This window comes from Blastococcus goldschmidtiae (genome assembly GCF_031845325.1).
Taxonomy (GTDB): domain Bacteria; phylum Actinomycetota; class Actinomycetes; order Mycobacteriales; family Geodermatophilaceae; genus Blastococcus; species Blastococcus goldschmidtiae.
This window is the reverse complement of the sequence record NZ_JAVREI010000001.1, coordinates 906,984-963,604: the sequence shown is the minus strand read 5'-3', so window position 1 is coordinate 963,604 and position 56,621 is coordinate 906,984. Positions and strand designations below refer to the sequence as shown.

Here is a 56,621-nt window from a genome sequence, read left to right as displayed (position 1 = left end):
ACGGACACGCTCAGCTCGACCGGGGAACGGCTCCTGGCCGCGGGGTCGCGCCGAGTGGGCCCCGGAGGGGTCCGCGCAGGCGGGACGGACACGCTCAGCTCGACCGGGGAACGGCTCCTGGCCGCGGTGTCGGCCGGAGGCCGACGATGTGCACAGTCACAGCACGTCGACGGACTGGATCAGCCGGCCGATGACGCCGTAGAGCTCGGCGTGGGTGTTCGGGATGGAGATGTAGAGCAGCGCGGGTGCGGGACGGCCGACGTCGATCAGCAGCAGCGCGGCCCGCTCACCGGAGGCGTCGTAGCCCTCGACGTCCCAGGCGAGCTGGAACTCGACGAGGTGCGCCTGATGACCGTCCACCGTCAGCGGCTCGTCCCGCAGGATCCGCCGTTCGTTGGGCTCCGGGTAGTAGTTGCCGCGCACACTGTCGGCCAGCGCCGCCACGGTCGTCGGCAGGCTGCCGGGGCCCGACCAGCCGAAGCCCTCGGCGACCGGCCCGGACGTCACCTGGGCGATGAACTGCCCGAGCGGGGTGTCCTCCTGGGTGGTGAAGTACTGACCCGCGACGGTCGTCGTCTCGTACATGAAGGTCCGGTCGTACTCCGACCAGCCCGTCCCGAGGTAGGGGTAGGCGATCCCCGCCGCCTCGTCGACGATCCGCACCGTCCCCGGCGCGAAGCTCGGCCCCGACGGCAGCTGGCTGGTCGGCGGGGGCAGCACGCTCCGCCCGGCGACGGCGTCGTCCTCGCCTCCCCCATCGCTGACGAGGAGCGCCAGCACCACGGCGAGGACGACGCCGAGGACGCCGACGGCAAGCCACGCCCCGCGGCGCGGGGGCTTCGACCCCGGCCGGGGACCGGGCGACCACTGGATCGGCTCCGGGGCGGCCGGCCGCTGCGCTGCGCCCACCGGCGAGCCCTGGACGGCGACGCCCGGGCCGGCCGGGGTGGTGACGTCCGACCACGCGGACCCGCTCCACCAGCGGACCATCCCCGGCATGCCGTCGGGATCGGCGTACCAACCCGGCGGCGGGGCAGGCTGCCCGGACGAGGTCACGCCCGCAACCCTAAGCCGCGCGCGTAGCGTGCCGGGGACCGTTCGAGGGAGGCCAGGGGTGGACGTCGTACCGGCGCCGTCCGCGGTGGTCGACCGGCTGCGCGCGGCCGGCTGCGTGTTCGCCGAGGACGAGGCGGCGCTGCTGGTGGCCGCCGCGGGAACACCGGGGCTGCTCGACGACCTGGTGGGACGGCGGATGTCCGGCGAGCCGCTGGAGCAGCTGCTGGGGTGGGCCGCCTTCGACGGGCTGCGGATCGCCGTCGCCCCGGGCGTCTTCGTGCCGCGCCGCCGCACCGAGCTGCTGGTGGGCGAGGCCGCCGCCCTGGTCCGGCCGGGCGCCGTCGTCGTCGACCTGTGCTGCGGCTCGGGCGCCGTCGGCGCGGCGCTGCTGGCCCGGTTCCCGGGCCTCGTGCTGCACGCTGCCGACCTGGACCCGGCCGCGGTGCGCTGCGCCCGGGCGAACCTGTCCGGCGTCCCCGTGCACGAGGGCGACCTGTTCGCCGCCCTGCCCGCGGAGCTGCGGGGGCGGGTGGACGTGCTGGTCGCGAACGTTCCCTACGTGCCCACGCCCGCACTGGCCCTCCTGCCGCCCGAGGCCCGCGAGCACGAGCCGCGGGCGGCTCTCGACGGCGGGGACGACGGGCTGGACGTCGCCCGGCGGGTGGCGGCGGGGACCGGCGAGTGGCTGGCTCCCGGCGGCTCGCTGCTGTTCGAGACCGGCGAGGTGCAGGTGCCCGCCGCCGTCGCGATCCTCACGGCGGCCGGGCTGGACCCGCGGGTGGTCGCCGACGAGGAGCGGGGTGCCACCGTCGTCGTCGGCACCTGTTAGCGCGCCAGCGCGGCCAGCTCCCGCCAGAGGTGGGCGGCGGCCTCGGCGCCCCGGTGCAGCATCGGCAGCAGCACCCGCTCGTTCGGCGAGTGGATGCGGTCGGTGGGCAGCCCCGCGCCCAGGAAGAGCAGCGGCGCGCCGAGCACCTCCACCAGGTCGGCCTCCGGACCGCTGCCGCCCTCGCGGGTGAACAGCACGTCGGCCGGATCGGTGTCGAAGGCCTGCCCGATGGCGCGCAGCAGGGCGTCCATGGCCGGGGAGTCCAGGTCACTCGCGCACGGCGACACGCCACCGGGCGGCGTGTGCACCTCGGCCACGATGCCGTCGGGCACGTTCGCCTCCACCCAGGCGCGCAACTGCGGGCCGACGTCCTCCGGGCGCTGGTCGGAGACCAGCCGGAAGGTGACCTTGGCGTGCGCCTCCGCGGGGATGATCGTCTTGTGCCCGGGGCCGGTGTAGCCGCCCCACATGCCGTTGACCTCGGCGGTCGGCCGGGCACCGGTGCGCTCCAGCGTGCTGTAGCCGGCCTCGCCGTAGGTCGCCCGCGAGGCGGCCGGGCCGGCCAGCCAGGCCTGCTCGTCGAACGGCACCCGGCTCATCAGCGCGCGCTCGCGGTCGGTCAGCGCGCGCACCTTGTCGTAGAACCCGGGCAGGGTGACCCGCCCCGAGTCGTCGTGCAGCTTCGCCAGCAGCTCGGCCAGCGCGTGCAACGGATTGGGGACCGCACCCCCGAAGGAGCCGGAGTGCAGGTCGACCGCCGGGCCGCGCAGGGTGATCTCCGCGTCGGCGAGCCCGCGCATGGCGGTGACGGCACTGGGGACGTCCGGAGCGGCCATGCCGGTGTCGGAGACGACGACGACGTCGCAGGCCAGTCGGTCGCGGCGCTCCTGGAGCAGGGCGGGGAAGTGCGGCGAGCCGGACTCCTCCTCCCCCTCGATCAGCAGCTTCACGGTGACCGCCGGGGTGTTCCGGCCCGTGGCCGCGAGGTGCGCGCGGATGCCCAGGAGGTGGAAGGCGACGTTGCCCTTGTCGTCGATCGCGCCGCGGGCATGCAACTCGGGCCCGTCGGGGCCCTCGACCACGGTGGGCTCGAACGGCGGGTGCTCCCACAACTCGGGCGGGTCGACCGGCTGCACGTCGTGGTGGCCGTAGACCAGTGCCACGGGGGCGCCGGTGTCCGCGCAGGGCCACTCCGCGAAGACCGCGGGCGCACCCGGGGTCGGCCAGATCTCCACGGTCGGGAAGCCGGTGCGCCGCAGCGCCTCGGCCAGCCACTCGGCGCTGGCGGCGACGTCGGGCGCGTGCGCCGGGTCGGCCGAGATCGACGGGATGCGCAGCCACGCGTCGAGGTCGCCGTGCAGGTCGTCGAGGTGGGCGGAGACGAAGGCGCGTTCCGGACTGGTCACGACCCCCGACGGTAGTGGTGGGCCGGGACCCGCCGCTGACCGTGCCCGGCCGCCGCTCGCCGCTCGGGGGCGGTGAGCCAGCGGAAGACGCCGCGCTCGACCGCCTCGGCGACCGCGATCGCGGCGAGCTGGACGCCGCCCCACAGCGCGAGCAGCGTCCATTCCTGTCCGGCGAGGGGCGCCTGCATCGACCCGAGTTCGTGCAGGACCACGGCGAGCAGGACCGAGGACAGCAGCGCCAGGGCCACCAGCGCGTTCGCGGCCCCGATCCACACGTTCGGCCGGGACCGGGTCATCGTCGCCTGCCGGCGCAGCCTGCGGTAGCAGACCACCCCGTAGCCCAGACCCAGCACCGCGCTCACGGCGAGCAGGTCCAAGGCCTGCCAGGTCGGGGCCACGCCGCCGCCCCGGGCGGTCGAGTCGATGATCAGGGCGGGCGCCACGACGACGCCGAAGGCGAGCACCGCGTACACCGCGGCGGCGCCCTCCCGGACGACGCCGTCCACCCGCAGCCGGGTGCTCACCGGCCCTCGCGCGCACGCAGCGTGAACCGGTCGACGGTGCGGCCGTCCGGGCGGATGCAGCGGCCCGTCAGCCGGTCGCCGTCGACCTCGACGTGCAGGTACTGCAGTACCGAGGCCGCCGCCGCCGTGATGCGGGTCGGGCGGACCGGCGTCAGCTTGGCGCCGCCGCCGCTCACCACGTAGGTGATGCCGTCGAGCGGGATGGTGCGCTCGTAGTTGTGGTCGTGACCGGCGAGCACCAGGTCGACGGCGTGCCGTTCCAGGACCGGGACGAGCAGGTCCTCCGCCCCGGGCGTGGAACCGTGGCGGCCCGACGAGTACGGCGGGTGGTGCAGGCAGACCACCTTCCACTGGCTCGTCGACGTGGCGAGCGCGTCGTCCAGCCAGTCGAGCTGCTCGGAGGCGGTGGAGCCGAACAGACCCGGCCGGCTCGAGTCGAGGTAGAAGAAGTCGACGGGACCGTGCGTGCTCCGGAAGTAGCGCGCCGGCGTCCCGAGCAGGCGGAGCTCGATCTCGATCTCCTCGAGCCGGCTGTCGCTGAAGTGCACGTCGCCGTCGTGGTTGCCGATGGCCAGCTCGACGTCGACGCCGGCCTCGACCAGGGGCCCGTAGGGGCGGAGGAACACGTCCTCGAACCGGTCCTCGATCCGGCCGTAGTAGCAGATGTCGCCGAGGTGCGTGATCAGCCCGTAGGGGTTCTGCTCGTACCCCTGGGCCATCCGGGTCGCGACCGCCACGGCCTGCCGGCCGCCGGTACCGGTGTCGCCGACCGCGGCGAAGGTGAGCCGGTCGGGCGTCGTCGTCCACGCCTGGGGACGCAGCGCCAGCTCCGGGGTCCGCCCGGGGACCAGGTCCTCGCGGCCGAGGAGCGGCCACACCTCCTGCGCGAGCACGCCACCGGCGACGGCCGCTCCGCCGGCGCCCGCGGCCGCGGCGAGCAACTGCCGTCGGGTCAGGGACATGTGGGGTGCAACGAGGAAGCGGACCCCGGACGTTCCCGCGGGACCGGGCGGGCGCGGCTGCGACCGCCGACCGTTAGCGTCCAGGCATGGCCGGAGAACTGCTGCGCACCGATGTCGGCGACCTCACCTTCGACGTCCGCGTCGACGGACCCGAGGACGGGCGGCCGGTGCTGCTGCTGCACGGCTTCCCGCAGACCTCGGCGTGCTGGGCGGCGGTGACACCGCTGCTCACCCAGGCGGGTCTGCGCACCTACGCCCCCGACCAGCTGGGCTACTCCCCCGGCGCGCGCCCGGCCGACGTGGACGCCTACGCCATGCAGAACCTGGCGCAGGTCACGGCGGACCTGATGACCGCGCTGGAGATCCCCGTCGCCGACGTCGTCGGGCACGACTGGGGCGCCAACGTCGCGTGGACGCTGGCCGCGTGGCACGCCGACCGCGTGCGGTCCCTCACCGCGGTGTCGGTGCCGCACCCGGCGGCGTACACCGCGGCGTTCCGGGTCGACCCGGAGCAGAAGGAGCGTTCGGCCTACATCCGGCTGTTCTGGCAGCAGGGCAAGGCCGAGGAGGTGCTGCTGGCCGACGACGCCCGTCGGCTGCGCCGGATGTACGACGTCGAGAACAGCGGCATCTCGCCCGAGGCGGTGGACGAGTACGTGGCGGTGCTGTCCGCGCCGGGTGCGCTGACCGCCGCGCTGAACTGGTACCGGGCGATGAGCTCGGACAACCGCGTGGACAAGGTCGAGGTGCCGACGGCCTACGTCTGGAGCGATGCCGACGTCGCGATCGGCCGGACCGCGGCCGAGGCCTGCGAGCAGTTCGTCACCGGCGACTACCGGTTCGTCGCACTGCCGGGCGTCACGCACTGGATCCCGGAGCAGGCACCGGAGCAGCTGGCCGCCGCGATCCTGGACCGCGTCGCCTCGACGTGAGGGTCAGCCGGCTCTCCTTCGCCGCCGAGCCCCATGCCGTCGCCGGAAACCGGTGGGTGACGCCGGTCGTCGACGGGACCCCGTTGACGGATCTGGTGGCGGACTTCGAGATCGCTCAGGGGTTCGGGGAGCTCGCCGGAACCTATGCCGGCATCGTCGTCGGAGCGGACGGTCGCCCACTGGTCGGCGAGCTGCTGGGAGACGGCCGACGGTCGCTGCTCGGCTGCGAGTGCGGCGACACCGGCTGCTGGCCCCTCGAGGCGGAGATCCGGTTCGACGACTGGTCGGTGACGTGGGACGGCTTCGCCCAACCGCACCGGCCCAGGTGGGCCTACGGCGGTTTCGGCCCGTTCGTGTTCGTGACCGAGGACTACCGGGCGGCCGTGGAGCGGTTCAGCGCCGGCTGACCGACCCGATCGGCGGTCAGAGCTTCTTGTAGTAGCGGACCAGGGGCAGGGGCGTGAAACCCGCCTGCTCGTAGGCGGCCCGCGCCGGGGCGTGGCCGGGGTCCCCGCCGGTGCCGATGACGGCCAGCCGGGAGCCGTGCTCGCGCATCCGGTCCTCCGCGAAGGCGATCAGGTCGGCGGCGATGCCGCGGCGCTGGTGGTCGGGGTCGACCGCGATCATCTCGATCTCGCTGCTGTCGGGTTCGTCCTCCTGCCTGTCGTGCACGACCGCGACGAACCCCACCGCTCTGCCCTCGTGGTCGGCGACCCAGGTCGGCATGGCCTCGTCCCGGCAGACCCGCTCCACGGCGGCCGCCTGCATGGCGCTCCAGTCCGGATAGAGGTTCCGGTAGATGCCCTCGCCCAGTACGCGGCGGAAGGAGTCGAACACCGGCGCCCACGCCCGGAGCGAGAGGTCGACGACGGCGGGGATGTCGCGCTCGGCGAGGGGTCGGATCGTCACGGGCACGGGCTCACTGTCCCGGGCCGGTCAACCGAGTTCCGCCGGACTCACGTTCCGGCGCCGGTCACCAGATCCAGGAGCGCCTGCTCGCCCAGCAGGTCGACCGGGCGGACGGTGAGCCGGTCGGCGACGTGGTGGAAGCCGGCGCTGACCTGCTCCACCGGGACGCCGGTGAGCCGGGACCAGCCCAGCCGGTAGGCGGCCAGCTGGACGCCCGCGGCGGCGAGCTCGGCATCCTTCGGCGGCGGGCCGGTCTTCCAGTCGATGACCTCGTACCCGCCGTCCTCGCACAGGAAGACCGCATCGATGCGGCCGCGCAAGGTCAGCGGGCCCAGCGGGGTCTCGAAGGGCACCTCCACCTCGAGCGGCTGGCGGTCGGCCCACTCGCTGTCCAGGAACGCCGCCTGCAGGAGCCCCAGCTGGGCGTCCGGGGCGGCGAACTCGTCACCGGAGCCGGGCAGCTCGTCGAGGTCGACCAGGCGCGCGGCGCCGAACCGCTCCTCGAGCCAGGTGTGGAAGGCGGTGCCCCGGCGAGCCTGCGGGGCGGGCGCGGCCGGCATGGGCCGGCGGAGCCGGCGGGCCAGCTCTCCGGGGTCGCGGCGCAGGGTGACCAGGGCGGAGACCGACAGGTGCGAGGGCAGCGGCACGTCGACCGTCGGGCTGGCGTGCCGGGCACGCTCGCGCAGCAGCAGGTCGGCGTCGCGGACCCAGGAGGTGATGAGCGGGTCGTCGTCGCCCAACGATCGCTCGGGGTCCAGCGGGTGCGGAGCCGCGGACTCCACCAGCTGGGCGGCCGCGCTGAGCGCGCGGCGCCGGCGGGCGGTGAGCGGGTCGGCCGGCCAGACGCCGATCGGCCACTCCTCCAGCGCCGGGTTGGTGGCGCCGTCGTCGGGGGCGGGAGCCCACTGCACGACCTCCCCGGCGCCGTCCTCGCAGGCCTGCCTGGCGGTGTGCAGCAGCACCGACGGGCCGCACGGGTTGACGCCGTCGCGCCACCAGCTGCCCGAGCACAGCAGCAGGTGCCGGGCGCGGGTGACCGCGACGTAGCCGAGCCGGATCTCCTCGTCGCGCCCGAAGTCCTTCCAGTCCTGCACGTACTGCTCGAGTGCATCCCGCACCGCTACCTGGTCCCCGGAGCCCGGCACCGGGAGCCTCAGGGCAGGCAGCTCGGCGCGGTCGGTGAGCCGCAGCTCGGCGGGGACGGCGCCCGGGTCCTTGATCCAGGAGTCGCTGGCGTTGCTGCGCGCGGGGAACTGGTCGACGGTCATCCCGGGCACCGCGACGACGTCCCACTCCAGGCCCTTCGCGGAGTGCCCGGTGAGCAGCTGCACGGCCTCCGGGTTGACCGCCACCTCGCCGGGCTCCAGGCCGCGTTCCCGTTCCTCCGCGTCGCGCAGGTAGCCGAGGAACGCCGGCAGCGACGGCAGCTCGGCCAGCTCGGTGAACTCCGCGGCGACGCCGTGCAGGGCGTCGAGGTGGGCGCGCGCACCGGCGGGGCTGGCCTCCGGGGCGCTGGCCAGCTCGGTCTCCAAGCCGAGGGCGCGGGCGACCTCGTCGACGAGATCGGGCAGAGACTCCCCCAGCCGGTTGCGCAGGTGCACGAGCTCCGCACCCAGCCGGCGCAGCCGGCGGTGGCCCTCGGGCGAGTACTGACCCGGGTCGCCGAGGTCGTCCAGTGCCTCGACGATGCTGCCCCGCTCGACCGGTGCCTCGACGCGCGGCTGCTCGCTCTCGCCGGCCGGACGCGGTGGCCGGCGCGCGTGCACGAGCGCCCGGGCGCGGGCCTCCAGCGCGGCGAGGTCGCGCGGGCCGATCCGCCACCGGGCGCCGGTGAGCAGCCGGCCGAGCGCATCGCCCGCGGTCGGGTCGACCAGGACGGTGAGGGTGGCCACGACGTCGGACACCTCGGGCACCTCGAGCAGCCCGCCCAGGCCCACGACCTCGACCGGCAGACCGCGCTCGCGCAGCGCGGCGGCGATGCCGGGCAGCTGCTTGCGGGTGCGGGCCAGCACCGCGACCGTCGGCGGTCGGCCGTCCGGACGGTGGCCGACCACCGGGTCCTCGCCGCGCCAGCAGGCGGCGAGCCGGTCGGCCAGCGCCGCGGTCTCCTCGGCGATCGTGGCGTAGAGGCCGACGGTCACCGCTCCCCGGCCGGCCGTCGGCGCCGGCGCCAGGTCGGGCAGCGGGTGCTCGGGCGGCGGCAGCATCGCGGAGACGGCGTTCGCGACGGCCAGCACGTTCTGGTCGTTCCGCCAGCTCGTGGCCAGGGTGAGCCGCTGCGCACGCTTCGATCCGCGGCCGGGGAAGGTGCGGTCGAAGCGCTCGATGGTGCCGGCCGAGGCGCCCCGCCAGCCGTAGATCGACTGCCGCGGGTCACCGACGGCGAGCACGGCGTGGCCGGTGCTCCCGCCGAAGAGCGCCTCCAGCATGCGCAGCTGCCCGACGCTGGTGTCCTGGTACTCGTCGAGCAGCACCACCCGCCAGCGGACGCGCTCGCGACGGCCGACCTCCGGTGCGGTCACGGCGATCCGGGCGGCGTGCGCCACCTGGTCGGCGTAGTCGATGGAACCCATGGCCCGTTTGCGCGCCTCGAACGCCTCCACCAGCGGCAGCAGCGCCACCCGCGCCCGCTGCCGGGCCAGCATCTCGGTCACCGCCGCGTACGGCCCCCGCTTCTTGGGCGCGTCGGCGTAGCCGGCGATCTGCGACTCGACCCGCGCCGTCCAGCTGCGCAGGGCCGCCGGGGTGACGTCGTGCTCCCCCAGCTCGGCGGCCAGGGCCAGCACGTCCTCCACCGTGGTGAGCGGGGTGAGCGGGACGTCGCTCATGTCACCGGTCCATGCCGAGACCACGGTGGCCGCCTGGCCCCAGCACATCGCGGGGCCCAGCACGCCGGCGCCGGGCTCCACCCCGATCCGCAGGCCGTGCTCGGCGACCAGGGTGGCGGCGTAGCCGTGATAGGTGGAGACGGTCGGCTGCGCGACGGCGAGCCGCTCGCGCAGGTCGGGCTCGGTGTCGGGATGGCGGGCCAGCGCGCCGAGCCGCAGGTGGACGCGCTCGTTCAGCTCGCTGGCCGCCTTGCGCGTGAAGGTCAGCCCGAGGATCTCCTCGGGCGCTACGACCCGGTTGGCCACCAGCCACGAGACGCGGGCGGCCATCGTCTCGGTCTTGCCCGACCCGGCGCCGGCGACTACCACGAGCGGCCGGTCGGCGGGCGCCTCGACGACGCGGGCCTGCTCCGCCGACGGCGCGTAGGAGAGGCCGCACCGGGCGGCGACCTCGGCCGGGCTGAGCAGCCGGCGCGGCGCGGCGGGCGCCTGGGCCGCCTCGGTCAGCAGGTCGTCGAAGGAGAGCTGGGTCATCCGGTCACCTGCCGGCCGCGCTCGTGCATCGGGCAGCTGCGCCGGGCCGGGCAGCGCGAGCAGTGGCTGCCGGTGCGCACCTCGAAGGTCGCCGCGCCCATGCCCTCGCCGACGTCGGTGATCAGCTCACCGGCCCAGGTGGTCGTCACCGGCACGTCGGCCGGCAGCGGCTGCTGGTGCTGTTCCTTGGCCTTGGCCCCGGTGCCCACCTGCAGCAGCGCCGCTCCACCGGGGACGGCACCGTGGTCGCCGAAGCCACCGGCGGCCACCGCCACCTGGTAGGCGGCCAGCTGGCCGTGCTCCTCGGTGTTCCTGGCCGTCGTCTTCCCGGTCTTCAGGTCGACGACGACCAGCCGCCCGTCGCCGTCCCGCTCGAGCCGGTCGACCTGGCCGCGCAGCCGGGCCCGGCCGACGACCACGTCGAAGTTCTCCTCCACGCCGACCAGTTCGCGATCGTTGGCCGCGTGCCAGCGCAGGAAGCGGCCCAGCATGTCCTGCGCCGCCTGCCGCTGCCGCTGGTCGGCCCAGCCCGGCCCCAGGTCGAGCTGGTCGAGCTCGCCGTCCAGGGCGGCGGGCGCCTCCCCCGGCGGCAGGCCCTCGGCGACCTGCTGTGCGATCGCGTGCACCGCCGTGCCCACCGTGCGGGTGGAGTCGGGTGAGGCCTCGGCCCCCACCGCGCCGAGCACCCAGCGCAGCGGGCAGCGCTGGAAGGTCTCGATGTGCGAGGGGCGGACGCGCACCTCGTCGTCCTCGGGCACCAGCGGGGCGTCGTCGGAGAGCGCGGCCAGACCCCACCAGTGGCGTGGCGACGCTCCGGGCACGCTCTCGTCGGCGAGCCGGCGCAGCACCGATGCTGCGGCCGACCGGCGCGGTGCCGGCGTCTCCGGATCGGTGACGGCGCGGCGCAGCTCGGCGACCAGCGCGGGCAGCGTCAGCGACCGGGGCAGCTCGGTCAGCACGCGCCCGTCCTCGGGTGGCGGCTGCACGAGGTCGAGGAAACGGGACGCGGTGGCTCCGGCGTCGGCCCCGTCGAGAGCGCCCTGCACCGCCGTGACCAGCAGCCTCCGGCGAGCGCGGGTGACGGCCACGTAGAACAGCCGGCGCTCCTCGGCCAGCGCCAGGGTGCGGCGGTCGACGACCGCGCCGTCGATGCCGGCAGCCCGCTCCACCAGCACCTCCGCACCCAGCAGCGAGGAGCGCTCGCTCAGGTTGGGCCACACGCCCTCCTGCACCCCGGCGACGCAGACGAGGTCCCACTCCAGGCCCTTGGCGGCGTGCGCGGTGAGCAGCCGGACGGTCTCGCCCGCCGCGGCGCGGGCGGCGCCGGTGTCGCTGGGCAGCTCCTGGGCGGACAGGTGGGCCACGAAGGCGCGGACGTCGGCCGACGGCAGCCGGTCGACGAAGCCCGCGGCAGCGTCGAAGAGCGAGACGACGGCGTCCAGGTCGCGGTCGGCGACCGCACCGGGCGGTCCGCCTGCGGCGCTCGCCCTGGCCCACTTCCCGGCCAGTCCGCTGCCCTGCCACATGGCCCACAGCACGTCCTCGGCCGTACCGTTCCGGGCCAGCGCCAGCCGGCCGGCCGCCAGGACGTCGGCCACCCGCCGTGCCGGCCGGGCGACGTGCTCGGGCAGCGCCTCCAGCAGGGCGTCGTCCTCCAGCGCCATCGCCAGCGGGGCACCCCGCTCGGCCGCGTCCACCCCCTGCCGGGCCAGCGCGACGCGCACGGCTCGGCGCAGCCGGCGCAGGTCGAGCACGGTGGCGCCACCCAGCGGGGAGGCCAGCAGCGCCTCGGCGGCCGGCTCGTCCAGGCCCGTGGCGATGCCGTCGACGGGATCGGTGGCCGGCCGCGGCAGCAGCGCGGTGAGCGCCCCGAGGAACGGGGCGACGGCCGGCTGCCCGGCCAGCGCCACGTCGTCGGACGACACGGCGACCGGCACGCCGGCCGACGCCAGGGCGCGGCGCAGGGGGCCCAGTGCGACGGCGGTGCGGACGACCACGGCCATCTGCGACCACGGGATGCCGTCGAGCAGGTGGGCGCGGCGCAGCCGGTCGGCGAGGTAGGCGGCCTCGATGGCGGCGGACCCGAAGACGTGCACCTCGGCCGAGCCGGGATCGGCCGTCCCTCCCGCCGTCAGCCGGCGGTGCTCCCACGGGCCGGGCAGCCCGTCGGCCACCTGCCGGCTGATGCGCAGCAGCTCGGCACCCGACCGGCGGGACACCCCCAGCGAGACCCGGGCCGCGGGCCGGCCGTCGGTGTGCCTGAAGCGGTCGGGGAACTCGGTGATGCCGCGCGGCTCGGCACCGCGGAAGGCGTAGATGGACTGGTCGGGGTCGCCGACGGCGACGACGTTGCCGCCGCGCCCGGCGAGCAGGGCCAGCAGCTCCACCTGGGCGGGGTCGGTGTCCTGGTACTCGTCGACGAACAGCCAGCGGGCGCGGTCGCGCTCCTGACGCAGCAGCTCGGCGTCGCCGTCGAGCTCGGCGATGGCCTGCCGCACCAGCTCCGCCGGGTCGTAGCCGGACGCGTCCCCCCGGCCCAGGGTGGAGAAGGCGGTGACCGCCTCGTACTGCTCCTGGAACGCCGCCGCGTGCACCCAGTGCTCGCGACCGGTCTCCCGGCCCCACGCGGCCAGCCGCTCCGGGACGACCCCGCGCTCGGTGGCCCGCAGCAGCAGCTCGCGCAGCTCGGTGCGGAAGCCCGCGGTGCCCAGTGCCGGGGCCAGGTCCGCCGGCCAGCGGACCGCGCCCTCCTCCTCCACGTCACCGCGCAGCAGCTCCGCGACGACGGCGTCCTGCTCGGCCGACGTCAGCAGCCGTGGCGGGGCCTCTCCGCGCAGCAGCGCGGCCCGGCGGAGGACGCCGTAGGCGTAGGAGTGGAGGGTGCGCGCCAGGGGCTCGCGGATCGTCTGCGCGACGCGGGTGGTGATGCGGGTGCGCAGCTCCGCGGCGGCCTTGCGGCTGAAGGTCAGGACGAGGATCTGCTCGGGATCGACCCCCGCCTCGATGCGGGTGGCGACCGCCTCGACGATCGTCGTCGTCTTGCCCGTGCCCGGACCGGCGAGGACCAGCAGCGGCCCGGCCGGGTGGTCGACGACGACCTGCTGCGTCGGGTCGAGCCGCGGCGCAGCCGGTGCCGGCCGCTCACCCGGCACCAGCCGGTAGACCGGTGCCCCTCCCCCTTGTGCCACCTCTCGATGGAAGCACGCCGCACCGACAGTTCTCGGGACGGCCGGGCGGAGCGGAGCAGTGCCTCAGATCAGCGCGAGGGCCGCCTCGAGCTGACCGGCTTCGAGCATCAGGTCCGTCGCGGTCGCGAGCCAACCGGCGACCTGCAGCAACGGCCACTCGCCCTCGCTGTCGAGGGACGCCGTCGCCGCGACGAGCCCGGCCTGGGCCACAGCACGACACGCGATGTTGTTCATGGATCGGTAGTCGGCAAGTGCACCGCAGAGCTATAGGCAATGGCAGGAAATGGTCCGTACGGGTCATCCGGATACGCGACCGACATGCGACCGATCAGCGCGGGACATCCCGGAACTCGAGGAGCAGCGTGCCCGGGTCCGCCGGATGCGGCGCCGGGACGAAGCCGGCGCGCTGGTAGAGCCGCCGCGCCGGGTTGCCCTCCTCGACGCTGAGGCTCAGCGCCGGCAGGGACCGGCGCCGCGCCTCCGCCACCGCGGCACCCACCAGGGCCGCCCCGAGTCCGGCGCCGCGGTACCCGGGCAGGACGCACACGCTGAGCTCCGGGACGCCCGCCCGCACGAAGCCGTATCCCGGGGCCTCCGGCGGGAAGCGGGTCACCCAGACGACGCCCGTCGGCTCGTCCCCGTCGGTGGACACCACCCCGAACTCCGGTGCCGCCCGGTAGTACCGGGCCAGGTGCGGATCGGCGTCGACCTGCGCGACGGTGAACCGCGGACCGCTCCAGTTGAGGTTCAGCCAGGTCGCGACGCGGAGCAGGAGCCGGTCACCGTCGTCGAGGGGTCTGGTCGGCACCGGCCGACCCTGCCACGGTCCGCCGCTGCATGGCAGCTCAGCCGGCCAGCCGCCAGGAGGCCGCGGCGATCCGGTCGGCGTCCGCGCGCTCCAGCGTGCCGACGTCGACCAGCCGGTCCAGCACGTGCGCCTGCCGGGCCTTCGCCAGCTCGGGGTGCACCAGCGGGTCGTAGGCGCTCGGCGCCTGGACGAGGCCGACGAGCACCGTCGCCTGCGCCCAGTCCAGCTCCGCCGGCGACAGCCCGAAGTAGCCCTCCGCCGCGGCGCCGACGCCGTAGAAGCCGTGCCCGAAGTAGGCGGCGTCGAGGTACATCCGGAGGATGTCCTGATTGCTCCAGGCGCGGTCGATCTTCAGCGCCAGGACCACCGCGCGGGCCTTGGCCAGTGGGTCGGTGGCGCCGTCCTCGTAGACGACCCGTGCCAGTTGCTGGTGCAGCGTGGATCCCCCGCGGTCGGTACCGCTGACCAGACCGAGCGGGGCCCGGAGCGCACCGCGCCAGTCGATGCCCACGTGGTCGGCGAAGTGGCTGTCCTCGGTGGCCAGCAGGGCCGCGGCGATCCGCGGGGGGATCTCCTCGCCGAGCGGCGTCCCGGCGTACGCGGCCAGCCGCGCGTCCACCCGGTCGCGGGTGTCGGCCACGCCCGGGGTGGCGACCCACGTGGCGCCCAGCGCGAGGAGGGCGACCACCAGCGGCGCGACCGCGGCACGGCGGGCATGCCGGAGCAGGCGGAGTCGTCGGCTGGGCGGGGAGGGGCGCTGCTGGGTCAGGTTCGGCACCCTCTCATCCGATCGTCCGGGGTCGCCCTCGCGCGTCCTCCCGGGAGGCGATCTTGCTCGGTGCCCCGTCATCCCTGGGGACGACGTCCGTGTCGCGGTCCGGCCAGCCGACGGCGGACAGATCGATCCGGCCGTTGCGCACCGGCACCCCCTCGAGGGCCAGCCGCTCCAGCTGCCGTGCGCGCACCGGCTCGGCGGCGGTGCCGTCGGCGCGCACCACCCGGAACCAGGGCACCGCTCCCCCGCCGGAGCTCAGCGCGCGAGCGACCCGGCGCGGACCCACCCCGACCAGCCGGCCGATGGCGCCGTAGGTGCTCACCCGCCCCGGCGGGATCTGCTCCACGGCGTCGAACACGGCCTCGTCGACGTCCAGCGCAGGATCGGGGGCGGGGTCGGCCACCTGCAGATCATGGCAAGCGCCCCGCCCCCGGAGGCGGTCAGTCCTCCGGGGACCCGCTCCGGTCCCAGTCCAGGGAGACCGAGTCCGGATCTACGAGCCGCTCCCCGTCCGCACCCGTGACCACCAGTTCCGCCAGGCGTGCGGTGCTCACGGTGGCCGGCCACCAGGCGGCCCACAGGCCGGACTGCACCGTCGCGGTGATGCGGGTGCCGTCGGTCAGGCGGAGCTCGACCCCGGTCACGTCCGACCCGGCCGCGCCGTAGGCGGACAGGACGTCGCCCACGGGTTCCCCCTCGCCCGGAGCCCTCAGCAGCAGGACGTCCTCGCCCGCAGGCAGCAGCACCGGGCGGTCGTAGACCGTCGCCCCTCCCTGCTGCACGGAGTCCCCGTCGCTGCGGATGCCGGTGACGGCGACGAGCGGATCGGTCTCCGTGCCGCTCCCGGGCGAGAGATCCAGGCAGAAGATGTAGTCGCCCCGGCGGTCGACCAGCACTTCGCGCTCGGCGGCTGCGTCCGGGTCGGGGGTCACGCCCTCGATGCCCACCCCGCCACCGGTCAGGTCCGTGCACTGCGAGGCCCACATCTCGATGTCACCGCTCGGCGGAGGTGCGAGGCCCGGGCCGGTCTCGGGCAGCGCCGTCCAGCTGCCGTAGTCCGGCGGCGCGGACGGGTCGCCGGTCGCCAGCACCGTCGCGGAGACCGCGGCGGCCGTGGCCACGAGCGCGAAACCGGTCCGCCGCACCACCGGCCGCCGCACGAACGCCACCGGCTGCGACGTCCGGCCCGCCTCGGCGACGAGGAGCGCCCGGACGGCCCGGTGCCGCTCGGGGGACATGGGGGTGACGGTCGAGCTCATGGGGTCTCCATCCGGAGCAGGGATCCCGGCCGGTCACCGGGAGCGGGAGGGAACGGGTCGACGGCCTCGCGCAACCGCGCGCGGGCCCGGGACAGCCGGGAGCGGACGGTGCCGACGGGAAGGTCCAGAGCCAACGCTGCGGACTCGTAGTCCAGGCCCTGCCAGACGCACAGGGTGAGGACGTCCTGGTCGGTGCGCCGCAGCCCGCGCATCGCCTCGTGCAGGCGGGCCAGCTGCCGCTCGTCGTCGAGCCGGCCGGCGACGTCGTCGGCGTGGTCGGGGACGCTCTGATCGCCGGCAGCCAGTCGCTCCAGCGCCCGCCGGTGCCGCGCGGTCGTCCGCCAGCGGCGCTGCACGGTGCGGTTGGCGATGCCGTAGAGCCAGGGCAGCGCGCTGTCCGCCAGCAGTTCGACGTCGGACCGTCGCCGCCATGCCTCCAGGAAGACGACCGACACCAGGTCGTCGGCCGCTTCCAGCGAACCGGTCCGGCGGGCGCAGTAGCTGCGGATCCGCTCCCCGTGCCGGTCGAACAGGATGCCGAAGGCCTCCGGTTCACCGTGCACGGCCCGCTGCCACAGCTCGCGGTCGTCAGGCTGGTCGATGTCGTTCACACCCCTCTGTGCCCGCAGGGGTGGGTCGGGTTCCCGCGACCGGTGCAGCCGCGCAACGGCTGCCCGGCTCAGTCGTCCTTGCGGCCGAACCGGGCCAGGAGCCTGGTCTGCGGGCTCGCTCCCGCCGGCACCTCGAGCGGCGGGCCGAAGAACCCGGGGACGCCGTCGTCGGGCAGCTGCTCGGCCAGCACCAGCGCCGCGGTCACCAGGTCGCCGTCCAGCTCGGTGTCCTCACCGGTCGCCCGGGCGAGGTCCCAGGCGTGGACGGTCAGGTCGGCGGTCATCTCGAGGATGTACTGGCCGGCCGGGGTCGGTCCGCGCTGCAGGTGCACGGTGCGCGTCAGGGCGTCGTCCTCGGCGAAGGCCGCCAGAGAGCCGTCCGCGGCGGTCTCCCAGCCGGTGAACGGGTCGTCGCCGAGCAGGTCGCCCGTGTCGTCGGGGACGCGACCTTCGGTGTAGGGCTCACCGGCCAGCAGCGGCGGGGCCCACAGCTGTTCGCTGACCAGGTGCGCGACCAGGTCGGCGACCGTCCAGCCGGGCAGCGCCTCGTCCTCCCACTGGTCGGGGTCGACGGCGTCCACCCGGTCGGTGAACAGCGCCTGCGCGCGCTGGAAGAGTGCGAGCAGCTCGACGGGCGAGAAGTCGGCCATGGGCAGAGTCAACATGCCGAGGGCCCGGTCCGCCTCCCCGGGGGAAGGTGGACCGGGCCCTCGGCACGGCTCAGTACGTGGGCAGCGTCTTGTCGATGCGGGTGGCCCAGGAGGTCACGCCACCCTGCACGTGGACGGCGTCCTTGAAGCCGGCCGCCTTGATCGCAGCGAGCGCCTCGGCGGAACGGACACCGGTCTTGCAGTGCAGCACGATCGGCTTGTCCTGCGGTAGCTGCGCCAGCGCCCGGCCGGAGAGGATCTCGTCCTTGGGGATCAGCGTCGCACCCGGGATCGAGACGATCTCGTACTCGTTGGGCTCCCGGACGTCGATCAGCTCGAAGTCCTTGCCGGCGTCCATCATGTCCTTGAGCTCGTCGACGGTGATCGTCGAACCGGCCGCCGCCTCCTGCGCCTCGACCGAGACGACGCCGCAGAAGTTGTCGTAGTCGATCAGCCCGGTGATCGGCTCCCCCTCGGGGTCCTTGCGCACCTTGATCTCGCGGAAGGTCATCTCCAGGGCGTCGTAGACCATCAGCCGGCCCAGCAGGGTGTCGCCGATGCCGGTGATGAGCTTGACCGCCTCGGTGGCCTGGATCGCGCCGACGGTGGCGCAGAGGACGCCGAGCACGCCGCCCTCGGCGCAGCTCGGCACCATGCCGGGCGGGGGCGGGACCGGGTAGAGGTCGCGGTAGTTCGGGCCGTGGTCGTTCCAGAAGACCGAGACCTGGCCGTCGAACCGGTAGATCGAGCCCCACACGTAGGGCTTGCCCAGCAGCACGCAGGCGTCGTTGACCAGGTAGCGCGTGGCGAAGTTGTCCGTGCCGTCGACGATGAGGTCGTACTGGCTGAAGATCTCCATCACGTTGTCGTTGTCCAGCCGCGTCTCGTGCAGGCGGACGTCGATGAGCGGGTTGATCTCCTTGATGGAGTCACGCGCGCTCTGCGCCTTGGACCGGCCGACGTCGGACTGCCCGTGGATGATCTGGCGCTGCAGGTTGGACTCGTCGACGGTGTCGAACTCGACGATGCCGAGGGTGCCCACCCCGGCCGCGGCCAGGTACATGAGCACCGGCGAGCCGAGGCCACCGGCGCCGACGGCGAGCACCTTGGCGTTCTTGAGCCGCTTCTGCCCGTCCATGCCCACGTCGGGGATGATCAGGTGGCGGCTGTAGCGGCGGACCTCGTCGATGGACAGGTCGGCGGCGGGCTCCACCAGGGGTGGCAGGGACACGATCGCTCCTCGTTCGGTCGACAGCGGCCCGGGACGCAGGCCGTCGTTCACGCGGCACAACAGCGTGACAGGCCCGGCTCTTCCCGCCGCCCGCGGGAGGGGAGGCCGTGGACCCGTTCAGGCATCCGGGGTGACGCGGAGCGGCGGCAGGCCGACGACCTCGAACGTGGCCGATGCCAGGCCGATGCCCGCCTCGTCGAGCTCGACCAGGAGCTCCCGGGCCATCTGGTCCTTGACGTCGCGCACCCCGTACACGCCGGTGAGGAAACGGACGGTGAGCTCGAGCCAGTTGTCGGTCAGCCGCCAGTACACCTTCGGTTCGAGATCGGCCCCGCGGACGAAGTACTTCTGGCGCATCTGGGCCAGCGCCTCGGCCGGCATGTCCTCGGCGGCCACGGTGTGCCGCCGCGCCGCGGCCAAGAGGATCGCCTCGGCGCGCGTGCGGTCGTCCTGGTAGCGGATCGGCAGCGTGATTTCCTCCCACAGGTAGGGGAAGTCGCGGGTGTAGTTGTAGACGGCCTCGTCGAACACCTTGTCGTTCGTGACCGTCACCACCCGACCGGTGTACTGCCGGCTCCTGACCCACTGCGCGGGATCGGCGTTCTGGACGGCGGGCGGCTGGCCCATCTCCATGATGGTGGTGCGGACGAAGCCCAGCGCGATGACGTCGCCCCGGACGCCGCCCAGCGTGATCCGGTCCCCGACGTTGAACGTGTCCCCGCGGAGGATGACCACGTAGCCCGCGAGCGCGGTGATGACCTTCTGCAGCGCGAACGCGAGGCCCGCGGTGACCAGCCCGATCCCGGTGGCGAGCCGGGTCGGGTCGTCGAACCAGATCGACAGGAAGCCGAGGAACAGCAGGACGGCCACGAACAGGTTGATCCCCTGCCGGGTCCAGAACCTGGTCCGCTCGTTGCGCCAGCCGCGCAGCAGGACGCGGGCGAGGAACCGGAACGCCCACCGGAGCAGGATCAAGGCCAGCACCAGCCCGAAGGTGAGCAGCAGCTTGATGCCGTTCTCCTCGCTGAGGAACAGCAGCCGGATCTCCTGCCCGAACACCTCGACGGTCATGCCGTCAGTGTGCTGGGCGGTCAGCGAGCGAGGGCCGGAGGCTGCCCGAACGGGCCACCGGAGACGCAACCTACGGGTACGGCCACGCGTTCTTGACGCAGCCGTCGAGGCCCAGCGTCTGCTGCTGCATGACGGGTGCGAGCTGACCGGCGCCAGGACACGGCGGGTGCTCCCGGTTGCCGAGCGCGTGCCCCACCTCGTGGTTGACGACGTACCGCCGGTAGGTGGCGACGTCGCCGTCGTAGTGCGGGACGGCGGTCGCCCAGCGGGCCAGGTTGATGACCGCGCGCTCGCCGTAGCGGCAGGACGTGTAGCCACCGGTCCCCACGCCCGGGCAGTAGGTCTCCATGCTCCCCGGGCTGACCAGCGACACGCGGAACTCGTACTCACCCGCCGCGGCCGCCGCGGCGCCGACCCGCTGGAAGGACATCCGCCCGCCGCTGCCCCACGAGCGCGGGTCGCCCAGCGTCTCCTCGACGGCATCGGCGAACCCGGCGCCGTCGACGTCGATGCCGTCCTCGATCTCGACCACGAAGCGCCGCAGCGGCCCGGTCCCGTATACCGGCGAGCTCCCGTCGACGACGGAGACGGTCCCGGCGCCCCGCTCCACGTAGGCCGCGGCGTCCGCCGGTGCCGACAGCTCGCTCGGCTCGGCGTCCCCCTGGGCGGGCGCATCGGCCGGGCGGCCGTCGTCGGGCATCGGGAGGACCGACGGGGTCGGCGCCCCGGTCACGCCGGCGGTCCCGGCGGGGTCGGTGCCGATGTCCGTGGGCCGGTCGACGGCGATGTCGACGAGCGCGGCGAGCGTGGCCAGGGTCAGCAGAGGGACGGCATAGGCACGCCAGCCGTACCGGCGCACGAAGCCGCGCACGGGGCCGTCGGCCGAGGCCCGTGCGCGTGGCCTGCCGGGGTCCGGTGCGGCGGCCAGTGGTCCGGAGCGGCTCCGGGCAGGCGGGCGGCCCAGACGACCCCGGAGATCGGTCCGGCCGTCGGTGCGGCGATCCGGCACTCCCGACCTCCCTGGCCTTCCGATCGACGATCCGGCCCAGGGTCTCACGCTGCGTGGTGTGTCGGCCGCAGCCGGAGACATGGGGCGTCCTCGGCCGCCGGGCAGCGCTCGAGCGTATTCACCCGCCGGGCAGCGCCTCGAGCATGCCGAGCACGGCACGCGCCGTCGGCTCCGGCGCCTCGAGCATCGCCACGTGGCCGATGTCCTCGAACACCCGCAGCCGCGCGTCGGGGATGGCCGCCGCCAGCTTCGGGGCCAGCGCCGGATCGACCAGCCGGTCCCGGCCGCCCCAGATGACCAGCGTCGGCTGCTGCAGCCCCCCGGCCATCCGCCAGGCGTTGGCGCGGCCCACGCGCAGGTAGGAGGTGATCAGCGCCCGCATGCTGCCGGCGAGCGCGCGGTCGGCCCACGGCTGCTCCGCGCGGATGCGCATCTCCTCGACCGCCTGCTCGACCCGCTCCCTCGGCACCCGGTCGGGCCGGCCGAAGCACATCCGGATCATCGACCGCACGTTCTGCTCCGGGGTGACCCCGGCGAGGCGGCGCTCGGCGAGCGACGTGGCCCCCGGCAGCAGCAGGAGCAGCAGCGCCCGGCTGAAGGCGGGGGGCACCCGGTACACCGGCATGGCCGGGGAGATCAGCGTCAGGGACCCCACCAGATCGGGCCGGCGAGCGGCGACGACCAGGCTGACCAGGCCGCCGAGCGAGTTGCCCAGCAGGTGCACCGGGCAGCCCTCGGCCTCCCCCGGCTGCCGGCGGATGTGCTCGAGGACGTCGACGACGGCGCGGACGTGACCGCGGATCGAGTACCGCCCCCGCGGCGGCGGCCGGGAGTGCCCGAATCCGGGCAGGTCGATGGCCCAGCCCTCGAGGCGGACGGCCAGCAGCCCCGCGAGGTCGGTCCAGTTGGTCGAGGCGCCACCCAGACCGTGCACGTACAGCGCCCGCTCGCGCGGGGCGCCGGCCCGCTCGCCGTCGACGGGTCCGGTCCACGGCGTGCACCGGACGAAGACCTCGCCGCCGCCGACGGGGAGCTCCTGCCCCGGCCACGGCGGACGGAGGTGCCCCACCTGCGGGAGGGGGGTCGCCGAATCAGGTGCATCCACGACGGACGGCGCCCCGCCGACGTCGGACCCGGGCATGTCGGACATCACCTCGACGGTAATCCAGCGGTGGAGCGCGGGATGCGGGGCACGAACCCGTCGGTAGCATCCCCGTGCCATGCATCCGCCATCCCCCGCGCCCGCGGCGAACCGCCGTACGGCCCGCCTCCCCCGGGGCGCCCGCCGCGTCCAGCTGCTGCGGGCGGCCCAGGACGTGTTCGTCGCCCAGGGCTTCCACGCGGCCGCGATGGACGACATCGCCGACCGCGCCGGGGTGAGCAAGCCGGTCCTCTACCAGCACTTCCCCGGCAAGCGGGAGCTGTACCTGGCACTGCTGGAGGAGCAGGTCTCCGGGCTCGCCGACCGCGTCGCCGACGCCATGGCCGCCACCGACAACAACCGGGCGCGGGTGGACGCGGCCGTCGGCGCGTACTTCGACTTCATCGACGCCGACGGCGAGGCCTTCCGCCTGGTCTTCGAGTCCGACCTGCGCAACGACGCCGAGGTGCGGGCGATCGTCGACCGCGGCATCGGCCGGTGCGTGGAGGCCATCGCCGAGGTGATCGCCGCGGACACCGGCGCAGACCCCGAGCGGGCGCTGCTGCTGGCCTCCGGACTGACCGGTCTGGCCGAGACCAGCGCCCGCTGGTGGCTGCCCCGCAAGGGGACCGTCTCCCGTGACGAGGCCGTGTCGCTCATGTCGGCGCTGGCCTGGCGGGGCATCTCCGGCGTCCCGCGCATCGACGGCGGCCACGCCCCCGACTGAGCGTTCGCTGTCGGCGCATCTGTCCCGGCGGTCCCCCGTCGCGCGGCTGGACTAGCGTTGGGGGCAGTCGCGCGAACCGAGGAGGCATCGCCCACGTGGAAGTCAAGATCGGCGTCCAGCACTCCCCCCGGGAGCTGGTCATCGACAGCCCCAAGACCCCTGACGAGATCGCTGCAGAGGTGTCGGCAGCGATGTCCGGCACCACCAAGGACGGCCTGCTGACGCTCGTCGACGAACGGGGCCGGCGCATCGTCGTCCCGGTCGACCGCATCGCCTACGTCGAGATCGCGCAGGCCGACCAGCGCCGGGTCGGCTTCATCGCCGGCGGCACCGCCTAGCAATAACACTGTCGGCCTCCGGCCGACACCGCGGCCAGTGGCCGTCCCCGACCGCCGTTGAGCCGTTGCGTCGGGGCTGCGCGGGACCCTTCGGGCCCCACTCGCCACGACAGAGCAACACAACAGAACGCCAGCGGGGCGATCCGGCGGATCGCCCCGCTGGCGTTCTCATGGATTGAGGCCGAGTGCGGTCATGCGTTCGGTGTGGGCGCTGGTGATCCGCTCGATCAACCGGCCGACGCCGGCCAGGTCACCGGTCCCGGTGATGATCAGCTCGGCGAGCCCGTCGTGTTCGGCGATGACCGCCTGCGAGCGGGTGATGGCCTCGCCGACGAGGCGCCGTCCCCAGAGCGCCAGGCGCCCGGCCAGCCGGCGGTCCGCCTCGATGGCCGCACGCACCTCGCGGACGGCGAAGTCGGCGTGCCCGGTGTCGTCGAGCACCTCCAGCACGAGCGCCCGGTCGGGTTCGGGCAGGAAGGCCGCGATCTCCCGGTAGAAGTCCGCGGCGAGCCCGTCGCCGACGTAGGCCTTGACCAGCCCCTCGAGCCAGGTGCTCGGCCGGGTGCTCTCGTGGAAGGTGTCCAGCGCGGAGGTGAAGGGCGCCATCGCCGCTGCCGGGTCGGCGCCCAGCTCGATCAGCCGCTCGGTGAGGCAGATGTGGTGGCCGATCTCGGCCGCCGCCATCCGGGCCAGCGCGGCCCGGCCGTCGAGCGTGGGGGCCAGCCGGGCGTCCTCGGCGAGCCGGTCGAAGGCGGTCAGCTCCGCGTAGGCCAGCACACCCAGCAGGTCGACGACGGCTCCGGGCTCGGGCTGGCTCACGCAGGTCTCCTCGGCTCGGGCGGGTGCAGCGACACTCCCCCCACGAGTGGGGCAGACCACATCATGCGTGCGGCGGGCAGAGGCTAACCGGTGCCCCGCGCTACCATGGGCGCCGGTGGGCCACACGGTTCACCGTGAATTCGTGCGCTGACGACCGTCGGACGACGCCCCCTCCGGGGCCGTCTCCCGGGCAGGTCCCGCAGGGACGCCCGGTCATGCTGGCCGCGTCGGCGCTGGAACAGATCCCGCGACAACCGACCCGGGACAGGTCCGACGCCGCGAGCGCGCCGGGACCTCTCCCCCCGCAGACCAGAGGCGAGACCGCTGACCTCCACCGAGAACGACACCCCCATCTCCGACATCCCGGCCGTCGAGCTGGAGCACGCCGAGACCGGCGCCCCCGACCCCGAGCAGCTCGAGCAGACCGTCGAGTCCCTGGGCGGCGCTCCCGTCGCCCCGGACAGCCCGCTGTTCAGCGACTTCGACGTGCACCCCGACATCGTGGCCGCGCTGGCCGAGGCCGGAATCACCCGGACCTTCGCCATCCAGGAGCTCACCCTCCCGCTCGCACTGGCCGGCAACGACCTCATCGGCCAGGCGCGCACCGGCACCGGCAAGACCCTGGGCTTCGGCGTGCCGATGCTGCAGCGGGTCACGCCGCCGGCCGAGGGTGGCGACGGCGTCCCGCAGGCGCTGGTCGTCGTCCCCACCCGTGAGTTGTGCGTGCAGGTGGCCCGCGACCTCGGCGCCGCCGGCACCAAGCGCGGCATCCGCGTGCAGGCCATCTACGGCGGCCGCGCGTTCGAGCCGCAGATCGAGGCGCTGCGCAACGGGGTCGAGGTCGTCGTCGGCACGCCGGGCCGGCTGCTGGACCTGGCGCAGCGGGGCGATCTGATCCTCGGCAAGGTCAAGGCGCTGGTCCTCGACGAGGCCGACGAGATGCTCGACCTGGGCTTCCTGCCCGACATCGAGCGGGTGCTGGCGATGGTCCCGGAGAAGCGGCAGACGATGCTGTTCTCGGCCACGATGCCCGGGCCGATCGTGACCCTGTCGCGGACGTTCATGACCCAGCCGACGCACATCCGGGCGCACGGCAACGACGAGGGCTCGACGGTCCCGCAGACCACCCAGTTCATCTACCGGGCGCACAACCTGGACAAGCCCGAGCTGCTCTCCCGGGTGCTGCAGTCGCGCGACCGCGGCCTGGTGATGGTCTTCTGCCGCACCAAGCGCACCGCGCAGAAGGTCGCCGACGAGCTGGTCGACCGCGGGTTCGCCGCGGCCGCCGTGCACGGCGACCTGGGGCAGGGCGCCCGCGAGCAGGCGCTCCGGGCGTTCCGCAGCGGGAAGGTCGACGTCCTGGTCGCCACCGATGTCGCCGCCCGTGGCATCGACGTCACCGGCGTCAGCCACGTCGTGAACTACCAGTGCCCCGAGGACGAGAAGACCTACGTGCACCGCATCGGCCGCACCGGCCGGGCCGGCAGCACCGGTGTCGCGGTCACGCTGGTCGACTGGGACGACATCCCCCGCTGGCAGCTGATCAACAAGGCGCTGGACCTGGGCTTCGACGACCCGCCGGAGACCTACTCCACCTCGCCGTGGGTCTACACCGACCTGGACGTCCCCGAGGGCGCGAAGGGCCGGCTGCCCCGCTCGCAGCGGACGCGGGAGGGCCTGGAGGCCGAGACCCTCGAGGACCTGGGCGAGACCGGCAAGCGCAACCGCCCCGCCGGCGGCTCGGACAGCGGCTCCCGCGGTCGCGGCGACGGCGAGCGCCCCGCCGGGGGCGAGCGCACTGCCGAGGGCCCGTCCGGCGCCGGCAAGAGCCGGCCCCGCCGGCGCACCCGCACCGGGAGCGGCTCGGGCGCCGGCGGCGAGTCCGCGGCTCCTGCGGAGTCCGGCTCGGACGGCGCACCGCAGGCGCAGGGCGGCGAGAGCGGTGACGCCCGGCCGCGCCGTCGTCGTCGCCGTCGTGGCGGCGCCTCCCGCGGTGGCGCGGAGCCGGCCGCCGACGCCTGATGCCGAGGTCGCCGTCCCGTCCGCCCCTGCGGGCGTGGCTGTGGATCGCGGCCACCCTGGCGCTCGTCGTCGTCGCGGCCATGCTGTGGCGGAACTCCGACGCGGCGGCCACCGAGAGCACCACCTCCGCACCGGCCGACGTCCTCCGGGGGACGCCGGCCGGTGGCGTGGAGGAGGCATGGTCGGCCGAGGGCGACCCGGTGCCCGCCGACGTCGTCGAGGACGGCCGGGTGATCCTCGGCTCGGAGCACGGCGTGCGCGGCCTGGACGCCGCGACCGGCGAGGAGGCCTGGTCCTACACGCGGAGCAACGCGCAGCTGTGCGACCTGACGGTCACCGACGGCGTGGCGGTCGCGGTGTTCCGCACCGCCGGGCGCTGCGACGAGGCGGTCGCCCTGGAGGCGGGCACAGGTGTGCGTGCCTGGACCCGCAGCCTGGACCTGCGGGGCGACGCCACCCTGGGCTCCACCGCGTCGATCGTCCTGGCCAGCAGCCCGACCGGCGTCCTGACCTTCGAACCCCGCGGCAACAACGTCCGGTGGCGGGCCGGCGCCCCGGAGGGGTGCCGCTGGCTGGATGCCGTGGCCGGCAGCGCAGGCGTCGCCGTGCTGCAGCGCTGCGCGGACGCCGACGCCGTGCAGCTGCGGCTGTACGACGGCTTCGAGGGGTCCGAGCACTGGACGGTCGACGTCCCGGTGCCGCAGGGTGCGGAGGTGTCGCTGCTGGGCGCCGACGATCTGGTCGGCGTGCGCGTCCCCGGTGAGGTGCGGTTGTTCGCGCCGGGCGGTGGCGGACTCCGGACGAGCCTGCCGGTCGCTCCCGAGGAGGCGGTCGGGCAGATCCCGGCCGCGGGGCTGGTGCTGGTGCGGACCGGGAACACGCTGTCGGCGGTCGATCCGGCGTCGGGCGCCACCCGCTGGACCACCCCGGCGGTGGGGCTGCCTGCGGCCGCCCCGGCGGAGACGGCGGAGCTGGTCGTGCCCACGGCCGAGGGATTCGTACGGCTGGACCCGCTGACCGGCGCCGAGCTCGGGCGTCTGCCGGCCCCGGACGTGCCGGCCGACGGCGTCGCGTCGGCTCTCGGGCCGGTCGTGGTCCTCCGCCTGGCCGACGAGGTGCGCGGGTACCGCTGACCCCGGCGCGACGCCCGCGGCGAGATCGCGGTTCACTGGGAGGCATGGTCCTGCCCGGCGGTTCCGATACCCCGATCTCGCTCGCCATCGCTCCCGACGACCTGCGCCAGCTGGCTGCCCACGACGCCGCCGCCCGCACGTTCGACGGCGGCGCCGGGCCGCTCGCGGCCCTGGACACCGGCCCCGGCGCCGAGGGCACCGTCCTCATGGTCGCGGGGTACACCGGCAGCAAGGAGGACTTCGCACCGCTGCTGGCGCCGCTGGCCGCCTCCGGCTACCGGGTAGTGGCCCTCGACCAGCGCGGTCAGTACGAGTCGCCCGGCCCGGACGACCCCGCCCGTTACACGGTGGCCGAGCTCGCCGAGGACGTCGTCGCCGTCGCCCGCGTGCTGGGCGGCGAGGCCGGTGGCCCGGTGCACCTGCTGGGCCACAGCTTCGGCGGCCTGGTCACCCGGGCGGCGGTGCTGACCGCGCCGGAGCTGTTCCGGTCCTTCACGCTGCTGGGCTCGGGCCCGGCGCAGCTCACCGGGGGACGCGCCGAGCTGCTGGACCACCTCGGTCCACTGCTGGAGGCCGGAGGCGTGGCGCTGGTGCACTCGACCATGGAGCAGATGTCCATGACCGACCCGAAGGCGCAGGCCGTGCCGGCACCGACCCGCGAGTTCTACACCCGCCGCTTCCTGCGCAACTCCGGCGCCGGGCTCCGCGGCATGGCCGACGCGATGCTCTCCGAGCCCGACCGCGTCGAGGAGCTGAAGGCCACCGGCATGCCGCTGCTCGTCGCGCACGGCGAGGCCGACGACGCCTGGATGCCGCACGTGCAGGAGGACATGGCGAAGCGGCTGGGCGCCCGGCACGAGGTCATCCGGAACTCGATCCATTCCCCCGCCGTCGAGAATCCGCCGCGGACCCTCGAGATCCTCTGCGACTTCTGGTCCAGCGTTCCGACCGCGTCGTGATCCGGCTGCCGTCGCGGACGGAGTGGACCGACGAGGAGGACCGGCTCGGCTTCTTCGGTCCGGACAGCGTGACCTGGCGGGTGCACGCCGACCCGTCGTTCTCCGTCGGCGGCCTGCGCGCCCTGCTGCTGCAGGCGCTGCACCCGGTGGCCATGGACGGCGTCGCGCAGAACTCCGTGGGGTTCACCCAGGAACCCTGGCCGCGGCTGATCCGCACCGCAACCTACGTCGACACGCTCACCTTCGGCACCCGGACCGAGGCGGTGCGGGCGGTGGCCCGCGTGCGCGGCATCCACCGCCGGCTGGGCGGCACCGAGGAGACGACCGGCCGCAGCTACCGGGTCGACGACCCCGACCTGCTGCTGTGGGTGCACTGCTGCGAGGTCGACTCCCTGCTGTCGGTCGCCCGCCGTGCCGGCGTGCCGCTGACCGACGACGACGCCGACCGCTACGTCGCCGAGCAGGTCACCGCGGCGGCGCTCGTGGGCGTGGATCCTGCCGACGTGCCCGGCTCGACCGCGGACCTGGCGGCCTACTTCGACCGGATGCAACCCGAGCTGGCCGCCACTCCTGCCGCGCGCGACGCCCACCGGCTGGTCGTGCTGCCGCCGATGCCGACGTGGGTGCGGTACCTGACGCCGGCCCAGCCCGCGTGGGGTGGACTGGCGTCGCTGGCGGTCGCGCTGCTGCCGGTGTGGGCCCGGCGGATGTACTCCCTGCCGGGTCTCGGGCTGACCGACGCCGCGGCCACCCCCGCCCTGCGGACGTTCCGGCAGACGCTGCTGCTGCTGCCGCGCCGAGCGCAGCGCTCGCCCATCGTGTGGGCCGGCTTCGACCGGGTGGGCGCGGAGCGGCTCAGCGCCTGACGTCCCGGGCCGCGGCGGCGGCGAGCAGCGCGGCGACCGGCAGGAAGACCAGGCCGATGCCGAGCCCCAGGACCAGCGACCAGACCAGCACGGCGGCCGCCGCCGTCCACGTCACGGCCCGGCTCCACGTGGTCCGGACCGTGGCCACGGCGACGAGACACAGGGCCACGGGCACGCCCAGGAGCACGGCGGCCCACCCGCCCGAGTCCGAGACGGCCGGCACCACGAGCACCACCGCGATGACGACGGCGAGCGCCGTCGCTCCCCACAGCAGTGCGGGCACCGCCCTGCGGTGCGCGGCCGGCGGGGTCACCGGTCCTCCTCGGCGAGGAAGCTCCACGGCTCGCGGGCCGGGGTCGCGGCCTGGCCCGCCGCGCAGGCCGGCCGGAAGTCGCACCAGCCGCACTGCCGGCCGGGCACGGTCGGGAAGGCCACGTCGGGGTCCTGACCGTCGTCCACCGCCTGCAACGCGGCGCCGATGTCGATGGCGACGTCCTCGGCCCGGCGGGCGTGGTTGGCCAGCGACCGCTCGGTGTGCTCGAAGGCCGCGACCGTCCCGGTCGGCACGTGGTGCAGCTCCACCCGGGAACAGGGACGGCGCAGGGTGCGGCGGACGGCGAGGACGTAGAGGGCCAGGGCCTGCGAGCCGCGCGCCTCGTCGTCGGTGCTGGGGTTGCGCCCGGTCTTGTAGTCGACGACCACGAGCTCCTCGCCCCGCTCGTCGATGCGGTCGACCCGCCCCGACAGCGTCATGCGCTCGGTGGTCGTGCTCACCGTGCGCTCCCGGGCCCGGGGCTCCACCGCGGGATCGAGGTCGGCGACGAAGTCGGTGAGCCAGCCGGCCGCGCGCGCCCGCCAGGCATCGGACTGCTCGTCGTCGCGGAACCCGGCCGGCGACCAGGCCGCGTACAGCAGCTGCCGCGCCGACGCGGGCGTCCGGCGCTCCACGGGCAGGTCGTACCACTGCGTGAGCGCCTGGTGCAGCGCCGTCCCCACCGTGTGGTGGGCGAACCGCGGACCACGCGGCGGGCTGGGCCGGTCGACGTTGGCGTGGCGGTAGCGCCGCGGGCAGTCCGAGAAGTCGGCCAGCGACTTGGGCGAGGCCCTGAGCAGCCGTCGCGGCATGCCCGGCAGCACGGACTGCCCGGCGTCCGAGGGGTTGCGCATGCCCGCCACGGTAGCGAGCGGGGCCGACGGTCCGCGGTCAGTCGCGGAACGGCGCGGCGCCGGTCCCGGCGGCCACGAGGGCCTCGAACTGCGCGGGATCGGTGGCGCAGACGCCGATGGGCGTCGTCTTGTTCGAGCCGTGGTAGTCGCTGGAGCCGGTGACGATCAGCCCGAGGTCGGCGGCCAGCCCGCGCAGGTGCCGTCGTTCCTCGTCGCTGTGGTCGGGGTGGTCGACCTCCAGGCCCAGCAGGCCCGCCTCGGCCATGGCCGCCACCGCGTCGTCGCCGACCACCCGGCCGCGCTTGGTCGCCAGCCCGTGCGCGAACACCGGCACTCCCCCGGCCGCCCGGACCAGCGCGATGCCCTGCCGGACGTCGGTGTCGGCCTTGGTGACGTAGTAGGGGCTGCGGTGGTGCAGCAGCGTGGCGAAGGCGGCGTCGACGGACTCGACGACCCCGGCCCGCACGAGGGCGCGGGCGACGTGCGGGCGGCCGACGACACCGCCGGCCGAGGCCTCGACGATCTCGGCCCACAGCACCGGGTAGCCGTCCGCGGCCAGCGCCTCGACGATCCGCTCCCCCCGGCTCAGCCGCTCCTCGCGCAGCCGTGCCCGCTCCGCCGACAGCGCCGGTGAGTCCGGGTCGAACAGGTAGGCGAGCAGGTGCACGCTGATCGGCGGCTGGTCGTCGGGAAACCAGCGGCAGGAGAGCTCCATCCCCGGCACGACGGTGAGTCCGGCGGGCCGGGCGTCCTGAGCGGCCGCCCAGCCGTCGGTGGTGTCGTGGTCGGTCAGCGCGACGACGTCCAGCCCGGCCGCCCGCGCGGTGAGCATCAGCTCGGCGGGCGTCTCGGTGCCGTCGGACACCGAGGAGTGGGTGTGCAGGTCGATGAGCATCGGCGTCCAGCCTGCCGCACCGGGCTCCGGTCCGCCGGGCTCACGGCCCCGGCGGCAGCGGCGGGATCGGTTCGGTGTCCCGCCGCACGGGCGGCGGCGCCGGCGGCGGATCGGGGTTGCCCTCGTCGTCCCCGCTGGCCGCGCCGCCCCAGTCGGCGCTGAACAGCAGGCCGCTGACCTCCTTGTAGACCTTCTTCGCGTCCGGCATGAAGGTGATGTGCCGCAGCGCCTGGTCCTGGCCGGCGGACTCGAACCGGAAGCTGCCGTAGCCGAGGATCTGGCCGAAGAAGGTCTCCTCCCACGTCAGGTCGGTGATCCGGCGCAGCGGCAGCAGCGTGACGGTGCGGACGATGACGCCCGAGGTCAGCAGCACCCGCCGCCGCGTGACGATGAAGTGCCGCATCCACCACTCGCCGACGCGCAGCGCGTAGTAGACGAGGGCGCCGAGCAGCACGACCAGCCCGACCACGCTGGTGAACGCGTTGTCCGGGTCGAGGAGGAAGAACCACCCGCCGACGGCGAACACCGGCAGGAAGCGCAGCGTCGGCTCGATGAGCACGGCCCAGTGCCGCCGGGTGGCCAGGACGACGTGCTCGCCGGGGAGCAGGTACTTGTCGGCGTCCTTGCTGGCGCGGCCGGGCAGCACCGGGGAAGCGGTCACGTGCCCTCCTCGCTGGCGCTCGTCGGCCACGTGCCCAGGGGTGCTGTATCCCTGCGTGACCTCGCAAGCTCGGTCACGAGGTCCTCAGGCGAGGGAGCCGACGAACTCGGAGAGGGACGTCGCCGCGTCCCCGAGGGCCGTTCCGGCGTTGCGCACGATCTCCGCGGAACCCTCGGGGTTCTGGATGACGTACCAGACCACGAAGGCGACCAGGAGCCAGGTGAGGACCTTCTTCAGGTTCACCGCCACCTCCGAGGGGGCTCGAACGGACAGGCCGACGGGAGCGCCGGCCTGCATGGGAAGACCCGCCCGGACGTGGGGCGGACGCGTTCGTCCCATGGGTAACACAGACCCCAGGGGCCACCCCCCGCGACGCGCCGATCATGAACCGAGGCGGGCCGGTCCGTCGCGTCCCGGTCAGCTCCCGGGCAGCAGGTGCTCGCTCGGCGGACCCAGCGGCAGGTCGGGGTAGATGCGTTCCCGCAGGTCCAGCAGCCGTGGCTCCTCGGCGAGCAGCCAGGCGGCGTTCATCGGCCAGGTCACCAGCCACAGCCAGACGCCGTAGGCCTCGCCCACGAAGGCGGCGCGGTCGTCGGTGGTCGGGACGGCCCACAGCGGGGCGCGCTGACCGGCCGCCTCGACGGCGACCGAGGACGGGCCGGAGATCACGTCGCCGGGGTCCAGTCCCGGCAGCCCGGCGTACCCGCAGCCCACGCCCGTGCCCGGCTCCTCGGCGACCAGCACCAGTTCGGCCGAGCCGCCCAGCGGCGCGGGCCCGGCGGTGTCGACGACGATCGCCCGGGCACCGGGCTCCCCGCCCCAGGCCAGCCCGGTCACCGCCCAGCCGGCCGGCATCGGGTCGGGCACCCAGGCCGGCACCCGGGCGTCGGCGGTGACGGCGGCGATGGCGTCGTGAGCCACGAGCACGGTGTGGTGCAGCGGGGTGACGGCGCCGTGCAGGTGGCACCACGCCTGCGCCGCCGATCCGGGCCGCACCTGCAACTGCTCGCCGCAGCGGGGGCAGACCGGCGAGACGCTCATCGCGCAATACCGTCCTGTGGCCGACCCGAATCGTCAAGCGGTGCCCCGGGGGCGGGCCGGGATCGCCCCCCGCGGGCGGGGGCGGCCCGTAGCGTGCCGGTCATGGCTGCGGAGCTCCTGGTGGTGCGGTGCGTGGGGGCGGTCGTGCTGGACGACGCCGGCCGGCTGCTGCTGATCCGGCGCGGCCACGCGCCGTCGGCCGGGCTCTGGTCGGTGCCCGGCGGGCGGGTGGAGCCGGGCGAGACGCTCGAGGACGCCGTCGTCCGGGAGGTGCGCGAGGAGACCGGCCTGGCCGTGCGCCCGGGTGCGGTGGCGGGGCGGCTGTCGATCCCCGGGGACGGCGTCGTCTACGACGTCACCGACTTCGTGTGCACCCTGGTCGGGCCGCCGGCCGAGCCGGTGGCCGGTGACGACGCCGCCGACGCGCTGTTCGCCGACGCCGCCACGAGGGACGGCCTGTCCTGCACGCCGCGTCTGCTGGAGACGTTGCGCCAATGGGGTGCGCTGCCGGCCTGAGGTTCTCCCCGGCCGGCAGCGGGGCGCGGCTCAGCCGCGGGGCGTGGGCTCCGGGCGGCCGGGCTGCTCGCCGCCACGGGCCTCGCCGTAGGAGCGCTTGGGCACCATGACCTTGCGGCGGAAGACGCAGACGATCGTGCCGTCCTGCTTGTAGCCGATGGTCTCGACGTACACGACGCCGCGGTCGTCCTTGGACTTGGACTCGGTCTTGTCGAGGACCGTCGTCTCGCCGTAGATCGTGTCGCCGTGGAAGGTCGGCGCGACGTGCCGCAGCGACTCGACCTCCAGGTTGGCGATGGCCTTGCCGGAGACATCGGCGACGCTCATGCCGAGCAGCAGCGAGTAGATGTAGTTGCCGACGACGACGTTCTTGCCGAAGTCGGTGGTGTTCTCCGCGTAGTTCACGTCCATGTGCAGCGGGTGGTGGTTCATCGTGATGAGGCAGAAGAGGTGGTCGTCGTACTCCGTGACGGTCTTCCCGGGCCAGTGCTTGTAGACCGCGCCGACCTCGAACTCTTCGTAGTACCGACCGAACTGCATGTGCGTGCTCCCGACCTCGACGCGCGTGCGGGTACCGGCACGTGGCAGCGCGCAGGCCGACCGGCACCCGGCAGCCCACCGCCCACCACGGACCACCGGTGGCCCGTCTGACGGGTGGTGATCCTACGGAGGGCCCGTGCGCTCGCACGCCGAGAGGCCCGGCAGGGCGGCCGCGGAGGTCGGGGCCGACGATCCCGCCGTCCCGGCCACCGCGGCCGTCCACTCAGAGCAGCGCTCCGATGCGGGCAGCCATGTCGGCCTCGTGCTGCTGGTAGGACCCGGCGACGCTGGTGAGCAGCCCGCCCATGCCGTTGAGGGCGTCGCTCACCCCCTGGGCCGACCGGCGCCACTGCTCGTACAGCTCGGTGAACTGCACGGCGGCCTGGCTGTCGGTCCAGCCGTCGAGCACCGAGGTGTTGATGTTGCCCGACAGGGTGGCGGTCCGCGCCGTGCTCTCCCCGGCCTCGGCGCGGCACTGCCCCGCCATCGACTGGAGCGTCGCGATGTCGACCTTCACGGGTTCTCCTCTCCGTCCGGGACCCTCCCGGCGAGGGCGAACGGTAGGGCGGCGAGAGCGAGCAGGGGTCTGCTCGTCCACAACGCCCACCGTTGTCCACAGCCCCGCCCGGACGGGCACGCGATCGGTCGGCACCCGGGCACGATGCGCCGGTGCCCACACCGCCGTCCTCCGACCACCGGCCCTCGCGGGCGTCCCGGTGCTGGACGCTCCAGGGGGACGAAGGCGTGGTGGACGTGCAGGTCACCGCCGGGGACGACCATCGCGTCGCCGATGTCCTCCCCCTCCTGCGCCGCACCCTCGGCGTGCCCACCCCCGGGCTCTGGGCCGGGACAACGCGGCTCGACGACGAGCTGCCGCTGAGCTCAGCGGCGCTGCGCCACGGCGCCGTCCTCGGTCTGCGGCCACCCACCGAGCCGTCCGCGCCGGAGTCCAGCCCGCTGGAACTGCGCGTGGTCGGCGGGCCGGATGCCGGTCGCAGTCTGCCCCTCGGACGCGGAGTGCACGTGGTCGGACGGAACGCCGGGTGCGGCGTGCGGATGCCCGATCCCGACATCTCCCGCCGGCACCTGGAGATCCGGGTGGGGCGAGGTGCCGTGGAGGTCCGGGACCTCGGCTCGACCAACGGCACCCTGCTCGGCGACGCCCGGCTCGACGACCGGTTCCGTCGCTGGCCTCCCGACACCCGGCTCCGTCTCGGGGCGACGGCTCTCGCGATCAGCGACGCGGCGGATCCTCCTGCTGTCGTGGAGCCGCGCCCCGGCGGGCGCACCCTGATCCGTCCCCCGCACCGGCTCCGGACGCTCCGGACGGAGCACGAGGTGGCCTTCCCGCGGCAGCCGGCGGAGGCAGCGCGGCGGCGGCTCGCCTGGGTGGCGGTCCTGCTGCCCGCCGTCGGGGGCATCCTGCTGGCCTGGCTGCTGCGCACGCCGACGTTCCTGTTCTTCGCGCTGCTGAGCCCGCTCGTGGCGCTGGGTACCTGGGCGTCGGACCGCTGGTCCGGACGGCGCAGCACCCGCCGCGAGCGGGCCGCCTACGGCGAGGCCCTGGCCGTGGCCCGGCGCGAGCTGGAGGCCGCGATCAGCGCCGACGTCCAGGCCGCCGAGCACGAGCATCCCGACCCGGCGACCATCGCCGCCGCGGTCCGCCGCCGCACCGGCCTGGTGTGGAGCCGGCCCCGCGGCCCGGCCGACCCGCTCGTGGTCCGGGTCGGCACCGGGCCGGGACCGGTGCGGGTCGTCCGTCGCCAGGACGACGGCCGGCCGCAGCGCGAGGTGGCCGAGCACGTCCCCGTGCCGGTCGACCTGGCGGTCGCCGGCGGTCTGGCGGTGATCGGTCCGCGCGCGCAGGCCCTCGGAGCGGTGCGCGCGGTCCTCGCGCAGCTCGCCGCGCTGCACCCACCGGACGGCCTCCGGCTGGTCCTCCTCACCCGCCCGGACCGCATCGCCGACTGGACCTGGGCCAGGTGGTTGCCGCACCTGCCGGTCGGCGCCGTCCACGTGGGTCCCGACGCGGACGGCTCGCCGACCGGCGGGGAGAGATCGCTGCGTGCCGGGCTGGCCGGGCTGGCGGCCGGCCGGACCACCGACCCGGCCGGACTGTCGGTGGTCGTGGTGGACCGTCGTGTGGACGGGCGGACGGCCGCCGTGCTGCACGGAGCCCGCGCCACCGGCGTCGTGCTCCTCACCACCGGGGAGCGGCCCGGCGCGCTGCCGGTGGCCGTCGACGCCTCGCTGACGCTCGTCGGGGAGACCGCCAGCACCGGCGTCCTCGCCCAGGACAGCGCACCGGACCGCACCGCGGTGCTGGTCGATCGGATGACCGTCGAACTCGCGAGCGGGCTGGCCCGCGAGCTGGCCGACCTCGTCCCGGTGAGCGCGGGCGCGGCGCTGCCGACCGAGGTCCGGCTGCTCGAGCTGCCCGGCTGGTCCCTCCGGCCGGGGTCCCCGGCCGGGGCGCAGTGGCCCGACGACCGCGCGGCGCTGCGGACCTGCCTGGGCCGCTCGGCGGACGGCCCGGTGCTCGTCGACCTGTGCAGGGAGGGCCCGCACGCCCTGGTCGCCGGCACCACCGGTTCGGGGAAGTCCGAGCTGCTGCAGTCGCTGATCGCCGGTCTGGCGATGAACCACCCGCCGGAGCGGTGCTCCTTCCTGCTGGTCGACTACAAGGGCGGCGCGGCCTTCGCCGAGGCGGCCCGGCTGCCGCACACCGTGGGGCTGCTCACCGACCTGGACGGGTCGACCACCGCGCGGGCGCTGCGGTCCCTGACCGCCGAGCTGTCCCGCCGCGAGGCCGTCCTCGCCGAGCAGGGCGTCGCCGACCTGGCCGCTCTGCCGCCCACCGTCGCGCTGGCCCGGCTGGTCATCGTGGTCGACGAGTTCGCCACGCTGGTCGAGGAGCTGCCGGACTTCGTCCCCGGGCTGGTCGGCATCGCCCAGCGGGGCCGTTCGCTCGGCATCCATCTCGTGCTGGCCACCCAGCGTCCGGGCGGCGTGGTCTCTCCCGAGATCCGGGCCAACTGCACCTTGCGCATCTGCCTCCGCACCACCGACGAGGCCGACTCCCGCGACGTGCTGGGCACGGCTGCCGCAGCCCACCTGCCCGTCCACGTCCCCGGGCGGGCGTTCCTGCGCACCGGTAGCGGGGATCCGCGCGTCTTCCAGGTGGGACGGGTCGCCCTCCCCGTCGCGCGCGCCGGCGAGGGACCGGAGGTGCGTCGCTGGTCCTGGCCGCTCGCGACCGTCCCGCCCGAGCAGCCGACCGCCGCGGGGGCCACCGACCTCTCCGAGCTGGTCGAGGTCCTCTGCCGTGCCGCCGAGCTGCGGGACGCGCCCAGCCCCCACCGGCCCTGGCAACCGCCGTTGCCCGACCGGCTGCTCCCGGCCGGGCTCGACACCGCCGTGCCGGACGGGGCGGTGGACCGGGCGCCCACCCGCCTGCCGATCGGCCTGGTCGACCGGCCCGACCGGCAGTCCCGCGAACCGCTCGACCTCGATCTCACCGTCGGTGGTGGTGTGCTGGTGGTCGGCGGGCCGCGCAGCGGGCGCACCACCCTCCTGCGCACCGTGCTGCGATCGGCGACCGCACGGCTGGGTCCGGACGCATTGCACCTCCACGTGCTGGAGCCCGCAGGCGGAGGGCTCTGCGCCGAGGCGGCAGCGCTGCGGCACACCGGCACCGCCGTCAGCGGCGCCGACCCGTTCCGCACCGTCCGGCTGCTCGACCGCCTGAACCGTGAGGTGGAGGCCCGGCGGACCGCGCCACCCGGAGACCCGGTCCCCCTGCTGCTGGTGCTGGTGGACGGGGTCGAGGCCGTCGGCGCCCTGCTGGACGAGGCCGACCCCGGGCGTGGGTCCGACACGCTGCTGCGACTGGTCCGCGACGGCGCCGCGGTGGGAGTGACGTGCGTGCTGACCGCCGACCGGGCGTTGCCCGGCGGACGCCTGGCCGCCGCGGCACGCATGCGCCTGCTCCTGCCCCTCCCCGACCGCGCCGACTACGCCGTCGCCGGCGTGCCGGGCCGCGCCGTCCCCACCCACCGGCCGCCGGGTCGTGCCCTGCTCGGCGAGGACGCGCTGGAGTGCCAGCTCGCGCTCCCCCCTCCACCGGCACCGCACGGCGCGGTCCCGCCCGGCACGTCAGCGGTCCCGCCCCTGCGGATCGTCGAGCTGCCCACCGCTCCCGTGCTCCCGGCCCCACCGGCCGGGGCGGCCGACGGTTCCCCGGGGACGTGGCGGCTGACGATCGGCCCGGGTGGCGACGACGGGGACCTGCTGGAGATCGATCTGCACCGCAGCGGCGGGCTACTGGTCGTCGGGCCGGCTCGCAGCGGGCGGACGACCGCGCTGGAGTCGTTCGCCCGGCAGCTGGCCGCCGACGGGTCCGAGGTCGCCCGGCTGTCGCCGCCGTACGCCGTTCCAGCAGGTGCCGCAGCAGGAACCTGGCTCGATCCGGCCGATCCGCAGGCGCTGGTCCGCTGGGCGGAGGGCCTGCAGCGACGGCGCGGCGTCCTGCTCGCCGACGACCTGGGCTCCGTTCCCGAGTACGCCGGGCTGACCGCCCTGCCGCGGACGGGTCCGGTGGTGCTCCTGGCAGCGGGCGGCGCCGGGCAGCTGACGAGCCACTACCAGGGACCGGTGGCCGCCCTCCGCCGTGCACGCACCGGACTGCTGCTCCGCCCCACACCGGCCGACGCCGAGACCCTGGGCATCCGGCTGCCCCGGTTGCCGCTGCCCGCGCGGCCCGGCAGCGGCTGGCTGGTCGAGGACGGCGTGGCACAGCGGGTGCAGGTCGCGCGAGCGGCCCACTATCCGGGAGCAGCGCCGGGTCGGTGAGCCCCTCAGAGCAGTTCGAGCGCCGGGCCCAGCTCCTGGGTGGCGTACCAGGCGAGCTCGTGCCCTTCGGCCTGGTCGACGACGAACTGCGCATCCTCGCTGCCCAGGTCGGCCTCCAGGACGACGTTGACCGCGGCGCGGACGTCGTCCTCCGCCTCGCTGCCGTCGATGTGGGCACTGGCGACGTCCCGCATGCGGACGTCCGCACCCACCCGCACCGCACCGCGCTCCACGTGCGGGTCGTCCATCGCGACGACCTGGTCGTCGGGCACGTCCGCGGCGAGGACCACCCGCCGGCGCACCGCGGTGGGGTCGATGTCGAGCAGCCGGAGGCTGGCACGCGCGGCGGTCAGCAGCGCGGCGTACTCGAGCTCCTCCTGATCGGCCTCGGCGTCGCTGCGCGCGTAGAACTCGCGCAACTGCGGAGTGACGGCGAACGCCGTGTGCGGACCGGCCAGCCGGCCCTCGTCCACCAACGTCCTCAACACGGACGTGGTGGCCGGCAGGTACACGCGCACCCCGGTCTCCTCCTGTCGTAGATGGAACGGCGACGGTATCCCCTACGGCCCGCCGGTCCGCCGTGGTGGGGTCCGGTGGGCGGCCAGGAGCGTCAGCGGGCTCGCCCCAGCAGCTCGTCGACCTGCTGCTCGATCATGTCGGCGAGCACGTCGACGTCGCCCACGCTGTCCCGGTCGGCGTTGAAGCCGAAGAAGACGGTGCCGTTGTAGCTGGTCATGCCGATCGAGAGCCCCTGCCCGCGGGCCAGCGGGACGACGGGGAACACCTCGAGCATCCGGCCACCCGCGGCGTACAGCGACACCTGCGGGCCGGGCACGTTGGTGACCACCAGGTTGAACATCCGCCGGGACAGGCCGCGCGCCGCGCGCGCCCCCAGCGCGTGCAGCGTGGACGGCGCGAAGCCGGTCAGCGCGATGAGGCTCTCTGCGGTCATCGACCGCCCGGGAACGCCGACACCCCGCATCGTGTACCCGAGCCGGGCCAGCCGGACCCGCGGGTTGGGCTCCCCCACCGGCAGGTCGACCAGGTGGGAGGTGACGCGGCTGCCCGACCCCGCCTCATCGTCCTGCAGCGACACCGGCACCAGCGCCCGGACCGTGGTGCCGGCCACCACCGGCTCGCCGCGGGAGAGCAGCCACTCCCGCAGGGCGCCGGTGACGACTGCCAGCAGGACGTCGTTGACCGTGCCGCCGTGCACGCTGCGTATCCGCTTCATGTCCTCGAGCCCGGCCCGCGCGACCACCACCCGCCGCTGCCGGCCGACCGGCCCGTTGAGCGGGCTGCGGGGAGCCGGCAGCACCGTCGACCGCACGGCGCGGAGCAGCCCACCGGCCACACCCCCGACGCGTACCGCCGCGGAGCGGAGGTCGGTGACTGCGTGCCGTGCTCCCACGAGCGAGGACGGGCGCCGGACGTACTCGTCCAGCGCCTGCAGGACCAGCTCCGCCCCACCCGGGGTCCGTGCAGGCTGCCACGAGCCGGGCTCCGGCGCGACGGCGTCCGGGTCGACGTCGAGGAGGACCTGCCCGATGTCGATCGCGCTGAGCCCGTCCACCAGGGCCGGATGCGTCTTGGTCATGACCGCCACGCGGCCGCCGCTCAACCCCTCGATCAGATAGGCCTCCCACAGCGGGCGGTTGCGGTCCAGCGGCCGGGACGCCAGCCGCGACACCAGGTCCAGCAACTGCGCCTCCGTGCCGGGCCGCGGCAGCCGGGACCGCCGCAGGTGGCGCGCGAGATCGAAGTCCCGGTCGTCGACCCAGACCGGATCGGCCAGGTGGCCGGGCACCTCGGCGACCCGCTGACGATAGCGCGGCACCAGCGCCAGCCGGGCCTCGACCAGCGCAGCCAGCGCGTCGATCCCCCCGGGCGGGGGCTCGAGCACCAGCAGGCCCCCCACGTGCATGGGGGTGGCCGCCTCCTCGAGGTACAGGAACGAGGCGTCCAGAGGGCTCAGCCGCTCGACCATCGGGCTCCTCGGGTGGGTCGGGGGCAGGGACTCACGCTACGACGGCCGAACTGCGTCCCGGCACCGCAGGGTCAGCCCGCCCGGCGGATCTTCCGCAGACCCCGCCGGTCCGACGCCGGCTCCGGCACCTCGGCGAGCGACGCGGCCATGGTGCGCAGCTCCGCGCGCAGGGCGCATCCGGGAGCCACCTCGGCCAGCGTCCGCCCGGCGGCGAGGGCGGCGTCGGTGGCGCGACGGTCGGAGGGCAGGAAGAACGCCACCTCGCGGCCGGAGAAGCGCTCCATCGCCGCGGCGATCTCCCGCCTCGGGTCACCCGGCACCGGCCCGCGCCTGAGCTGGTTCACCACCAGCACCGGCTCCACGCCGGGAAGCACCTCGCGCAGGTCGTCGAGAGCCCGCACACTGCGCTGCAGTGCCACCGGGTCGGCGCCGCTGACGCACAGCACGGTGTCGGCGGCCTCCAGCACGGCCAGGGTCGCTCCGTTGCGGCGGGGTGCAGCGGTGTCGAAGGAGAGCTCCTCGTCGTCCTCGAGGTTGAAGGCACAGTCCACGACGGTCAGCTCGGCGAGCCGCCGTGCCTCCTCCAGCACCGTCGTGACGGCCCGGGGGCGCAGCTCCGGCCACCGGTCCGCACGAGCCGGCCCCGTGAGCACGCGCAGCTGTGGTCGCACCGTCCAGGCCAGCCGGACCAGCGCCTCCGGGTCCAGCGCGCCCGTGCTCGCCTGCCGCGCGGCGCCGGCCAGTCCCGGGGAGTCGTCGAGCAGGCCCAGCACCTGGGCGACGACCCCGCCGTAGACGTCGGCGTCGACCAGCAGGCTGGAGACACCCAGCCGCGCCGCCTCGTCGGCCAGGCCCACCGCGACCGTCGTCCGCCCCGGGGCACCGGTCGGGCCCCACACCGCGATCAGCCGCCCACGACCCACCGGACGATCGGCCGCGAGCGGCGGCACGCCCAGTGCGGGGAGCGCCGCCCGCGGATCGGCCACGTCGTGGAGAGCTCCGGACGCGCCCGCGACCGCCTCGCGCAGCGCCTGCGCGATGACCTCCGTCTCGGCGTCGGCCGGGAGCACGTGGAGGACACCCAGCTGGCGGAGCCGCTCGGTCGCCCGATCGTCACCCGGTTCGACCAGGCCCACGACCGCCACGCCGGCCGCCGTGAGCCGGGCGACGGCGTCGCCGTCCAGCCGGCGCAGCTCCGCCGAGAGCAGCGCGGCCTGACCGGTCCCGGTCGCCGCGGCAGCGAGCAGCTCCGACACGTCCACGCACCGCCGGACCACCGTGACGCCGTGGTCGGACCGGTCGAGCGCGCCCACCAGCGCCGACTCCCACGGCGCACCGGTGACCGCGGTGAAGACCTGGACGACCATCAGCCGGTCGGCCCCGCGTCCGGCGAACGGCCGACGCCGTCGGAGCCGCCCTCCACCGACTCGTGGACCACGACCACGAGGGGACGACCGCCGATCGCGGCGAGCACCGCGGCGGCCTCGTCGCGCGCGACCGACACGACCACCTGGACGGTCGTGGTGGGAGTCGAGAGGACGCCGTCGGTCCGGCCGGACAGGGCCTGCACCGGTGCTCGCTCGACCACCGGGGTCACGCTCCCGCCGGTGGCCGTGGTGGCGCCCACGGCCGGGTCGGCCACCGCGTAGACGTCGACCAGCCCTCCCCGTCGGAGCCCCGGGGGCACGAACCCGGCCTGCACCGGCAGCGCCACCTGCACCAGGTCGGCCGGCTCGTCCAGCGCGGAGCCCGGGATCAGCTCGCCGGACCGCACGGCGCGCGCGAGCGTGCGCCCCTCGGGGCGGGTCACCGTGGAGAGATAGGCATCAGCGGTGTCGTCCAGGCGCACGTCGACCGCGACCAGGTCGTCCGCGTCGAGCTCCGTGCCGGCGGCGAGGTCGCCCGTGGCCGCCCAGACCGGGACCGTGGCGTCGGCGGCGCCCACGACGCGGGCACCGAGCAGGACCGAACCGAGGACGAGGAACACCCCGACGAGCAGCCGGAGATCCAGCCAGCGTGGAGCGCGGACCCGGCGCGGTGCCGCACCCGGCGGCAGCGCGGTCGCGGGTGGCGGAGCGGGACGGACGGCGGTCACAGCGCGCTCACCTCTCCCGCGCGTCGATCGCACGACGCGGCGCGTCGTTCGCCGTCGACGCGACATGACGGCATTCGGGTGCAGATGATGCGTCACGGATGCGTTCGCCGCTTCCGTCATCCACACGTTCGGGTGTGGACAGCCGCCCGGGGTCACCGGTGCGGCTGACAGACTGGCGGCACCGGATGGAGAGGACCCCATGCCCACGCCCCGCTTCCTGACGCTGGACGACGTCGCCGAGATCCTCAACGTCTCGTGGTCGCAGGCCTACGCCCTCGTGCGCCGCAAGGAGCTCATCGCCATCCAGATCGGCGGCCGCGGGCAGTGGCGGGTCGAGGTCGACGAGCTCGAGCGCTTCATCCAGCAGAAGTACGCCGAGGCCCGCGGCACCACCATCCCGGCCGAGAGCGCCGACGCCGAGTAGCCCGTCGCGATCCCGCCCCCCACGGGGACACGGGATCGATCAACCCGGTCCGGGCTGCGCCGTCCGGATGAGCACGACGGCGTCGATGACCACGGTGCGCACGCCCTGCACCGCACCGGCACGGCGGTGCAGATCGATCGGGTGCTCGGCCAGTTCCAGGTAGTCCGCCCCCACTCGGTCGATCGTCCCGTGCAGCGCTGTCCCGTCGTCGAGCACCACCTGGACGGCCGCCCGGTCACGGGCCAGACCACGCAACGCGCGCCGCAGGTCCAGCCGGCTCCCCACCGACCCGGCGTCCCGCGCCGCCGCGGTCTGCCGGCCGAGCCCGCTGACCGCCCGCACCGCGGCCGTCGCGACCAGCACCTCCCGGCCGTCGTCGTCGAGGAGCAACCAGTCGGTGCCGACCTCGCTGAGCGCCCCCGACACCTGACCCGCACCCCGGCAGAGCAGGACGACGGGCGATCCGATCGCCCCACCCACCCGGTCGACGAAGCGCAGACCACCGATCTCGTGCCTCGACCGGGATGACGTCTCCGCCCGCTCGGCCGCCACCTGCTCGGCGTCGAACCGGGCCTCCAGGTCCGCGAACAACTGCTGCCAGCGCACTCTCCCACCTCCGTCATCAGCGTAGATGCTGCTCTTCTCTTGCGTTTGCATGCATTTGCTTGCTTTCATGGCGATCCATCGACTGAGGAGGAGGCGACATGTCGACACGCCGACTGGCGGGGACAACGACGGCCATGGCCGTCGTGGCCTGGGCGCTGGCCCTGCTCACGCCATCGGTTGCCGAGATGACCTCCGCGGTGCTGGGCGCCCAGCGCACGGCCGACTCCGCCGGCGCCGAGGCGCTTGTGGTGGCGGGCGCAGGCCTGCTCGCCTGGGGTGTCTGGGGGTGGGGAGCCGTCGGTCTGCTGCTCACCGCCGCCTCCGCGCTGCCCGGGGCGCTCGGCGCCGCCGCCGACGTGCTGACCGGGGTGGTCCTCCCTGGCGGAGCCCGTCGCGGCGCCGCCCTCGCCCTCGGTGTCGGACTCGCCGTCTCCGCTCCCATGGCGGGCACCACGCTCCTGGTCGTCGCCGCGCCGGCAGCAGCAGCCGACACGTCCCCGGCTCCCGTTCCCGACCGGCCCGGCGCGAGCTCCGCTCCCGGCGCCGTCCCCGACTGGCCGGCGACCTCGCACGCCGACGCCGGGACCGGGCCGGCACCGTCCACGGTCGTCGGCTCCTCCGTCGTCCCGGCGCTGCCCGACTGGCCCACCACGCCCGTGCCCGGGGACCACGTGGTGGTGCACGGGAACTGCCTGTGGGACATCGCCGCAGCACACCTGTCCGACCGCCTCGGCCGGCCCCCGACCGACGCCGAGATCGCCAGGGACACGCGCGCGTGGTGGACCGCCAACGCCGCGGTCATCGGCCCCGACCCGGACGTGCTGCTCCCCGGGCAGGTGCTGCACCCGCCCCCTCCGTGATGCCCGCCCGCGCTCCCCGGCTGCCCCGACCCCTGACCACCCTGGAGACCTCATGACCGTGCCCGGCCACCCGACCGCCCCGCCTGCGCCGGCTTCGTCCACCCCGGCCGCCGGCCGGCCCGGACCCGTCCGGCCGGCCCTACGGCTGGTCCGCGTGCCGACGCCCCAGCCCCCGCTCCAGGACGAGCGACCTCCGCTGCGCCTGGTGCTCCCGGGCGTCGCGGTGCCCCGGCCCCCGCACCGGCCCGGCCCCCGTCCCCGCCTCGCGGGCCCCGCCCTCCGGGAAGACGAGTTCGGTCCGGCCTGGACGCTCCGGGCGGACCTCCCCGACGCCGGGGTCGCCGGCCGCCGCGTGATCACCCTCGCGCTCGAGACCCTCGCCGGTCGCCGGCCGGTCGCTCAGCTGCAGGCGCTCACGTCACCGGGGGTCCTCACCGCACTAGCCGGCGGCCGCCGGCCCCGCTGGTGCGCGGAGGGCACCGCCCCGCTGTTCGTGGGCCCGGTGCACGTGTGCGAGCCCGTCGACGGCGTGGCCGAGGTCAGCGCGGTCGCCCGCCGGGCGGGGCGCGCACACGCGGTGGCCGCCCGCCTCGAGGGCATCGACGGCAGGTGGCGCTGCACGGCCCTGCAGATCGGCTGAGGGCCGTGGACGCACGACGCCCCGCCGACCGGGTGTCGGCGGGGCGTCGTCGGGTCAGCCGGTCAGCTGCTGGCCGCCCCGTGGCACTGCTTGTACTTCTTGCCCGAGCCGCACGGGCAGGGCGCGTTGCGCGGGCTCTCCTTGGTGCCGCTCACCGTCGCCGTCTTGGCCGCCTTGGCCCGTCCGGCGTCCTTGGTCGAAGCGTCCAGGCTCGGCGCGGAGTACGTCAGGTTCTCCGGCGCGCGGCGCGGCTCGTCCAGGCCCTTGACCTCCAGCTCCGGACCGGTCCCGGAGGCTGACGACGTCGTGGCCTCGGGCGCCGCCGTCGCGGCCGCGGGCTCGGCTCGTCGAGCCGTCCCGGACCGCCGGGCCGTCGGAGCAGGTGCCGGTGCAGCCGCAGGGGCCGGTGCCGGAGTCGGTGCCGGTGCGGTACCCGCGGGCGCTGCCGGGGCGGTCCCGGCCGCGGCGGCCTTCGCCTCGGCGGCCTGGCGGGCCAGCACCCGAGCCGTCCCCTCCTGGGCCGCGGCCAGCGCCTTGGCCTCCGCCTCGTCCTGCTTGGCCTTGGCCTCGGCGTCCTGCTCGGCCTTGGTCTTGACCTCGAGGTTGAACAGGAAGCCGACCGACTCCTCCTTGATGCCGTCGAGCATCGCGACGAACATGTCGTAGCCCTCGCGCTGGTACTCCACGACCGGGTCGCGGTTGGCCATCGCGCGCAGGTGGATGCCGGCCCGCAGGTAGTCCATCTCGTACAGGTGCTCACGCCACTTGCGGTCCATGACCGACAGCAGCACCCGCCGCTCCAGCTCGCGCATGACCGCCGACCCGAGTCCGGCCTCGCGCGCCTCGTAGGCACGGTGCACGTCCTCGAGCAGCTCGGTCTTGAGCGCCTCGGCGGAGAGCTCGGCCTGCTCGCCGTTGCCCAGCCGCTCGACGACGTCCTCGATCGTCACGCCCACCGGGTACAGCGCCTTGAGGCCGGTCCACAGCTGCTCGAGGTCCCAGTCCTCGGCGTAGCCGGTCTCGGTCGCGCCGTCGACGTAGGCGGCGACGACGTCGTCGACCATCGTGCGCAGCTGCTCGTGCAGGTCGGCGCCCTCGAGCACCTTGCGCCGCTCGTCGTAGATGACGGTGCGCTGGCGGTTGAGCACCTCGTCGTACTTCAGGACGTCCTTGCGGACCTCGAAGTTCTGCTGCTCCACCTGGGTCTGCGCGGACTTGATGGCCCGGCTGACCATCTTCGACTCGATCGGCTGGTCCTCGGGCACCCGCAGGGTGGTCATCATCGATTCGAGCATCGGGCCGTTGAACCGGCGCATCAGGTCGTCGCCGAGGGAGAGGTAGAACCGCGACTCCCCCGGGTCGCCCTGCCGGCCGGAACGGCCGCGCAGCTGGTTGTCGATGCGGCGGCTCTCGTGCCGCTCGGTGCCCAGCACGTAGAGGCCACCGGCCTCCACGACCTGCTCGTGCTCGGCCTTGACCTGCGCCTTGGCGGCCTCCAGCGCCTCGTCCCAGGCCGCCTCGTACTCCTCGGGCGTCTCGGCGGGCGACAGCCCGCGGGCCCGCAGCGCCTCGTCGGCGATGAACTCGGCGTTGCCGCCCAGCTGGATGTCGGTGCCTCGGCCGGCCATGTTGGTGGCCACGGTGACCGAGCCGGCCCGTCCGGCCATCGCGATGATCGCGGCCTCACGGGCGTGGTTCTTGGCGTTGAGCACCTCGTGCGGGATGCCGCGCTTGAGCAGGTACTTCGCCAGCACCTCGGACTTCTCGACGCTCGCGGTGCCGACCAGGATCGGCTGGCCGTTCTCGTGCCGCTCGGCGATGTCGTCGACCACGGCGTCGAACTTCGCCGTCTCGGTCTTGTAGATGACGTCGGAGCGGTCCTCGCGGATCATCGGCCGGTTCGTCGGGATCGGGACGACGCCCAACTTGTAGGTCTGGTGCAGCTCGGCGGCCTCGGTCTGGGCCGTACCGGTCATGCCGGAGAGCTTCTCGTAGAGCCGGAAGTAGTTCTGGAGGGTGATCGTGGCGAGCGTCTGGTTCTCGTCCTTGATCTTCACGCGCTCCTTGGCCTCGATGGCCTGGTGCATGCCCTCGTTGTAGCGGCGGCCCGAGAGCACGCGCCCGGTGAACTCGTCGACGATGAGGACCTCGCCGTTGGTGACGATGTACTGCTGGTCCTTCTTGAACAGCTCCTTGGCCTTGAGCGCGTTGTTCAGGTAGCCGATCAGCGGGGTGTTGACCGCCTCGTAGAGGTTGTCGATGCCGAGCTGGTCCTCGACGAACTCCACGCCCTCCTCGGTCACCGCGACGGTGCGCTTGCCCTCTTCGACCTCGTAGTGCACGTCGCGCTTCATCATCGGCACGATGCGGGCGAACTCGCCGTACCACTTGGCGCTGGTCTCGGCCGGGCCGCTGATGATCAGCGGGGTGCGCGCCTCGTCGATGAGGATCGAGTCGACCTCGTCGACGATCGCGAAGTGGTGGCCGCGCTGCACGAGATCGGCCTTGCTCCAGGCCATGTTGTCGCGCAGGTAGTCGAAGCCGAACTCGTTGTTCGTGCCGTAGGTGATGTCGCAGCCGTACTGCTCGCGCCGGGTGGGGGGCGCCTGCCCCGAGAGGATCGTGCCGACGGTGAGCCCGAGGAAACGGTGCACCCTGCCCATGGACTCGGCGTCGCGGGCGGCCAGGTAGTCGTTGACGGTGATGATGTGCACGCCGTCGCCGGTCAGGGCGTTGAGGTAGGCCGCCAGCACGCCGGTGAGGGTCTTGCCCTCACCGGTCTTCATCTCGGCGATGTTGCCCAGGTGCAGCGCCGCACCGCCCATGAGCTGCACGCGGAAGTGCCGCTGGCCCAGCGTGCGGGTGGCCGCCTCGCGGACGACGGCGAACGCCTCGGGCAGCAGCGCGTCGAGGGACTCCCCGTCGGCGTACCGCTCCTTGAACTCGTCGGTCTTCGCGCGCAGCTCCGCGTCGCTGAGGTCGACGTAGTCCTCGGCCAGGTACTCGACCGCGTCCGCGATCTTGGTGAGTCGTCGGACCTGCTTGCCCTCGCCGGCGCGGAGGAGTTTCTGGAGAACCACGACCCCAGCGTAGGCGGCCCACCTGGGAACGCGGCCCCTCCGAGGTCCGAACCGCCCGCTCGCGTCCTCTAGCCTGCCGCGGGTGTCCAGGAATCCCGCAGACCTCGGCCCCGCCACGCTCGAGTTCCTCACCGAGCGGCGCCTGGCGACGCTGACCACGCTGCGCGCCGACGGCAGCCCGCACGTCGTCCCGGTCGGGGTCACCTGGGACCAGGCCACCGCCACCGCGCGGGTGATCACCTCGGGTGGGTCGGCGAAGGCGCGCCACGTGCGCGCCGGGCAGGCGCGCGTCGCGGTGTGCCAGGTCGAGGGCGCCCGCTGGTTGACCCTCGAGGGGACGGCGGTCGTGAAGGACGACCCGGCCTCGGTGGCCGACGCCGTCGAGCGCTACGCCCGGCGTTACCGCACACCCCGGGAGAACCCTGCGCGGGTGGTCATCGAGATATCGGTCGACCGGGTGCTGGGCAACGCCTGAGACTGCTCCGGTGGACCTGACCCTCGTCGACCTCCCCACCGAGGTCGTGCGCACCGACCGGCTCGTGCTTCGCCCCTACCGGCCCGACGACGCGGACGCCGTGCACCGCGCCTGCCAGGACGCCGACATCCAGCGCTGGACGATGGTCCCGTCGCCCTACACCGAGGCCGACGCCGTCGAGTTCGTCACGCGGACCACGGTGGATGCGCGCGCCGAGGGACGGGCGCTGACCACTGCCGTGGAGGCCGACGGGATGTTCGTCGGAGCCGCGGGGCTGCACTTCACACCCGGCCCGCTCGGCCCCGCCGTCGGCTACTGGGTCGCACCCTGGGCGCGCGGGCACGGCTATGCGGCCGAGGCGGCGCACGCCCTGGCCGAGTGGGGCCTGGGTCTGGGCGCTCCGCGGGTGCACCTGACGGCCGACGTCCGCAATGCGGCCTCCCAGGTCGCGGCGCAGCGCGCGGGGTTCACCCGCGAGGGCGTGGTGCGGTCCTGCCTGGACTACCGGGACGGGACCCGCGGGGACGCCGTGCTGTTCGGACGGCTGCCCGAGGACTGACCCCCGGGTCGATCATCGTCCGCGTGCTCGGCGCTGCGGCAGGTCGTGCCGTGTCCCGTGCGCGCGGACGATGATCGACTCCGGTGGTGGCGTCAGACGGTCGCAGCGCCCGCGGCCGCGGCGACGGGGGCCGGCGCGGCGCCGTCCTGGGCCACCGGCGCCAGCCGGATCAGGCCGTAGTCGTAGGCGTGCCGGCGGTAGACGACCGTCGGCTGCCCGGTGTCGGCGCACTGGAACAGGTAGAAGTCGTGGCCGACCAGCTCCATCTCGTGGAGGGCCTGGTCGACGTGCATGGGTGTCGCGGGGTGGTGCTTCTCGCGGACGATCCGGCCGGGCAGGTGCTCGTCGAGCTCGGTGACGTGCTGCCCGGACGCGAGCTCCCGGTCGAGCTCCAGCTGCTTCTCGATGGACAGCTGGGGGTGCCCGGCATCCAGCGCGGCGGCGGTCGACCGGACGCTCTCGGGCGTCCGGCGGCCGTGGTGCACCCGGCGGCGGTCCGCGGCCCGGCGGAGACGGTTGTCCAGCTTGCCGACGGCGATGTCCAGAGCGGCGTAGAAGTCCGGTCCGGCGGCCTCGGCCCGGACGACGGGACCCTTGCCGCGCAGGGTGATCTCCACCCGCTGGCAGTGGTCGGACTGGCGGGGGTTCTTCTCGTGGAAGAGCTCCACGTCGATGCGCTGCATCTTCAGCTTGCCGTCGAAGCGATCGGTGGACCCGACCTTGTCCTCGACGTGCTGTCGGTAGTGTTCGGGAACTTCGACATTGCGACCACGTACGACGATCTCCATGAGACCTCCCGGTGAACTTCCGGTGTTGGGTCGCTTCGACGCTAGTCGCTCCGCCATCGTCCCGACAGTCGATCAGCGGGTGCGCCGGAACGGCGTCCCCGACCCACCCGGGAACCCCGCGGACCGCTGCCCGACCGGCTCCCGAGGGGTGGCGGCGACGACGGCGCCGAGCACCGGCGGACTCCCCGGCCGCGTCCGTGCGGCGAGCACCGCGGCCGCCTCGGTGAGCGTCGCTCCGCTGGTCACGACGTCGTCGACGAGGACCAGCGCACCGTCGACGACGCCTGCTGCGGGGCGCAGCACGAACGTGCCCGCGAGGTTGGCCCGCCGCTCGCCCGCGGAGAGCCCGGCGGAGTCGCGGACCCGGCCCCGGCGGCACAGCAGGCGGGCCTGCGCGGCGGGGACGCCCGCGGCGCGGAGCTCGGAGACCGCCCGCGCGGTGAGCTCGCGGACGTGGTCCCGGCCGCGGGTCCGCAGGGCGGCCGCCGAGCTCGGCACCGGGACGAGCAGCACCCGGCGCGGCGGCGGCCCGGGAACGGCGGAGACGACCGCGGCGACGGCGAGGGCGAGCGCCGTCCCCAGCGGGCCGGCCAGCTCCGCCCGGCCTCGTTCCTTGAACGCCAGGACCGCCGGGCGCACCCGCCCGTCGTAGGAGCCCGCGGCCACCGTCGGCGGGAAGCCCTCCGGGAAGCGACGCGGCGCGGCCAGGTGCGGGCGGGCGAACAGCGCGGCGCAGCGGCGGCAGAGCAGGTGCCCGGGCAGCCCGCAGCCGGCACACGTGCGCGGCAGCACCAGGTCGGCCAGCGCCGAGCCCACCTCGCGTAGCAGTGAGCCGGTCACACTGCACCGTAGGCCCCGTCCCGAGGCTCGCGCCGAGCTTGCGAGGCGTGAGGTGGACGGGGTCCTTCTCCTGTGGACGGCGGGGCGGGACCGGCCGCCGGCGGGCTCAGAGCGGGTAGAAGGGTGCCGATCCGGTCAGCGGCTCCTGGCCGCGGAGGAGGGTGCGCCACGTCCCGCGCGACCACTGCCAGAGCCGGTTGCCGGCGACGACCAGCGGATCGCGACCCGGGGCGGCGCCCAGCGAGGTGGGTTCGTCCGGCAGGCCCGACGTCCCCAGCGCGGCGAGCCCCCAGCCGTCGACGCCGAGCGAGTAGGGCGTCTCCTCGCCCGGATCGCCGGCCAGCACCCACAGCTGCCCGTTGGAGCGCCACGCCACGTCCACGACCGGCGAGAGGGTGGGCGCCACCCCGGGGAGGTCGCGGATGGCGACGCCGCCCTCCTCGGAGCGCACCACCGTGCCCACGTGCAGGCGGCGGCCGAGGGGGCCGTCCACGACGACGGCCAGGCGCGTCCCGTCCGGGGAGAGCTCGATGACCTCCGCCCGCCCGAGCCCCGCCAGCGTCGGCGCGCTCACCGCCTGGGGCGTGCCGCCGGCGGGCACGCGGACGACGTCGGTGCCGTCGCGCACGACCCACACCTCGGGCCGGGTCGCGGCCACCGTCGGGGCGCTCAGCGTCGCCCCGGAGAGCACGGGAGCGAGCTCGCCGCCGTAGGGCCCGGCCAGCAGGGTCGCTCCCCCCGGCTCGGGTCGCACGCCGGCCAGGAAGGTCAGCTCGCCGTTGCGGACGTCGGCCGACACCGCAGCGGACGCGAGCCCGTACCGGCCGGTGCCCGCCGGCCCCGGCGCGGGCGCGCCGTCGTCGGCGGTGTGCAGTGCGCCGTCGTCCAGGTAGTGCCCGACGGTCTCCAGCGGGGTGGCGTCCGGGTCGAACGCCGGCCAGTCGTCGGTGGTCTGCTCCACCGGCACGTCGTCCAGCGGCAGCGGCTCGCCGTCGAGGGTGATGACCACCGAACGGATGCGCTGCCCGTCGAGCCCGGTCAGGCTCCACACCAGCTGCGCGCTGAGCTCCCTCAGCGGGGTGTTGGCGTCGATGTCCAGCCCGGTGAGGTCGACCCTCGCTACCTGGTCCTCGACCACGACCGTCCGGGCCAGCCGGGCGCCGGCGAGAGGGTTGCGGACGCCGAGGGCGAGCGCCGCGGACGGGCCCTCGATCAGCCGGTTGACCAGGGCCGTGGGCTGCGCCTCGCCACCGATGAGGTAGCGCGGATCGGGGACGAGCCGCTGCATCGTCGGATCGAGGAAGTAGGCCTCCACGGGGTCGAAGAGCCGCTGGAAGTCGGTCTCGAGGATGACCAGGCCGTCGGGCGGATCGCTGATCCGCCATTCGCCGTCCACCTCGACCAGCGGGAAGTCGTAGGAGAAGACGTCGGTGCCGGCCACGGTGAAGATGCCGCGTTCGTCGATGGTCCCGACGCGACCAGCGGTCACCTCCACCGAACCGGACTCGCTGGCCACGGTCGCGTACCCGGAGCTGATGATCGTGATGGCGCCGGCGTCGGACCACGCGGCGGCCGCCTCGGGAGTCAGGTACTCCTTGGCGACGGGGCGCCCCGGCGCACTGCTGGCCGCCGCGTCGATGAACCCGCGGACGACCTCCTCGGGCGTCGCATCCCGAGCCGGGGGCAGCGCCGGGACGCCGACGTCCTGTACCGGCCGGGCCGGCGCCTGGGTGATGGGCACCGTCGGCGAGCTGGTCGGGACGATGGAACAGGAGGTCAGCCCCAGTACGAGCGCGGCGACCAGCGCGGGTGCACCCGCCCGGCGCGTCATGCCGGCTCTCCCGCGCGGCGGACCACCGTCGGGCGCAGCGCCAGCGGCGCACTGGTCAGCTCCCCGCCGGCGACCAGCGGCAGGGTCAGCCGGAACTGCGCGCCGGACCCCGGCTGTCCCCAGACCTGCAGCCACCCGCCGTGCAGCCGGGCGTCCTCGAGGCTGATGGACAGCCCCAGCCCGCTGCCGCCGACGCTGCGGACCCGCGAGGGATCGGCCCGCCAGAACCGGTCGAAGACGTGCTGCGCATCGGCCGGCGTGAGCCCGACCCCGTGGTCGCGCACCGTGACGGCGGCGGCGGTGCGGTTGGCGGCCAGGGTGATCTCGACGGGCCGGCCGGCCCCGTGCTCGATCGCGTTCCCGACGAGGTTGCGCAGGATGCGCTCCACCCGGCGGGCGTCGACCTCGGCGATCACGTCCTCCTCCGCCCGGTCCACCGTCAGCTCGCAGCCGTGCCGCTCCGCCAGGGAGTACATGCCGGCGGCGACGCGGGCCACCAGCGCCCCGAGGTTCGTCGACTCCGCCTCGAGCACGGCGGCCCCGGCGTCGTAGCGGCTGATCTCCAGGAGGTCGGTGAGCAACCCCTCGAACCGGTCCAGCTCGGCCCGCAGCAGCTCCGCCGAACGGGCCACGTGCGGCGGGAAGTCGCCGCGCGCCCCGTGCAGCACGTCGGCGGCCATCTGCACCGTCGTCAGCGGCGTGCGCAGCTCGTGCGACACGTCGGAGGTGAACCGCTGCTGCAGCTGCGACAGCCCCTCCAGCTGGGTGATCTGCCGCTGGAGGCTGTCGGCCATCGCGTTGAAACTGGTGGCCAGCCGGGCCAGGTCGTCCTCGCCGCGCACGGTCATGCGCTCCTCGAGCTGGCCCTCGGCCAGCCGCTGGGCGGTGCCGGCGGCCCGCCGGACGGGGTCGACCACGAGCCGGGTCACCAGGACGCCGATGCCGACGACGAACATGGTCAGCGCGAACCCGCTGATCACCACCGTGCTGCGGATCAGGGCGAGGCTCTCGGCCTCCTGGGTGAGCGGGAAGACGTAGTAGAGCTCGATCTGCTCGGTCCCCGCGGTGTCGCCCTGCACCGGGGCGCCGACCACCAGGGAGGCCCGGGGCTCCCCGGCGTCGTCGGGGATCTCGTCGTAGCGGTAGGACTGGTTGCCGGCGTCGACGTCCGCCCGCAGGTCCGCGGGCAGGGCCGGGTAGACGAACGCCCGGCTGGTGCCGGAGACCTCCCGGTCCCCGGTCCGGTAGGTCATCACGACGTCGAAGTCGCCGGCCGCACCGCCGGACCGCTGGAGGGCGGTGACCGTCCGGTCGAGGGTGGCACGCACGCTCGCGGCGTCGCCCGGGGCGATGCCGGCGATCTCGCCCTGCGCGTACAGGACGCCGGCCTGGGCCTGGTCGATCGCCGCCTGCCGCTTGACCGACAGCAGCTGGTCGCGGATCTGGCTGAACAGCACCAGGCTCACGATGACCACGACGCTGCCCGCGACGACCATCGTGATGGCGCCGACCCGCACCTGCAACGAGGACCGCCAGGCGTGCAGGGCGCGGCTCGCGCTCCGGCGGGCGAGCCACCGTGCGCGGCGCCGGGCCAGGCCGGCCCGCCGGCGCAGACCCCGGCGGATCCGGGCCAGTTCGTCGGCGCGGGGCCGCCCGGGCCCGGGCGGCGGGGGCGCGCCGGTGGCCACCGGGGGCGTTCGGGTGGCGGTCACGCAGCCATTGTCGGTCAGCCGGCGCCCCGGGCGGGGACGCCGCCCCCCGGGAGCACGATCAGGGCGGGCCGGCCTTGTAGCCGACCCCGCGCACGGTGAGGACCACCTCGGGCCGCTCGGGGTCCTTCTCGATCTTCGCGCGCAGCCGCTGGACGTGGACGTTCACCAGCCGGGTGTCGGCAGCGTGGCGGTAGCCCCACACCTGCTCGAGCAGCAGCTCCCGGGTGAAGACCTGGCGCGGCTTGCGGGCCAGCGCGACGAGCAGGTCGAACTCCAGCGGGGTCAGGGCGACCGGCACCCCGTCCCGGATGACCTGGTGCGCGGGCACGTCGATCTGCACGTCGCCGATGGCGAGGCTCTCGGCCTGGCCGGTCTCGCCGCGGCGCAGCTGCGCGCGGACGCGGGCGACCAGCTCGACGGGCTTGAACGGCTTGGTGACGTAGTCGTCGGCGCCGGCCTCCAGGCCCTGGACGACGTCGATGGTGTCGCCCTTGGCGGTGAGCATCACGATCGGCACGGTCGACTGGGTGCGGATGTCCTGGCAGATCTGCAGGCCGTTGCGGCCGGGCAGCATCAGGTCCAGCAGGACGAGGTCGGGCCGGGTCTGCTGGAAGACGCCGAGAGCGCGGTTGCCGTCGGAGACGAAGGCCGGTTCGTACCCCTCCCGGCGCAGCACGATCCCGAGCATCTCGGCGAGGGCGGCGTCGTCGTCGACGACGAGGACACGGCCGCGGCTGGGCCCGTTCTGCGGAGCGGTCGGTGGCACGGGACCCATTCTGCGCTGGTCAGGGCCCAACACGCTCGCACCCCACCCGCCCGGGTGGCGCGGATGGGGTGCGTCGTGCTCCGGAACCGGCGCTCTCGCGCCTGATCGGCCGCTGGAACGGCCCCCTCGCAGGGCCCCGCCGCGAGCTCGCGAGCGGTGGGGGGCGAGGGGGTCCTTCCTCAGTAGCGGTAGTGGTCGCTCTTGTACGGGCCCTCGACCGGCACGCCGATGTAGTCGGCCTGCACCTTGGTGAGCTCGGTCAGCTTGACGCCCAGGGCGTCGAGGTGGATCCGGGCCACGTGCTCGTCGAGCTTCTTCGGGAGCACGGTGACGCCGGGGGCCTTGCCCTCGTAGGCGGCCCGGTTGTTCCACAGCTCGATCTGCGCCAGCGTCTGGTTGGAGAACGAGGCGCTCATGACGAAGCTGGGGTGCCCGGTGGCGTTGCCGAGGTTCAGCAGCCGGCCCTCGGAGAGCACGATGATCGTGTGGCCGTCCGCGAACCGCCACTCGTCGACCTGCGGCTTGATCGTGGTCCGGACCACGCCCGGGGTCCTCGCCAGGCCGGCCATGTCGATCTCGTTGTCGAAGTGGCCGATGTTGCCGATGATCGCCTGGTGCTTGGTCGAGGCCAGCTGCTCGGCCGAGATGATGTCCTTGTTGCCGGTCGTGGTGATGATGATGTCGGCCTTGCCGATGACCTCGTCCAGCGTGGTCACCTCGTAGCCCTCCATCGCGGCCTGCAGCGCGCAGATCGGGTCGATCTCGGTGACGATCACCCGGGCGCCCTGGCCGCGGAGGGACTCCGCGGAGCCCTTGCCGACGTCGCCGTAGCCGCAGACGACGGCGACCTTGCCGCCGATCATCACGTCGGTGGCGCGGTTGATGCCGTCGATGAGCGAGTGCCGGACGCCGTAGAGGTTGTCGAACTTGCTCTTGGTGACCGAGTCGTTGACGTTGATCGCCGGGAACAGCAGGCGGCCGTCACGGGCCAGCTCGTAGAGGCGCATGACGCCGGTGGTGGTCTCCTCGGTGACGCCCTTGATGCCCTGGCCGATGCGCGTCCAGTAGGAGCCGTCCTCGGCGATCGTGCTGCGGAGGGTGTCGAGGATGACCGCGTACTCCTCCGAGTCGGCCTCGGTGGTGTCGGGGACGACGCCGTCGGCCTCGAAGCGGGTGCCCAGGTGCACCAGCAGGGTGGCGTCACCGCCGTCGTCGAGCAGCATGTTCGGGCCGACGACCTCGCCGCTCGAGTCACGGAACTCGAACAGGCGCTGCGTGCACCACCAGTACTCGGGGAGGCTCTCGCCCTTCCAGGCGAACACCGGCACGCCGGCGGGCTCCTCGGGGGTGCCCTCGCCGACGACGATCGCCGCAGCGGCGTGGTCCTGGGTGGAGAAGATGTTGCAGCTGACCCAGCGGACGTCGGCGCCCAGGGCGGTCAGCGTCTCGATGAGGACGGCGGTCTGCACGGTCATGTGCAGCGAGCCGGCGATGCGGGCGCCGGCCAGCGGCTGGGCGTCGCCGTACTCGGCGCGCAGCGCCATCAGGCCGGGCATCTCGTGCTCGGCGAGCTGGATCTCCTTGCGGCCGAAGCCGGCGAGGGACAGGTCGGCGACCTTGTAGTCGGCCTCGCCGGTGGGGGTGGACAGCGTGCGGGTGCCAGTGCTGGCGGTCATGAAGGCTCCAGGGTGTGCCCGGCA

At 74.7% G+C, this 56,621-nt stretch carries 55 protein-coding genes; 16 read left to right on the top strand and 39 right to left on the bottom strand.

Going from position 1 to position 56,621, the window contains the following annotated elements; genetic code table 11:
• Positions 1-156: 156 nt before the first annotated feature.
• A complete protein-coding gene (locus tag RM425_RS04750) occupies positions 157-1,056 on the bottom strand; it encodes a DUF2510 domain-containing protein (protein ID WP_311344011.1) in 900 nt (299 codons plus the stop codon).
• A 58-nt stretch (positions 1,057-1,114) separates the two neighbouring features.
• On the opposite strand from RM425_RS04750, the gene RM425_RS04745 reads away from it, so the two are divergent.
• Positions 1,115-1,885: a putative protein N(5)-glutamine methyltransferase gene (locus RM425_RS04745; RefSeq protein ID WP_311344010.1), complete on the top strand. Its 771-nt coding sequence runs from the start codon at positions 1,115-1,117 to the stop codon at positions 1,883-1,885.
• Here RM425_RS04745 and RM425_RS04740 read toward each other — a convergent pair.
• From RM425_RS04740 to RM425_RS04730, 3 genes are read right to left on the bottom strand one after another with little or no spacing between them, the layout of a single operon-like run.
• Entirely contained in the window at positions 1,882-3,291 is a 1,410-nt protein-coding gene (locus RM425_RS04740) for a M20/M25/M40 family metallo-hydrolase (protein ID WP_311344009.1), read from the bottom strand. The genes RM425_RS04745 and RM425_RS04740 overlap by 4 nt on opposite strands.
• Positions 3,288-3,815, bottom strand: coding sequence for a hypothetical protein (locus tag RM425_RS04735; protein ID WP_311344008.1), 528 nt, complete (start codon positions 3,813-3,815; stop codon positions 3,288-3,290). The genes RM425_RS04740 and RM425_RS04735 overlap by 4 nt, the downstream gene beginning before the upstream one ends.
• Positions 3,812-4,777 carry a metallophosphoesterase family protein gene (locus tag RM425_RS04730; RefSeq protein WP_311344007.1) on the bottom strand — a complete coding sequence of 322 codons (966 nt, stop codon included), beginning with the start codon at positions 4,775-4,777 and terminating at the stop codon, positions 3,812-3,814. The genes RM425_RS04735 and RM425_RS04730 overlap by 4 nt, the downstream gene beginning before the upstream one ends.
• Before the next feature lie 86 nt (positions 4,778-4,863).
• Here RM425_RS04730 and RM425_RS04725 point away from each other — a divergent pair, with 86 nt between their 5' ends.
• Together RM425_RS04725 and RM425_RS04720 are read left to right on the top strand one after the other, a co-directional pair.
• Complete coding sequence (locus tag RM425_RS04725) at positions 4,864-5,709, top strand: alpha/beta fold hydrolase (RefSeq protein WP_311344006.1); 846 nt, start codon at positions 4,864-4,866, stop codon at positions 5,707-5,709.
• Positions 5,706-6,116 carry a hypothetical protein gene (locus RM425_RS04720; protein ID WP_311344005.1) on the top strand — a complete coding sequence of 137 codons (411 nt, stop codon included), beginning with the start codon at positions 5,706-5,708 and terminating at the stop codon, positions 6,114-6,116. Before RM425_RS04725 ends, RM425_RS04720 begins: the two co-directional genes overlap by 4 nt.
• Positions 6,117-6,132: 16 nt before the next feature.
• On the opposite strand, the gene RM425_RS04715 is transcribed toward RM425_RS04720, so the two are convergent.
• From RM425_RS04715 to RM425_RS04650, 14 genes are all read right to left on the bottom strand, one after another.
• A complete protein-coding gene (locus RM425_RS04715) occupies positions 6,133-6,624 on the bottom strand; it encodes a GNAT family N-acetyltransferase (RefSeq protein ID WP_311344004.1) in 492 nt (163 codons plus the stop codon).
• Positions 6,625-6,665: 41 nt separating this feature from the next.
• Positions 6,666-9,980 (bottom strand): ATP-dependent helicase, encoded by a 3,315-nt coding sequence (locus tag RM425_RS04710; protein WP_311344003.1) that lies wholly within the window; start codon positions 9,978-9,980, stop codon positions 6,666-6,668.
• Positions 9,977-13,168 carry an ATP-dependent helicase gene (locus RM425_RS04705; protein ID WP_311344002.1) on the bottom strand — a complete coding sequence of 1,064 codons (3,192 nt, stop codon included), beginning with the start codon at positions 13,166-13,168 and terminating at the stop codon, positions 9,977-9,979. Before RM425_RS04705 ends, RM425_RS04710 begins: the two co-directional genes overlap by 4 nt.
• A 63-nt stretch (positions 13,169-13,231) precedes the next feature.
• Positions 13,232-13,402 (bottom strand): hypothetical protein, encoded by a 171-nt coding sequence (locus RM425_RS04700; RefSeq protein ID WP_311344001.1) that lies wholly within the window; start codon positions 13,400-13,402, stop codon positions 13,232-13,234.
• 94 nt (positions 13,403-13,496) lie between these two features.
• Positions 13,497-13,976: a GNAT family N-acetyltransferase gene (locus RM425_RS04695; protein ID WP_311344000.1), complete on the bottom strand. Its 480-nt coding sequence runs from the start codon at positions 13,974-13,976 to the stop codon at positions 13,497-13,499.
• 37 nt (positions 13,977-14,013) lie between these two features.
• A complete protein-coding gene (locus tag RM425_RS04690; protein WP_311343999.1) occupies positions 14,014-14,754 on the bottom strand; it encodes a biosynthetic peptidoglycan transglycosylase in 741 nt (246 codons plus the stop codon).
• 4 nt (positions 14,755-14,758) lie between these two features.
• Complete coding sequence (locus tag RM425_RS04685) at positions 14,759-15,154, bottom strand: MGMT family protein (RefSeq protein WP_311343998.1); 396 nt, start codon at positions 15,152-15,154, stop codon at positions 14,759-14,761.
• 37 nt (positions 15,155-15,191) lie between these two features.
• Entirely contained in the window at positions 15,192-16,010 is an 819-nt protein-coding gene (locus tag RM425_RS04680; RefSeq protein WP_311343997.1) for a hypothetical protein, read from the bottom strand.
• Positions 16,007-16,621 (bottom strand): RNA polymerase sigma factor, encoded by a 615-nt coding sequence (locus tag RM425_RS04675; RefSeq protein WP_311343996.1) that lies wholly within the window; start codon positions 16,619-16,621, stop codon positions 16,007-16,009. Before RM425_RS04675 ends, RM425_RS04680 begins: the two co-directional genes overlap by 4 nt.
• 68 nt (positions 16,622-16,689) lie before the next feature.
• Positions 16,690-17,271 (bottom strand): TIGR03086 family metal-binding protein, encoded by a 582-nt coding sequence (locus tag RM425_RS04670; protein WP_311343995.1) that lies wholly within the window; start codon positions 17,269-17,271, stop codon positions 16,690-16,692.
• Positions 17,272-17,341: 70 nt separating this feature from the next.
• Positions 17,342-18,502 carry an adenylyltransferase/sulfurtransferase MoeZ gene (gene moeZ, locus RM425_RS04665; protein WP_311343994.1) on the bottom strand — a complete coding sequence of 387 codons (1,161 nt, stop codon included), beginning with the start codon at positions 18,500-18,502 and terminating at the stop codon, positions 17,342-17,344.
• 117 nt (positions 18,503-18,619) lie between these two features.
• On the bottom strand, positions 18,620-19,573 hold the full coding sequence (locus RM425_RS04660) for a mechanosensitive ion channel family protein (RefSeq protein WP_311343993.1): 954 nt from the start codon (positions 19,571-19,573) through the stop codon (positions 18,620-18,622).
• A gap of 70 nt (positions 19,574-19,643) precedes the next feature.
• A complete protein-coding gene (locus RM425_RS04655) occupies positions 19,644-20,444 on the bottom strand; it encodes a DUF3152 domain-containing protein (protein ID WP_311343992.1) in 801 nt (266 codons plus the stop codon).
• A gap of 256 nt (positions 20,445-20,700) precedes the next feature.
• Positions 20,701-21,732 (bottom strand): alpha/beta fold hydrolase, encoded by a 1,032-nt coding sequence (locus RM425_RS04650; protein WP_311343991.1) that lies wholly within the window; start codon positions 21,730-21,732, stop codon positions 20,701-20,703.
• A 70-nt stretch (positions 21,733-21,802) separates the two neighbouring features.
• Here RM425_RS04650 and RM425_RS04645 point away from each other — a divergent pair, with 70 nt between their 5' ends.
• Together RM425_RS04645 and RM425_RS04640 are read left to right on the top strand one after the other, a co-directional pair.
• Positions 21,803-22,450, top strand: a complete 648-nt coding sequence (locus tag RM425_RS04645; protein ID WP_311343990.1) for a TetR/AcrR family transcriptional regulator — start codon at positions 21,803-21,805, stop codon at positions 22,448-22,450.
• Between the two features lie 95 nt (positions 22,451-22,545).
• The gene (locus RM425_RS04640; RefSeq protein ID WP_091765650.1) at positions 22,546-22,788 is read left to right on the top strand and encodes a DUF3107 domain-containing protein; all 243 of its coding nucleotides are present in this window, start codon (positions 22,546-22,548) and stop codon (positions 22,786-22,788) included.
• 168 nt (positions 22,789-22,956) lie between these two features.
• Here RM425_RS04640 and RM425_RS04635 read toward each other — a convergent pair whose 3' ends face one another.
• Positions 22,957-23,607: a ferritin-like fold-containing protein gene (locus RM425_RS04635; RefSeq protein WP_311343989.1), complete on the bottom strand. Its 651-nt coding sequence runs from the start codon at positions 23,605-23,607 to the stop codon at positions 22,957-22,959.
• A 486-nt stretch (positions 23,608-24,093) separates the two neighbouring features.
• Here RM425_RS04635 and RM425_RS04630 point away from each other — a divergent pair, with 486 nt between their 5' ends.
• From RM425_RS04630 to RM425_RS04615, 4 genes are read left to right on the top strand one after another with little or no spacing between them, the layout of a single operon-like run.
• Positions 24,094-25,629, top strand: a complete 1,536-nt coding sequence (locus tag RM425_RS04630) for a DEAD/DEAH box helicase (RefSeq protein WP_311343988.1) — start codon at positions 24,094-24,096, stop codon at positions 25,627-25,629.
• The gene (locus RM425_RS04625; protein ID WP_311343987.1) at positions 25,629-26,762 is read left to right on the top strand and encodes an outer membrane protein assembly factor BamB family protein; all 1,134 of its coding nucleotides are present in this window, start codon (positions 25,629-25,631) and stop codon (positions 26,760-26,762) included. Before RM425_RS04630 ends, RM425_RS04625 begins: the two co-directional genes overlap by 1 nt.
• A gap of 44 nt (positions 26,763-26,806) precedes the next feature.
• Positions 26,807-27,721, top strand: a complete 915-nt coding sequence (locus RM425_RS04620; protein ID WP_311343986.1) for an alpha/beta fold hydrolase — start codon at positions 26,807-26,809, stop codon at positions 27,719-27,721.
• Positions 27,718-28,587, top strand: a complete 870-nt coding sequence (locus RM425_RS04615) for an oxygenase MpaB family protein (protein WP_311343985.1) — start codon at positions 27,718-27,720, stop codon at positions 28,585-28,587. The genes RM425_RS04620 and RM425_RS04615 overlap by 4 nt, the downstream gene beginning before the upstream one ends.
• Here RM425_RS04615 and RM425_RS04610 read toward each other — a convergent pair.
• The 6 genes from RM425_RS04610 to RM425_RS04585 form a co-directional block, all read right to left on the bottom strand.
• A complete protein-coding gene (locus RM425_RS04610; protein WP_311343984.1) occupies positions 28,577-28,900 on the bottom strand; it encodes a hypothetical protein in 324 nt (107 codons plus the stop codon). The genes RM425_RS04615 and RM425_RS04610 overlap by 11 nt on opposite strands.
• Positions 28,897-29,754, bottom strand: coding sequence for a RecB family exonuclease (locus RM425_RS04605; protein ID WP_311343983.1), 858 nt, complete (start codon positions 29,752-29,754; stop codon positions 28,897-28,899). Before RM425_RS04605 ends, RM425_RS04610 begins: the two co-directional genes overlap by 4 nt.
• A 37-nt stretch (positions 29,755-29,791) precedes the next feature.
• Positions 29,792-30,649, bottom strand: coding sequence for a PHP domain-containing protein (locus RM425_RS04600; RefSeq protein WP_311343982.1), 858 nt, complete (start codon positions 30,647-30,649; stop codon positions 29,792-29,794).
• Between the two features lie 40 nt (positions 30,650-30,689).
• Entirely contained in the window at positions 30,690-31,310 is a 621-nt protein-coding gene (locus tag RM425_RS04595) for a PH domain-containing protein (RefSeq protein ID WP_311343981.1), read from the bottom strand.
• A gap of 84 nt (positions 31,311-31,394) precedes the next feature.
• Positions 31,395-31,553, bottom strand: a complete 159-nt coding sequence (locus RM425_RS04590; protein ID WP_311343980.1) for a hypothetical protein — start codon at positions 31,551-31,553, stop codon at positions 31,395-31,397.
• Positions 31,554-31,727: 174 nt separating this feature from the next.
• Entirely contained in the window at positions 31,728-32,351 is a 624-nt protein-coding gene (locus tag RM425_RS04585; protein ID WP_311343979.1) for a DUF6758 family protein, read from the bottom strand.
• A 102-nt stretch (positions 32,352-32,453) separates the two neighbouring features.
• Here RM425_RS04585 and RM425_RS04580 point away from each other — a divergent pair, with 102 nt between their 5' ends.
• Positions 32,454-32,867 (top strand): NUDIX domain-containing protein, encoded by a 414-nt coding sequence (locus RM425_RS04580; RefSeq protein ID WP_311343978.1) that lies wholly within the window; start codon positions 32,454-32,456, stop codon positions 32,865-32,867.
• Positions 32,868-32,897: 30 nt separating this feature from the next.
• Here RM425_RS04580 and RM425_RS04575 read toward each other — a convergent pair whose 3' ends face one another.
• Both RM425_RS04575 and RM425_RS04570 read right to left on the bottom strand, forming a co-directional pair.
• On the bottom strand, positions 32,898-33,407 hold the full coding sequence (locus tag RM425_RS04575) for a MaoC family dehydratase (RefSeq protein ID WP_311343977.1): 510 nt from the start codon (positions 33,405-33,407) through the stop codon (positions 32,898-32,900).
• A 223-nt stretch (positions 33,408-33,630) separates the two neighbouring features.
• Positions 33,631-33,924, bottom strand: a complete 294-nt coding sequence (locus tag RM425_RS04570; protein WP_311343976.1) for a WXG100 family type VII secretion target — start codon at positions 33,922-33,924, stop codon at positions 33,631-33,633.
• 152 nt (positions 33,925-34,076) lie between these two features.
• Between RM425_RS04570 and RM425_RS04565 the strand changes: the two genes are divergently transcribed.
• Positions 34,077-38,258 carry an FtsK/SpoIIIE domain-containing protein gene (locus RM425_RS04565; RefSeq protein ID WP_311343975.1) on the top strand — a complete coding sequence of 1,394 codons (4,182 nt, stop codon included), beginning with the start codon at positions 34,077-34,079 and terminating at the stop codon, positions 38,256-38,258.
• Between the two features lie 5 nt (positions 38,259-38,263).
• On the opposite strand, the gene RM425_RS04560 is transcribed toward RM425_RS04565, so the two are convergent.
• The 4 genes from RM425_RS04560 to RM425_RS04545 all read right to left on the bottom strand — a co-directional run bounded on the left by RM425_RS04560 (position 38,264) and on the right by RM425_RS04545 (position 42,340).
• Entirely contained in the window at positions 38,264-38,776 is a 513-nt protein-coding gene (locus tag RM425_RS04560) for a DUF6912 family protein (protein WP_311343974.1), read from the bottom strand.
• A gap of 92 nt (positions 38,777-38,868) precedes the next feature.
• A complete protein-coding gene (locus tag RM425_RS04555) occupies positions 38,869-40,245 on the bottom strand; it encodes a WS/DGAT/MGAT family O-acyltransferase (protein WP_311343973.1) in 1,377 nt (458 codons plus the stop codon).
• Between the two features lie 71 nt (positions 40,246-40,316).
• Entirely contained in the window at positions 40,317-41,612 is a 1,296-nt protein-coding gene (locus tag RM425_RS04550) for an AAA family ATPase (protein WP_311343972.1), read from the bottom strand.
• Positions 41,612-42,340 (bottom strand): SAF domain-containing protein, encoded by a 729-nt coding sequence (locus tag RM425_RS04545; RefSeq protein ID WP_311343971.1) that lies wholly within the window; start codon positions 42,338-42,340, stop codon positions 41,612-41,614. Before RM425_RS04545 ends, RM425_RS04550 begins: the two co-directional genes overlap by 1 nt.
• 199 nt (positions 42,341-42,539) lie before the next feature.
• On the opposite strand from RM425_RS04545, the gene RM425_RS04540 reads away from it, so the two are divergent.
• Positions 42,540-42,764: a helix-turn-helix domain-containing protein gene (locus RM425_RS04540; RefSeq protein WP_311343970.1), complete on the top strand. Its 225-nt coding sequence runs from the start codon at positions 42,540-42,542 to the stop codon at positions 42,762-42,764.
• Positions 42,765-42,803: 39 nt separating this feature from the next.
• Here RM425_RS04540 and RM425_RS04535 read toward each other — a convergent pair whose 3' ends face one another.
• Positions 42,804-43,370 (bottom strand): hypothetical protein, encoded by a 567-nt coding sequence (locus RM425_RS04535; protein WP_311343969.1) that lies wholly within the window; start codon positions 43,368-43,370, stop codon positions 42,804-42,806.
• 98 nt (positions 43,371-43,468) lie between these two features.
• Here RM425_RS04535 and RM425_RS04530 point away from each other — a divergent pair, with 98 nt between their 5' ends.
• On the top strand, positions 43,469-44,230 hold the full coding sequence (locus RM425_RS04530; RefSeq protein WP_311343968.1) for a LysM peptidoglycan-binding domain-containing protein: 762 nt from the start codon (positions 43,469-43,471) through the stop codon (positions 44,228-44,230).
• A gap of 154 nt (positions 44,231-44,384) precedes the next feature.
• Positions 44,385-44,870, top strand: a complete 486-nt coding sequence (locus RM425_RS04525) for an Rv3235 family protein (RefSeq protein ID WP_311343967.1) — start codon at positions 44,385-44,387, stop codon at positions 44,868-44,870.
• Between the two features lie 62 nt (positions 44,871-44,932).
• Here RM425_RS04525 and secA read toward each other — a convergent pair whose 3' ends face one another.
• Positions 44,933-47,950: a preprotein translocase subunit SecA gene (gene secA / locus RM425_RS04520; protein WP_311343966.1), complete on the bottom strand. Its 3,018-nt coding sequence runs from the start codon at positions 47,948-47,950 to the stop codon at positions 44,933-44,935.
• 82 nt (positions 47,951-48,032) lie between these two features.
• Between secA and RM425_RS04515 the strand changes: the two genes are divergently transcribed.
• The gene (locus RM425_RS04515) at positions 48,033-48,425 is read left to right on the top strand and encodes a pyridoxamine 5'-phosphate oxidase family protein (RefSeq protein WP_311343965.1); all 393 of its coding nucleotides are present in this window, start codon (positions 48,033-48,035) and stop codon (positions 48,423-48,425) included.
• Positions 48,426-48,435: 10 nt separating this feature from the next.
• Positions 48,436-48,984: a GNAT family N-acetyltransferase gene (locus RM425_RS04510; protein WP_311343964.1), complete on the top strand. Its 549-nt coding sequence runs from the start codon at positions 48,436-48,438 to the stop codon at positions 48,982-48,984.
• Between the two features lie 92 nt (positions 48,985-49,076).
• Here the strand turns inward: RM425_RS04510 and hpf are convergent, their stop codons facing one another.
• From hpf to ahcY, 6 genes are all read right to left on the bottom strand, one after another.
• Positions 49,077-49,772, bottom strand: coding sequence for a ribosome hibernation-promoting factor, HPF/YfiA family (hpf, locus tag RM425_RS04505; RefSeq protein ID WP_311343963.1), 696 nt, complete (start codon positions 49,770-49,772; stop codon positions 49,077-49,079).
• Positions 49,773-49,844: 72 nt separating this feature from the next.
• Positions 49,845-50,612, bottom strand: coding sequence for a ComF family protein (locus RM425_RS04500; RefSeq protein ID WP_311343962.1), 768 nt, complete (start codon positions 50,610-50,612; stop codon positions 49,845-49,847).
• Between the two features lie 106 nt (positions 50,613-50,718).
• Positions 50,719-52,443 (bottom strand): LpqB family beta-propeller domain-containing protein, encoded by a 1,725-nt coding sequence (locus RM425_RS04495; protein ID WP_311343961.1) that lies wholly within the window; start codon positions 52,441-52,443, stop codon positions 50,719-50,721.
• A complete protein-coding gene (gene mtrB / locus RM425_RS04490; protein ID WP_311343960.1) occupies positions 52,440-54,155 on the bottom strand; it encodes an MtrAB system histidine kinase MtrB in 1,716 nt (571 codons plus the stop codon). Before mtrB ends, RM425_RS04495 begins: the two co-directional genes overlap by 4 nt.
• Before the next feature lie 58 nt (positions 54,156-54,213).
• Positions 54,214-54,921 carry an MtrAB system response regulator MtrA gene (mtrA, locus tag RM425_RS04485; RefSeq protein WP_449495074.1) on the bottom strand — a complete coding sequence of 236 codons (708 nt, stop codon included), beginning with the start codon at positions 54,919-54,921 and terminating at the stop codon, positions 54,214-54,216.
• Positions 54,922-55,100: 179 nt separating this feature from the next.
• Positions 55,101-56,597 (bottom strand): adenosylhomocysteinase, encoded by a 1,497-nt coding sequence (gene ahcY, locus RM425_RS04480; RefSeq protein WP_311343958.1) that lies wholly within the window; start codon positions 56,595-56,597, stop codon positions 55,101-55,103.
• Positions 56,598-56,621 lie beyond the last annotated feature (24 nt).

Coding starts and splice junctions, on each gene's coding strand:
- RM425_RS04680 (WP_311343997.1), bottom strand. CDS start 16,010: ATGAGCTCGACCGTCACCCCCATGTCCCCCGAGCGGCACCGGGCCGTC.
- RM425_RS04620 (WP_311343986.1), top strand. CDS start 26,807: ATGGTCCTGCCCGGCGGTTCCGATACCCCGATCTCGCTCGCCATCGCT.
- RM425_RS04575 (WP_311343977.1), bottom strand. CDS start 33,407: ATGCAGTTCGGTCGGTACTACGAAGAGTTCGAGGTCGGCGCGGTCTAC.
- RM425_RS04670 (WP_311343995.1), bottom strand. CDS start 17,271: ATGGCCGACTTCTCGCCCGTCGAGCTGCTCGCACTCTTCCAGCGCGCG.
- RM425_RS04725 (WP_311344006.1), top strand. CDS start 4,864: ATGGCCGGAGAACTGCTGCGCACCGATGTCGGCGACCTCACCTTCGAC.
- RM425_RS04580 (WP_311343978.1), top strand. CDS start 32,454: ATGGCTGCGGAGCTCCTGGTGGTGCGGTGCGTGGGGGCGGTCGTGCTG.
- RM425_RS04605 (WP_311343983.1), bottom strand. CDS start 29,754: ATGCGCAACCCCTCGGACGCCGGGCAGTCCGTGCTGCCGGGCATGCCG.
- RM425_RS04585 (WP_311343979.1), bottom strand. CDS start 32,351: ATGAGCGTCTCGCCGGTCTGCCCCCGCTGCGGCGAGCAGTTGCAGGTG.
- RM425_RS04650 (WP_311343991.1), bottom strand. CDS start 21,732: ATGTCCGACATGCCCGGGTCCGACGTCGGCGGGGCGCCGTCCGTCGTG.
- RM425_RS04625 (WP_311343987.1), top strand. CDS start 25,629: ATGCCGAGGTCGCCGTCCCGTCCGCCCCTGCGGGCGTGGCTGTGGATC.
- RM425_RS04495 (WP_311343961.1), bottom strand. CDS start 52,443: ATGACGCGCCGGGCGGGTGCACCCGCGCTGGTCGCCGCGCTCGTACTG.
- RM425_RS04555 (WP_311343973.1), bottom strand. CDS start 40,245: ATGGTCGAGCGGCTGAGCCCTCTGGACGCCTCGTTCCTGTACCTCGAG.
- RM425_RS04645 (WP_311343990.1), top strand. CDS start 21,803: ATGCATCCGCCATCCCCCGCGCCCGCGGCGAACCGCCGTACGGCCCGC.
- RM425_RS04730 (WP_311344007.1), bottom strand. CDS start 4,777: ATGTCCCTGACCCGACGGCAGTTGCTCGCCGCGGCCGCGGGCGCCGGC.
- ahcY (WP_311343958.1), bottom strand. CDS start 56,597: ATGACCGCCAGCACTGGCACCCGCACGCTGTCCACCCCCACCGGCGAG.
- RM425_RS04530 (WP_311343968.1), top strand. CDS start 43,469: ATGTCGACACGCCGACTGGCGGGGACAACGACGGCCATGGCCGTCGTG.
- hpf (WP_311343963.1), bottom strand. CDS start 49,772: ATGGAGATCGTCGTACGTGGTCGCAATGTCGAAGTTCCCGAACACTAC.
- RM425_RS04600 (WP_311343982.1), bottom strand. CDS start 30,649: ATGCTCATCGACCTGCACACCCACTCCTCGGTGTCCGACGGCACCGAG.
- RM425_RS04700 (WP_311344001.1), bottom strand. CDS start 13,402: ATGAACAACATCGCGTGTCGTGCTGTGGCCCAGGCCGGGCTCGTCGCG.
- RM425_RS04660 (WP_311343993.1), bottom strand. CDS start 19,573: ATGACCGTCGAGGTGTTCGGGCAGGAGATCCGGCTGCTGTTCCTCAGC.
- RM425_RS04540 (WP_311343970.1), top strand. CDS start 42,540: ATGCCCACGCCCCGCTTCCTGACGCTGGACGACGTCGCCGAGATCCTC.
- RM425_RS04550 (WP_311343972.1), bottom strand. CDS start 41,612: ATGGTCGTCCAGGTCTTCACCGCGGTCACCGGTGCGCCGTGGGAGTCG.
- RM425_RS04710 (WP_311344003.1), bottom strand. CDS start 9,980: ATGACCCAGCTCTCCTTCGACGACCTGCTGACCGAGGCGGCCCAGGCG.